Annotated in this window: 55 protein-coding genes, 1 pseudogene and 1 riboswitch (1 of these 57 running past the window's edge); of the genes and pseudogenes, 16 read left to right on the forward strand and 40 right to left on the reverse strand. The window is 59.3% G+C overall.

Annotation, left to right across the window (positions count from 1 at the left end):
* Positions 1-214: 214 nt before the first annotated feature.
* The 3 genes from rdgC (at position 215) to sugE (ending at position 2,683) form a co-directional block, all read left to right on the forward strand.
* Positions 215-1,135: a recombination-associated protein RdgC gene (rdgC, locus tag ACWR1S_RS21520; RefSeq protein ID WP_454564899.1), complete on the forward strand. Its 921-nt coding sequence runs from the start codon at positions 215-217 to the stop codon at positions 1,133-1,135.
* A gap of 148 nt (positions 1,136-1,283) precedes the next feature.
* The gene (locus tag ACWR1S_RS21525) at positions 1,284-2,249 is read left to right on the forward strand and encodes a bile acid:sodium symporter family protein (RefSeq protein WP_454564900.1); all 966 of its coding nucleotides are present in this window, start codon (positions 1,284-1,286) and stop codon (positions 2,247-2,249) included.
* Between the two features lie 119 nt (positions 2,250-2,368).
* Positions 2,369-2,683 (forward strand): quaternary ammonium compound efflux SMR transporter SugE, encoded by a 315-nt coding sequence (gene sugE, locus ACWR1S_RS21530; protein WP_003223093.1) that lies wholly within the window; start codon positions 2,369-2,371, stop codon positions 2,681-2,683.
* Positions 2,684-2,780: 97 nt separating this feature from the next.
* Here sugE and ACWR1S_RS21535 read toward each other — a convergent pair whose 3' ends face one another.
* The 4 genes from ACWR1S_RS21535 to ACWR1S_RS21550 all read right to left on the reverse strand — a co-directional run bounded on the left by ACWR1S_RS21535 (position 2,781) and on the right by ACWR1S_RS21550 (position 7,562).
* On the reverse strand, positions 2,781-4,655 hold the full coding sequence (locus ACWR1S_RS21535; RefSeq protein ID WP_454564901.1) for an MFS transporter: 1,875 nt from the start codon (positions 4,653-4,655) through the stop codon (positions 2,781-2,783).
* A 99-nt stretch (positions 4,656-4,754) separates the two neighbouring features.
* Entirely contained in the window at positions 4,755-5,906 is a 1,152-nt protein-coding gene (locus ACWR1S_RS21540) for a TDT family transporter (protein ID WP_454564902.1), read from the reverse strand.
* Positions 5,907-6,011: 105 nt separating this feature from the next.
* Positions 6,012-6,323, reverse strand: coding sequence for a cupin domain-containing protein (locus tag ACWR1S_RS21545; protein WP_322846411.1), 312 nt, complete (start codon positions 6,321-6,323; stop codon positions 6,012-6,014).
* Positions 6,324-6,374: 51 nt separating this feature from the next.
* Positions 6,375-7,562, reverse strand: coding sequence for an MFS transporter (locus ACWR1S_RS21550; protein WP_454564903.1), 1,188 nt, complete (start codon positions 7,560-7,562; stop codon positions 6,375-6,377).
* Between the two features lie 91 nt (positions 7,563-7,653).
* Between ACWR1S_RS21550 and ACWR1S_RS21555 the strand changes: the two genes are divergently transcribed.
* Positions 7,654-8,196, forward strand: coding sequence for a TetR/AcrR family transcriptional regulator (locus tag ACWR1S_RS21555; RefSeq protein WP_454564904.1), 543 nt, complete (start codon positions 7,654-7,656; stop codon positions 8,194-8,196).
* Between the two features lie 177 nt (positions 8,197-8,373).
* Positions 8,374-11,844, forward strand: coding sequence for a hybrid sensor histidine kinase/response regulator (locus ACWR1S_RS21560; RefSeq protein WP_454564905.1), 3,471 nt, complete (start codon positions 8,374-8,376; stop codon positions 11,842-11,844).
* A gap of 87 nt (positions 11,845-11,931) precedes the next feature.
* Here the strand turns inward: ACWR1S_RS21560 and rmuC are convergent, their stop codons facing one another.
* Both rmuC and ACWR1S_RS21570 read right to left on the reverse strand, forming a co-directional pair.
* The gene (rmuC, locus tag ACWR1S_RS21565) at positions 11,932-13,296 is read right to left on the reverse strand and encodes a DNA recombination protein RmuC (protein WP_176091711.1); all 1,365 of its coding nucleotides are present in this window, start codon (positions 13,294-13,296) and stop codon (positions 11,932-11,934) included.
* 175 nt (positions 13,297-13,471) lie between these two features.
* Positions 13,472-13,795, reverse strand: coding sequence for a sel1 repeat family protein (locus ACWR1S_RS21570; protein WP_454564906.1), 324 nt, complete (start codon positions 13,793-13,795; stop codon positions 13,472-13,474).
* 962 nt (positions 13,796-14,757) lie between these two features.
* Between ACWR1S_RS21570 and ACWR1S_RS21575 the strand changes: the two genes are divergently transcribed.
* From ACWR1S_RS21575 to ACWR1S_RS21585, 3 genes are all read left to right on the forward strand, one after another.
* Positions 14,758-14,982 (forward strand): hypothetical protein, encoded by a 225-nt coding sequence (locus ACWR1S_RS21575; RefSeq protein WP_034156218.1) that lies wholly within the window; start codon positions 14,758-14,760, stop codon positions 14,980-14,982.
* Positions 14,983-15,258: 276 nt separating this feature from the next.
* Positions 15,259-15,741 (forward strand): hypothetical protein, encoded by a 483-nt coding sequence (locus tag ACWR1S_RS21580; RefSeq protein ID WP_095119968.1) that lies wholly within the window; start codon positions 15,259-15,261, stop codon positions 15,739-15,741.
* A gap of 146 nt (positions 15,742-15,887) precedes the next feature.
* On the forward strand, positions 15,888-17,159 hold the full coding sequence (locus tag ACWR1S_RS21585) for an OmpP1/FadL family transporter (protein ID WP_454564907.1): 1,272 nt from the start codon (positions 15,888-15,890) through the stop codon (positions 17,157-17,159).
* A gap of 200 nt (positions 17,160-17,359) precedes the next feature.
* Here ACWR1S_RS21585 and ACWR1S_RS21590 read toward each other — a convergent pair whose 3' ends face one another.
* The 14 genes from ACWR1S_RS21590 to cobO all read right to left on the reverse strand — a co-directional run bounded on the left by ACWR1S_RS21590 (position 17,360) and on the right by cobO (position 28,958).
* Positions 17,360-17,920 (reverse strand): glutathione peroxidase, encoded by a 561-nt coding sequence (locus ACWR1S_RS21590; protein ID WP_454564908.1) that lies wholly within the window; start codon positions 17,918-17,920, stop codon positions 17,360-17,362.
* A gap of 54 nt (positions 17,921-17,974) precedes the next feature.
* On the reverse strand, positions 17,975-18,097 hold the full coding sequence (locus ACWR1S_RS21595) for a hypothetical protein (RefSeq protein WP_454564909.1): 123 nt from the start codon (positions 18,095-18,097) through the stop codon (positions 17,975-17,977).
* A complete protein-coding gene (locus tag ACWR1S_RS21600; protein ID WP_454564910.1) occupies positions 18,094-19,302 on the reverse strand; it encodes an MFS transporter in 1,209 nt (402 codons plus the stop codon). The genes ACWR1S_RS21595 and ACWR1S_RS21600 overlap by 4 nt, the downstream gene beginning before the upstream one ends.
* A gap of 53 nt (positions 19,303-19,355) precedes the next feature.
* A complete protein-coding gene (locus ACWR1S_RS21605; protein WP_007919794.1) occupies positions 19,356-19,760 on the reverse strand; it encodes a MarR family winged helix-turn-helix transcriptional regulator in 405 nt (134 codons plus the stop codon).
* A 174-nt stretch (positions 19,761-19,934) separates the two neighbouring features.
* Entirely contained in the window at positions 19,935-20,666 is a 732-nt protein-coding gene (locus tag ACWR1S_RS21610) for an adenosylcobinamide-GDP ribazoletransferase (RefSeq protein WP_454564911.1), read from the reverse strand.
* A 1-nt stretch (position 20,667) separates the two neighbouring features.
* Positions 20,668-21,243, reverse strand: coding sequence for an alpha-ribazole phosphatase family protein (gene cobC / locus ACWR1S_RS21615; RefSeq protein ID WP_454564912.1), 576 nt, complete (start codon positions 21,241-21,243; stop codon positions 20,668-20,670).
* The gene (gene cobT, locus ACWR1S_RS21620; protein ID WP_454564913.1) at positions 21,240-22,295 is read right to left on the reverse strand and encodes a nicotinate-nucleotide--dimethylbenzimidazole phosphoribosyltransferase; all 1,056 of its coding nucleotides are present in this window, start codon (positions 22,293-22,295) and stop codon (positions 21,240-21,242) included. Before cobT ends, cobC begins: the two co-directional genes overlap by 4 nt.
* Positions 22,292-22,813 carry a bifunctional adenosylcobinamide kinase/adenosylcobinamide-phosphate guanylyltransferase gene (cobU, locus tag ACWR1S_RS21625; protein WP_454564914.1) on the reverse strand — a complete coding sequence of 174 codons (522 nt, stop codon included), beginning with the start codon at positions 22,811-22,813 and terminating at the stop codon, positions 22,292-22,294. Before cobU ends, cobT begins: the two co-directional genes overlap by 4 nt.
* Before the next feature lie 151 nt (positions 22,814-22,964).
* Positions 22,965-24,416, reverse strand: a complete 1,452-nt coding sequence (locus tag ACWR1S_RS21630) for a cobyric acid synthase (protein ID WP_454564915.1) — start codon at positions 24,414-24,416, stop codon at positions 22,965-22,967.
* Complete coding sequence (gene cobD, locus ACWR1S_RS21635; protein WP_454564916.1) at positions 24,413-25,405, reverse strand: threonine-phosphate decarboxylase CobD; 993 nt, start codon at positions 25,403-25,405, stop codon at positions 24,413-24,415. The genes ACWR1S_RS21630 and cobD overlap by 4 nt, the downstream gene beginning before the upstream one ends.
* The gene (gene cbiB, locus ACWR1S_RS21640) at positions 25,398-26,306 is read right to left on the reverse strand and encodes an adenosylcobinamide-phosphate synthase CbiB (protein WP_150774384.1); all 909 of its coding nucleotides are present in this window, start codon (positions 26,304-26,306) and stop codon (positions 25,398-25,400) included. Before cbiB ends, cobD begins: the two co-directional genes overlap by 8 nt.
* Positions 26,303-26,953: a 5,6-dimethylbenzimidazole synthase gene (bluB, locus tag ACWR1S_RS21645; RefSeq protein WP_454564917.1), complete on the reverse strand. Its 651-nt coding sequence runs from the start codon at positions 26,951-26,953 to the stop codon at positions 26,303-26,305. The genes cbiB and bluB overlap by 4 nt, the downstream gene beginning before the upstream one ends.
* A 47-nt stretch (positions 26,954-27,000) precedes the next feature.
* On the reverse strand, positions 27,001-28,350 hold the full coding sequence (locus ACWR1S_RS21650; protein ID WP_454564918.1) for a cobyrinate a,c-diamide synthase: 1,350 nt from the start codon (positions 28,348-28,350) through the stop codon (positions 27,001-27,003).
* On the reverse strand, positions 28,347-28,958 hold the full coding sequence (gene cobO / locus ACWR1S_RS21655) for a cob(I)yrinic acid a,c-diamide adenosyltransferase (protein WP_003223053.1): 612 nt from the start codon (positions 28,956-28,958) through the stop codon (positions 28,347-28,349). The genes ACWR1S_RS21650 and cobO overlap by 4 nt, the downstream gene beginning before the upstream one ends.
* An 81-nt stretch (positions 28,959-29,039) precedes the next feature.
* Positions 29,040-29,270: riboswitch (cobalamin riboswitch) on the reverse strand.
* 163 nt (positions 29,271-29,433) lie between these two features.
* On the opposite strand from cobO, the gene ACWR1S_RS21660 reads away from it, so the two are divergent.
* The gene (locus ACWR1S_RS21660; protein ID WP_077571724.1) at positions 29,434-30,018 is read left to right on the forward strand and encodes a hypothetical protein; all 585 of its coding nucleotides are present in this window, start codon (positions 29,434-29,436) and stop codon (positions 30,016-30,018) included.
* A gap of 66 nt (positions 30,019-30,084) precedes the next feature.
* Positions 30,085-31,398, forward strand: coding sequence for a PQQ-dependent sugar dehydrogenase (locus tag ACWR1S_RS21665; protein WP_454564919.1), 1,314 nt, complete (start codon positions 30,085-30,087; stop codon positions 31,396-31,398).
* Between the two features lie 132 nt (positions 31,399-31,530).
* On the opposite strand, the gene ACWR1S_RS21670 is transcribed toward ACWR1S_RS21665, so the two are convergent.
* From ACWR1S_RS21670 to ACWR1S_RS21690, 5 genes are all read right to left on the reverse strand, one after another.
* Positions 31,531-32,067: a C40 family peptidase gene (locus ACWR1S_RS21670; RefSeq protein ID WP_077571722.1), complete on the reverse strand. Its 537-nt coding sequence runs from the start codon at positions 32,065-32,067 to the stop codon at positions 31,531-31,533.
* Positions 32,068-32,287: 220 nt separating this feature from the next.
* Complete coding sequence (locus ACWR1S_RS21675; RefSeq protein ID WP_007919826.1) at positions 32,288-32,905, reverse strand: C40 family peptidase; 618 nt, start codon at positions 32,903-32,905, stop codon at positions 32,288-32,290.
* Positions 32,906-33,131: 226 nt separating this feature from the next.
* Positions 33,132-33,836, reverse strand: coding sequence for a DnaA regulatory inactivator Hda (hda, locus tag ACWR1S_RS21680; RefSeq protein ID WP_007919828.1), 705 nt, complete (start codon positions 33,834-33,836; stop codon positions 33,132-33,134).
* 206 nt (positions 33,837-34,042) lie between these two features.
* Positions 34,043-35,116, reverse strand: a complete 1,074-nt coding sequence (locus tag ACWR1S_RS21685; protein WP_454564920.1) for an AI-2E family transporter — start codon at positions 35,114-35,116, stop codon at positions 34,043-34,045.
* Between the two features lie 34 nt (positions 35,117-35,150).
* On the reverse strand, positions 35,151-36,203 hold the full coding sequence (locus ACWR1S_RS21690; RefSeq protein WP_454564921.1) for a DUF2066 domain-containing protein: 1,053 nt from the start codon (positions 36,201-36,203) through the stop codon (positions 35,151-35,153).
* 373 nt (positions 36,204-36,576) lie between these two features.
* On the opposite strand from ACWR1S_RS21690, the gene purM reads away from it, so the two are divergent.
* The 3 genes from purM to ACWR1S_RS21705 are packed head-to-tail and all read left to right on the forward strand — an operon-like array spanning position 36,577 to position 39,007.
* The gene (purM, locus tag ACWR1S_RS21695; RefSeq protein WP_008082936.1) at positions 36,577-37,635 is read left to right on the forward strand and encodes a phosphoribosylformylglycinamidine cyclo-ligase; all 1,059 of its coding nucleotides are present in this window, start codon (positions 36,577-36,579) and stop codon (positions 37,633-37,635) included.
* Positions 37,635-38,285 carry a phosphoribosylglycinamide formyltransferase gene (gene purN / locus ACWR1S_RS21700; RefSeq protein ID WP_454564922.1) on the forward strand — a complete coding sequence of 217 codons (651 nt, stop codon included), beginning with the start codon at positions 37,635-37,637 and terminating at the stop codon, positions 38,283-38,285. The genes purM and purN overlap by 1 nt, the downstream gene beginning before the upstream one ends.
* A gap of 8 nt (positions 38,286-38,293) precedes the next feature.
* Complete coding sequence (locus ACWR1S_RS21705) at positions 38,294-39,007, forward strand: DUF3108 domain-containing protein (protein WP_454564923.1); 714 nt, start codon at positions 38,294-38,296, stop codon at positions 39,005-39,007.
* Between the two features lie 530 nt (positions 39,008-39,537).
* Here ACWR1S_RS21705 and ACWR1S_RS21710 read toward each other — a convergent pair.
* From ACWR1S_RS21710 to ACWR1S_RS21720, 3 genes and pseudogenes are all read right to left on the reverse strand, one after another.
* Complete coding sequence (locus ACWR1S_RS21710) at positions 39,538-40,581, reverse strand: methyl-accepting chemotaxis protein (RefSeq protein WP_454564935.1); 1,044 nt, start codon at positions 40,579-40,581, stop codon at positions 39,538-39,540.
* Between the two features lie 54 nt (positions 40,582-40,635).
* Positions 40,636-41,163, reverse strand: a pseudogene (locus tag ACWR1S_RS21715) (MCP four helix bundle domain-containing protein); the annotation flags it as partial.
* 130 nt (positions 41,164-41,293) lie between these two features.
* Positions 41,294-42,349, reverse strand: coding sequence for an amidohydrolase family protein (locus ACWR1S_RS21720; RefSeq protein ID WP_454564924.1), 1,056 nt, complete (start codon positions 42,347-42,349; stop codon positions 41,294-41,296).
* Between the two features lie 128 nt (positions 42,350-42,477).
* Between ACWR1S_RS21720 and ACWR1S_RS21725 the strand changes: the two genes are divergently transcribed.
* Together ACWR1S_RS21725 and ACWR1S_RS21730 are read left to right on the forward strand one after the other, a co-directional pair.
* Complete coding sequence (locus ACWR1S_RS21725) at positions 42,478-42,894, forward strand: OsmC family protein (protein WP_454564925.1); 417 nt, start codon at positions 42,478-42,480, stop codon at positions 42,892-42,894.
* A 61-nt stretch (positions 42,895-42,955) separates the two neighbouring features.
* Positions 42,956-43,828: a pirin family protein gene (locus tag ACWR1S_RS21730; RefSeq protein WP_454564926.1), complete on the forward strand. Its 873-nt coding sequence runs from the start codon at positions 42,956-42,958 to the stop codon at positions 43,826-43,828.
* An 84-nt stretch (positions 43,829-43,912) separates the two neighbouring features.
* On the opposite strand, the gene ACWR1S_RS21735 is transcribed toward ACWR1S_RS21730, so the two are convergent.
* The 4 genes from ACWR1S_RS21735 to ACWR1S_RS21750 form a co-directional block, all read right to left on the reverse strand.
* A complete protein-coding gene (locus ACWR1S_RS21735) occupies positions 43,913-44,641 on the reverse strand; it encodes a dienelactone hydrolase family protein (protein WP_454564927.1) in 729 nt (242 codons plus the stop codon).
* Positions 44,642-44,709: 68 nt separating this feature from the next.
* Positions 44,710-46,614, reverse strand: a complete 1,905-nt coding sequence (gene htpG / locus ACWR1S_RS21740; RefSeq protein ID WP_454564928.1) for a molecular chaperone HtpG — start codon at positions 46,612-46,614, stop codon at positions 44,710-44,712.
* An 82-nt stretch (positions 46,615-46,696) separates the two neighbouring features.
* The gene (locus ACWR1S_RS21745; protein WP_454564929.1) at positions 46,697-47,149 is read right to left on the reverse strand and encodes a PaaI family thioesterase; all 453 of its coding nucleotides are present in this window, start codon (positions 47,147-47,149) and stop codon (positions 46,697-46,699) included.
* Entirely contained in the window at positions 47,146-47,622 is a 477-nt protein-coding gene (locus ACWR1S_RS21750) for a PaaI family thioesterase (protein ID WP_454564930.1), read from the reverse strand. The genes ACWR1S_RS21745 and ACWR1S_RS21750 overlap by 4 nt, the downstream gene beginning before the upstream one ends.
* Positions 47,623-47,780: 158 nt before the next feature.
* Between ACWR1S_RS21750 and ACWR1S_RS21755 the strand changes: the two genes are divergently transcribed.
* On the forward strand, positions 47,781-48,017 hold the full coding sequence (locus ACWR1S_RS21755; protein WP_007959016.1) for a hypothetical protein: 237 nt from the start codon (positions 47,781-47,783) through the stop codon (positions 48,015-48,017).
* A gap of 78 nt (positions 48,018-48,095) precedes the next feature.
* Here the strand turns inward: ACWR1S_RS21755 and ACWR1S_RS21760 are convergent, their stop codons facing one another.
* The 8 genes from ACWR1S_RS21760 to ACWR1S_RS21795 form a co-directional block, all read right to left on the reverse strand.
* Positions 48,096-48,497: an MAPEG family protein gene (locus ACWR1S_RS21760; RefSeq protein ID WP_454564931.1), complete on the reverse strand. Its 402-nt coding sequence runs from the start codon at positions 48,495-48,497 to the stop codon at positions 48,096-48,098.
* A complete protein-coding gene (locus ACWR1S_RS21765; protein WP_454564932.1) occupies positions 48,497-49,234 on the reverse strand; it encodes a DUF599 domain-containing protein in 738 nt (245 codons plus the stop codon). Before ACWR1S_RS21765 ends, ACWR1S_RS21760 begins: the two co-directional genes overlap by 1 nt.
* Positions 49,235-49,491: 257 nt before the next feature.
* Complete coding sequence (gene brnQ, locus ACWR1S_RS21770) at positions 49,492-50,805, reverse strand: branched-chain amino acid transport system II carrier protein (protein ID WP_454564933.1); 1,314 nt, start codon at positions 50,803-50,805, stop codon at positions 49,492-49,494.
* 319 nt (positions 50,806-51,124) lie between these two features.
* Positions 51,125-52,006, reverse strand: coding sequence for a succinate--CoA ligase subunit alpha (gene sucD / locus ACWR1S_RS21775; RefSeq protein ID WP_038363951.1), 882 nt, complete (start codon positions 52,004-52,006; stop codon positions 51,125-51,127).
* Positions 52,006-53,172, reverse strand: a complete 1,167-nt coding sequence (gene sucC, locus ACWR1S_RS21780) for an ADP-forming succinate--CoA ligase subunit beta (protein WP_038363950.1) — start codon at positions 53,170-53,172, stop codon at positions 52,006-52,008. Before sucC ends, sucD begins: the two co-directional genes overlap by 1 nt.
* Positions 53,173-53,354: 182 nt before the next feature.
* Positions 53,355-54,791, reverse strand: a complete 1,437-nt coding sequence (lpdA, locus tag ACWR1S_RS21785; RefSeq protein ID WP_339453598.1) for a dihydrolipoyl dehydrogenase — start codon at positions 54,789-54,791, stop codon at positions 53,355-53,357.
* A 98-nt stretch (positions 54,792-54,889) separates the two neighbouring features.
* Positions 54,890-56,110 (reverse strand): 2-oxoglutarate dehydrogenase complex dihydrolipoyllysine-residue succinyltransferase, encoded by a 1,221-nt coding sequence (gene odhB / locus ACWR1S_RS21790; protein ID WP_454564934.1) that lies wholly within the window; start codon positions 56,108-56,110, stop codon positions 54,890-54,892.
* Between the two features lie 42 nt (positions 56,111-56,152).
* Positions 56,153-56,567: the end of a 2-oxoglutarate dehydrogenase E1 component gene (locus tag ACWR1S_RS21795; RefSeq protein WP_242209282.1), read on the reverse strand. The gene runs 2,417 nt beyond the window's last position; the window shows 415 of its 2,832 coding nt (coding positions 2,418-2,832); its start codon lies off the right edge, out of view; its stop codon occupies positions 56,153-56,155.

Raw genomic sequence — 56,567 nt, forward strand, 5'->3', positions numbered from 1 at the left:
AACCGCCGACATTCTGCTTGTAAGGCAGACGCTCTCCCAGCTGAGCTAATCACCCTTCGCTTCGGTGTGGCGCGCATTCTACGGAGCGACCCAACCTCTGGCAAGCACTTTTTTAAATAATTTTCTCAGGCCTTCCAAAGGCTTAGAGAAGGGTTGGCCTATGAGACGGCGAAGACAATAATGCCCCCCTTTGTATAAAGGAGAGACTCACCCCATGTGGTTCAAAAACCTGCTTATCTATCGCCTGACCCAAGACCTGCCTGTCGATGCCGAGGCGCTGGAAACTGCACTGGCCACCAAACTGGCGCGTCCATGTGCAAGCCAGGAGTTGACCACCTACGGTTTCGTCGCGCCGTTCGGCAAAGGCGAAGATGCTCCACTGGTGCACGTCAGCGGTGACTTCCTGCTGATTTCCGCGCGTAAAGAAGAACGCATTCTGCCAGGCAGCGTCGTGCGCGACGCGGTCAAGGAAAAGGTCGAAGAGATCGAAGCCGAGCAGATGCGCAAGGTCTATAAAAAGGAACGCGATCAGATCAAGGATGAAATCATCCAGGCGTTCCTGCCGCGCGCGTTTATCCGTCGCTCATCGACCTTCGCCGCCATCGCGCCAAAACAAGGCCTGATCCTGGTCAACTCGGCCAGCCCGAAACGCGCCGAAGACCTGCTGTCGACCCTGCGTGAAGTGATCGGCACCCTGCCCGTCCGTCCGCTGACCGTGAAAATGTCGCCAACCGCGACCATGACCGAATGGGTCACCACGCAAAAAGCCGCCGACGACTTCTATGTACTGGACGAGTGCGAACTGCGCGACACCCACGAAGACGGCGGCATCGTCCGTTGCAAGCGTCAGGACCTGACCAGTGAAGAAATCCAGCTGCACCTGAGCACTGGTAAAGTCGTCACTCAGTTGTCGCTGGCCTGGCAGGACAAGCTGTCGTTCATGCTCGATGACAAAATGACCGTGAAGCGTCTGAAGTTCGAAGATCTGTTGCAGGATCAAGCGGAACAGGACGGTGGTGATGAGGCGCTGGGTCAACTGGATGCCAGCTTCACCCTGATGATGCTGACGTTTGGCGACTTCCTGCCGGCGCTGGTTGAAGCGTTGGGTGGGGAAGATACTCCGCAGGGGATCTAACGCCTTGTGATGTCCAAACTGTAGGAGTGAGCCTGCTCGCGATGAGGGACTGACATTCAACACAACTGTTGACTGAACGACCGCCATCGCGAGCAGGCTCACTCCTACATTTGTTTTGTGGTGTTCATTTAATAATAAGGATCAGGCCATGCGCGCACTGGCTGCACTCAGCCGCTTTGTCGGCAACACCTTCGCTTACTGGGTTCTGTTGTTTGCCGTTGTGGCATTCCTGCAACCAGCATGGTTCCTCGGTCTCAAAGGCGCGATCGTGCCGCTGCTAGGGCTGGTGATGTTCGGCATGGGCCTGACCCTCAAACTCGACGACTTCGCAGCCGTTGCGCGCCACCCGTGGCGTGTAGCGTTGGGCGTAGTCGCGCATTTCGTGATCATGCCCGGTGTGGCGTGGTTGCTCTGCCAGGTGTTTCACCTGCCACCGGAAATTGCCGTCGGGGTGATTCTGGTCGGTTGCTGCCCGAGCGGCACGTCGTCCAACGTGATGACCTGGCTGGCCCGTGGTGATCTGGCGTTGTCGGTGGCCATTGCTGCCGTCACCACCCTCCTCGCCCCGCTGCTGACCCCGGCACTGATCTGGCTACTGGCCTCGGCGTGGCTGCCGGTGTCGTTCATGGAGTTGTTCTGGTCGATCCTGCAAGTGGTGTTGTTGCCGATCGTTCTCGGCGTGGTTGCCCAGCGTGTGCTCGGCGACAAGGTCCGTCATGCCGTGGAAGTATTGCCGCTGGTATCGGTAGTCAGCATCGTGATCATCGTCACCGCCGTGGTGGCCGCCAGTCAGGCGAAAATAGCCGAATCGGGTCTGCTGATCATGGCCGTGGTGATGCTGCACAACAGTTTCGGCTATCTGCTGGGCTACTTCACCGGGCGCCTGTTCAAGCTGCCACTGGCCCAGCGCAAGTCGCTGGCGCTGGAAGTCGGCATGCAGAATTCGGGGTTGGGGGCCGCGTTGGCCAGTGCGCATTTTTCGCCATTGGCGGCGGTGCCGAGCGCGCTGTTCAGCGTCTGGCACAATATTTCCGGTGCGCTGCTGTCGACGTACTTCCGGCGCATGAGTGAAAAAGAAGATCGCGAGGCGGTGGCGCAACAAGCGGCCGACTGAGTCGCAAACTTGATCCTCGGGTTAATGCTGGTCAAACTATCGCGCAACGCGGGGACGACCCTGCGGCTCGATCGAGTCATTAATCTGGGGACGACCCCGTCAATCGATGGAGGTCTCTCATGTCCTGGATCATTCTGTTTTTCGCCGGCCTGTTCGAAGTCGGCTGGGCCGTCGGCCTGAAATACACCGACGGCTTCACCCGCCCACTCCCCACCGTTCTGACCGTTGCGGCCATGGCCATCAGCCTTGGCCTGTTGGGCCTTGCGATGAAGGAACTACCTTTGGGCACGGCCTATGCGATCTGGACCGGTGTCGGCGCGGTGGGCACGGTGATTGCCGGGATCATCCTGTTTGGCGAGTCGATGGCGTTGATTCGGCTGGCCAGTGTGGCGTTGATCATTACCGGGTTGATTGGCCTCAAGGTCAGCGCTTAGGCCACTACCGCTTTCGCGAGCAGGCTCACTCCTACAGAGAAACGCATTTCAAATGTAGGAGCGAGCCTGCTCGCGAAGAGGCCCTTAAAATCGCCGACTATCTGACTGCCCCGCGCAACTCCCCGACCAACCCCTGCAACGTCGCCGGCTCAGCCGCCTCAACGCCCACCGGCGCTCCCGCCACCAACGTCACCCGCGACCACAACCGGTGAAACATCCCTTTGTTCGGATCGCGACTGAAGAAACTCCCCCACAGTCCTTGCAACGCCAGCGGAATCACTGGCACTGGCGTCTCCTCCAGAATCCGCGTCAGTCCCCCCCTGAACTCATTCATCTCGCCATCGGCAGTCAATTTGCCTTCCGGGAAGATGCACACCAGCTCACCATCCTTCAGATATTGAGCAATCCGCGTGAAGGCCTTTTCGTAGATCTGGATATCTTCCTGGCGCCCGGCGATAGGAATCGCCCCCGCCGTACGGAAGATAAAGTTCAGCACCGGCAAGTTGTAGATCTTGTAGTACATGACAAAGCGAATCGGCCGACGCACTGCGCCACCAATCAGCAAGGCATCGACGAACGACACGTGGTTGCACACCAGCAATGCCGCGCCTTCATCCGGAATCGCCTCAAGGTTGCGGTGCTCGACGCGGTACATGGAATGGCTGAGCAGCCAGATCATGAAACGCATGCTGAACTCGGGGACGATCTTGAAGATGTAGGCGTTGACGCCGATGTTCAGCAGCGACACCACCAGGAACAGCTGCGGAATCGACAGCTTGACCACGCTCAACAGCACGATAGAAACGATCGCCGAAACCACCATAAACAATGCGTTGAGAATATTGTTGGCGGCAATCACTCGCGCACGTTCGTTCTCGGCGGTGCGCGACTGAATCAACGCGTATAGCGGCACGATGTAGAAGCCGCCAAAAATCCCGAGACCAAGGATATCGATCAGTACCGCCCAGGTGTGCACGAAGCCCAACACTTCAATCCAGCTATGACCGGTGACGCTGTCGGGGATTCCACCGGAATGCCACCACAGCAACAGCCCGAACACGGTCAGGCCGAACGAACCGAACGGCACCAGGCCGATCTCGACCTTGCGCCCGGAAAGCTTCTCGCAGAGCATCGAACCCAGCGCAATACCCACCGAAAACACCGTGAGAATCAGCGTGACCACGGTTTCATCACCGTGCATCCATTCCTTGGCATATGCCGGAATCTGCGTCAGGTAAATCGCCCCGACAAACCAGAACCACGAGTTGCCGACAATCGAACGCGACACCGCCGGGGTCTGGCCCAGACCGAGTTTCAGGGTGGCCCACGACTGGCTGAAGATGTTCCAGTTCAGGCGCATCTCCGGGGAGGCAGCCGCCGCGCGCGGAATGCTGCGACTGGCCAGATAACCCAGCACGGCAATGCCGACAATGGCCGTCGACACCAGCGGCGCGTAATGGGTCGACGACATGATGACCCCGGCACCAATCGTCCCGGCGAGAATCGCCAGAAACGTGCCCATCTCCACCAGGCCGTTGCCGCCCACCAGCTCATCCTCACGCAGCGCCTGCGGCAGGATCGAATATTTCACCGGTCCGAACAGCGCCGAGTGCGTGCCCATGGCGAACAGCGCCACCAGCATCAGCGACAAGTGATCAAAGAGGAAACCGACCGATCCTACGGCCATGATCGCGATTTCCGCGAGCTTGATCAGACGGATCAGCGCGTCCTTGGCGAACTTTTCGCCAAACTGTCCGGCCAATGCCGAGAACAGAAAAAACGGCAGGATAAACAGCAGCGCACACAGGTTGACCCAGATCGAACGGTCACCCTCGATGGTCAGCCGATAGAGAATGGCGAGGATCAGCGACTGCTTGAACACGTTGTCGTTAAACGCGCCGAGCGACTGCGTGATGAAGAACGGCAGGAAGCGCCGGGTGCGCAGCAGGTTGAACTGTGAGGGGTGACTCATCTTCCGTGTTTCCCTGATGTTTAAGGTAGAGAGGCCTGGGTACTGCTTATTGGATTCTCGAACCGCGATCCAGGCCACACCTTACCTAAACTTTTCAGGTTATTTCTTCAAACCTGCGATGCACGGCGAGACGAACAGCTCGCCACGCCAGGCGCCTTGCACCGTGCGTTTACCGACAATCAGCCACATCACCGCCAGCAACATCACCAACAGCGTGCCGACGACGCTGAAAAACGTCAGGTTCAGGGTGCTCGCCAGTTTCAACGTCGCCAGCGAATACACACCCAACGGGAAGGTGAAGCCCCACCAACCGAGGTTGAACGGGATGCCGTCGCGCAGGTAACGCACGGTGATCAGCAGCGCCATCAACATCCACCACAGCCCGAAGCCCCACAGCGTAATACCGGCCACCAGACCTAGACCCGCTGCGATTTCACCCATTCCCGGCAGACCGTTCGCCGCGAAGATCGCTGGCGCATCACCGCCGAGCAGCAACATGCCCAGCGCGCCGGTGCCGATCGGGCCGAGCGCCAGCCAGCTCGAGGCGGCCATGTTCTCGTGGGGCAGTTTATGCAGGGCCATGCGCAGCAGCAGGATCGTCAGAATGCTGAACGCTACCGGTAGGGAAAAGGCCCAGAGCACGTAGCTTGTCGTCAGCACCACCAGTTGCGAGTGAGCATCGGTGAGATGCGGCGCAAGCAGACCACCACTGGCCGCCGCCACTTCTGCCGCCACGACCGGCAGCAGCCAAACCGCAGTCATCTGGTCGATGCTGTGTTCCTGACGGGTAAACATCATGTACGGAATCAACACGCCGCAGGCCAGCGACATGGCTACGTCGAGCCACCACAGCACTTCGGCGAGATGGATCACGCCATCGCCCCAACGCGGCAGGCCGAACAGCAGAAAGCCGTTAATGATCGTGGCCAGACCCATGGGAATGGTGCCGAAGAACATCGATACCGTGGAATGGCCGAAAATCCGTCGCGCTTCATCGAAGAACAAGATCCAGCGTGCGGCATAGGCAGCGGCAAACACGGCGAACAACAGAATGTTGAACAACCACAAACCTTCGGCGATGGCGTGCAAGCCTGGAATGGCCAGTGGCAGTTGCGCCAGCGCCAACGCCAGCACACCGGTGCCCATGGTGGCGGCGAACCAGTTCGGAGTGAACTGGCGGATCACTTCGCGCGGATGCTGAAGCTGGCTGAACGGCTTGATGCCGGGTTTGGCGCTGTTGGGGCAAATCATCATGAACTCCTGTCCTCTGGTGAGGTTGAGTTCATGGTAGAACCGAATCGAATATCTATATAACGGGTAATATCTCTAACTGTTATCTGTTTTACCAATAAGCAGTTAAACGCTGCCTTCGCTCTCGATCACCAGAATCCGCGCCGCGCCTTGCGGATGGGCGACGTGCTCGGTGCCGACGCTCGCATAGAAGATGTCACCGACATCGAGCTGCACCTGCTTTTCTTCGCCCTGCTCACGGTAATGCATGACCACTTGGCCATCGAGCACCACAAACACTTCCTCACCATCGTTGACGTGCCATTTGTACGGCTGATCCGTCCAGTGCAGGCGCGTGGTGATGCCGTTCATGTTGGCGATGTCCAGCGCGCCCCAGGCGCGCTCGGCGGTGAAGGTCTTGCTGCGAATAATCTTCATGAGTCGATCCGTGAAAAGAAGGCTGGGCAAGGCTAACCGAAAGCGCGCCGGTTATGGAGCGCGGCACACCTTGGCTGCGGATGGGCGCAGACTCAGCAACAGCGCGGCAACCGCCAACACGATCAAAATCGCCCCGTAACCATCGGTGGTCGCCAGCAAACCGTAGCTGCGCGACAAGTGCCCGGCGAGCAACGCCGGCAGGCAGAACGCCAGATAGCTGAGCACGTAATAGGCCGCCATCAACCCCGCGCGCTCATGGGGCAAGGCCTGCGGTACCAGGCTGCGCACGGCGCCGAGAAATCCCGAGCCAAAGCCGCAACCGGCCACCAGCGTGCCGAGGAAAAACAACGCCAGGCTGGCGCTATGCACGCCTAACAGAATCAACACCAGGCCGATCGGCAACAGGCTCGCGCCCAACTGCAATGCCCGTGTAGCGGGACGATTGCGCAACGAAAAAATCATCAGCGCACCCGTCACCGTCAAGGCCGCCACGGTTGCGCCGCCGATCAGATTGGACGTCGAACCGGTGGCGGTGCGCACCAGCGATGGCGCGAGGGAGGCGTAGAAACCACCGAGCGCCCAGGTTGCCGTATTCAGCGGCAACACGCGCCACAACGTTGAACGTGCCTGCACCGGCACATGCAAAGTCGGCCGCAACGATGCCCACGCCCCCGCTTGCGGAGTGACACTTTCCGGCAGGCGCCAGACATAAATACCCTGCAATACAAACAGGGCGAGCAGCAGCCAATAGGTCAGTTGCAACGGCGCAGGCGCAAATTCGGCCAACAAACCGCAGCCCATGCCGCCCAATGCCATGCCGAGCAACGGCGCCACACTGTTGATCAACGGTCCTTGCTGACGGTCGGTGTCGAGCAGGGTCGCGCTCAAAACGGCCGTGGCCATGCCGGTGGCAAACCCTTGCAGTACGCGCGCACTGATCAGCCACGCCACGCTGTCAGCGTAGATAAACAGCAGCATCGCCAACGCATTGAGCAACACGGCAGTGAAGATCACCGGTTTACGTCCCAGGTGATCGGACAGCGAACCCACTGTTAATAGCGCGGCCAACAGACTCAGCGCATACACGCCAAAGATCAGCGTCAGCACCGCTGCCGAGAAGTGCAGTTGATCCTGATACAGGTGATACAACGGCGTCGGCGCCGTGGATGCCGCGAGAAAACTGAGTAAGGTGATCGCCAGAAACCACAGGCTGGATCGATTGGAAGCAAGGCTGTTCATGTGCACACTCCGCAAAAGCTAATTTTTTGCTTTTGCGGAGTGTGCTACTGCCTCGCGCTTAAAGCAAATTCTTTGTGTTAAGGTCTGCCCCATGGCTATTAAAGAAGGTTTACGCCCCGGCGGCCGCAGTGCCCGGGTGCAAGATGCAGTTCATTCGGCAGTCCGTGCGCTTCTGCAGGAACAGGAGCGTTCGACCGTGACCGTCCCGCAAATCGCCGCACGCGCGGGGGTCACGCCGTCGACGATTTACCGTCGCTGGGGTGACTTGTCGGCATTGCTGGCCGACGTCGCCCTCGCCCGCATGCGCCCGGACAGCGAGCCAGTGCAGACCGGCAGCTTGCGCAGTGATATTCGCGCGTGGGCCGAGCAGTATCTCGACGAGATGAGCTCCGAGCCGGGTCGCAACATGATGCGCGACGTGCAGGCGAGCGCTACGCCGGGGTATTGCGTGACGATCATTGGCGCGCAATTGCAGACGATCATCGAGCGGCATCCGGAAGCGGCGGCGCCGAGTGTCGATCGGCTGATCAATCTGGTGGTCGCGCCGGTGGTGTTTCGGATTCTGTTTTCGGCGGCGGCGCTGGAGGTGGATGAACTGCATCGGTTGATTGATATCGCGCTGCGTCAGGACTGACGCCATCGCTGGCAAGCCAGCGATGAGGCCCGACCGGTCACTACAAAAACCACCCGGTTCCGCCCCTGCGACACCCCGCCACGCCACGACCTTGGTCGACACTGACTAACCGCCCCGCGCATGCGAGACTGTCCGCCCGGGCAGGAGTGCCGGGGAGTCTTTTGTCGGGAGTGTTGCATGTCGCTGTCCACCGGGCTGATCGCCGCCGTCGCCCTGGCCTATATGGCCATCATGTTCGCCATCGCCTTCTACGGCGACCGGCGCAGCGCGCCGTTGCCGCCGCGCATGCGTGCCTGGGTGTACAGCCTGTCGCTGGCAGTTTATTGCACCAGTTGGACGTTCTTCGGCGCCGTTGGCCAGGCAGCCGAACAACTGTGGTCGTTCCTGCCGATTTACCTCGGGCCGATTTTGCTGCTGGTGGGCGCGCCGTGGGTCCTGCAAAAAATGGTGATGATCAGCAAACAGGAGAACATCACCTCCATCGCTGACTTTATCGCCGCGCGTTACGGCAAATCACAATCGCTGGCAGTGGTCGTAGCGCTGATCTGTCTGGTCGGCGTCCTGCCCTACATCGCCCTGCAACTCAAAGGTATCGTTCTCGGCGTGAACCTGTTGATCGGCGCCGGGGCGGACGCCATGGGCACTCGCGCCCAGGACACCGCGCTGATCGTTTCGCTGGTGCTGGCGCTGTTCACCATTGTCTTCGGAACGCGCAACCTCGATGCCACCGAGCACCACCGTGGCATGGTGCTGGCAATTGCCTTCGAATCGCTGGTCAAACTGTTCGCGTTTCTCGCCGTCGGTGCCTTCGTCACTTATGGCCTGTATGACGGTTTCGATGACCTGTTCAACCAGGCCATGCTCGCCCCGCGCCTCGAGGAATACTGGAAAGAAACCATCAATTGGCCGTCGATGGTGGTGCAAACCGGCGTGGCAATGATGGCAATCATCTGCCTGCCCCGGCAGTTCCACGTCACGGTGGTGGAGAACATCGACCCACAGGATCTGCGGCTGGCCAAATGGGTGTTTCCCGCCTATCTCGCGCTGGCCGCGTTGTTTGTAGTCCCGATCGCGCTGGCCGGTCAGATGATGCTGCCGAGTGACGTACTGCCCGACTCCTTCGTGATCAGCCTGCCCTTGGCGCAGGCGCATCCGGCGCTGGCGATGCTGGCGTTTATCGGTGGCGCGTCGGCGGCCACGGGCATGGTGATTGTCGCCAGCGTGGCGTTGTCAACCATGGTCTCCAACGACATGCTGTTGCCGTGGCTGCTGCGGCGCAATAACGCCGAGCGCCCGTTTGAAGTGTTCCGCCAGTGGATGCTCTCGGTACGCCGCGTGAGCATCGTAGTGATTCTGCTGCTCGCGTACGTCAGCTATCGCTTGCTTGGTTCCACTGCCAGCCTGGCGACCATCGGCCAGATTGCCTTCGCTGCGGTGACCCAACTGGCACCCGCGATGCTCGGCGCGCTGTACTGGAAGCAGGCCAATCGCCGTGGTGTTTTCGCAGGCCTGGCCGCCGGTACATTTCTGTGGTTTTACACGCTGATCCTGCCGATTGCCGCGCACAGCCTCGGCTGGTCGCTAAGCAGTTTTCCGGGATTGGCGTGGTTGCACAGCAATCCGCTGAACCTGCCGATTACCCCGCTGACCCAAGGCGTCGTGCTGTCGCTGGCCGGTAACTTCACGCTGTTTGCCTGGGTCTCGGTGCTGTCGCGTACTCGAGTCTCGGAGCATTGGCAGGCCGGGCGCTTCATTGGTCAGGAGATCAGCGCACGGCCCAGTGCGCGGTCGATGCTGGCGGTGCAGATCGACGACTTGCTGCAACTGGCCGCGCGCTTTGTCGGCGAAGAACGTGCGCGCCAGAGCTTCATTCGCTTCGCCTATCGCCAGGGCAAAGGCTTCAACCCGAACCAGAATGCCGACGGCGAATGGATCGCTCACACCGAGCGTTTGCTGGCTGGTGTTCTCGGCGCTTCTTCGACGCGTGCTGTAGTAAAAGCCGCCATCGAAGGTCGGGAAATGCAACTGGAGGATGTAGTCCGAATCGCCGACGAAGCCTCGGAAGTGCTGCAGTTCAACCGCGCCCTGCTGCAAGGTGCGATCGAGAACATCACCCAAGGCATCAGCGTGGTCGATCAGTCGCTGAAACTGGTGGCGTGGAACCGGCGTTATCTGGAACTGTTCAACTACCCCGACGGTTTGATCAGTGTCGGCCGGCCGATTGCCGACATTATTCGCTACAACGCCGAGCGCGGTTTGTGCGGCCCCGGTGAAGCGGAAGTGCACGTTGCCCGCCGTCTGCACTGGATGCGTCAGGGCCGCGCGCATACGTCTGAGCGGCTGTTCCCCAACGGCCGGGTGATCGAGTTGATCGGCAACCCGATGCCCGGCGGTGGTTTCGTCATGAGTTTCACCGACATCACCGCGTTCCGCGAAGCCGAGCAGGCACTGACCGAAGCCAACGAAGGATTGGAGCAACGAGTCAGCGAGCGCACCCAGGAACTGGCGCAACTCAACGTCGCGCTGACCGAAGCCAAGGGCACCGCCGAAGCCGCCAACCAGTCGAAAACCCGCTTCCTCGCGGCGGTCAGCCATGACTTGATGCAGCCGCTGAACGCCGCTCGACTGTTCTCGGCCGCCCTCTCCCACCAGGATGACGGCTTGAGCAACGAGGCGCAGAAACTGGTGCAGCACCTCGACAGTTCGTTGCGCTCGGCCGAGGACTTGATCAGCGATCTACTGGATATTTCCCGGCTGGAAAACGGCAAGATCAACCCGGACCGCAAGCCGTTCGCCATCAATGAGTTGTTCGATATTCTCGGTGCCGAGTTCAAGGCACTGGCCCAGGAACAAGGTTTGACCTTCCGCGTGCGCGGCAGTCATTTGCGCATCGACAGCGACATCAAACTGCTGCGAAGGATTCTGCAGAACTTCCTCACCAACGCGTTCCGTTATGCCAAAGGCCCGGTGCTGCTGGGTGTGCGTCGGCGTGGCGGCGAACTGTGCCTGGAAGTCTGGGATCGCGGGCCGGGGATTCCGGAAGATAAACAGCAGGTGATTTTCGAGGAATTCAAACGCCTCGACAGCCATCAGACCCGCGCCGAAAAAGGCCTCGGGCTGGGGTTGGCGATTGCCGATGGTTTGTGCCGTGTACTCGGACATACCTTGCGTGTGCGTTCGTGGCCGGGGCGCGGCAGTGTGTTCAGCGTCAGCGTGCCGCTGGCTCGCTCACAAGCGGTGCCGGCGAGCGCCGCCGTCGAATTGAACGGCAAGTTGCTGAGCGGCGCGCAGGTGCTGTGCATCGACAATGAAGACAGCATTCTGATCGGCATGAACAGCCTGCTTAGCCGCTGGGGCTGTCAGGTGTGGACGGCGCGTAATCGTGAGGAATGTGCGGCGCTGCTGAGTGACGGCGTGCGACCGCAACTGGCGTTGGTCGACTATCACCTCGATCACGGGGATACCGGCACCGAGCTGATGGCGTGGTTGCGTACACGCCTGGGTGAACCGGTGCCAGGGGTGGTGATCAGCGCTGACGGGCGACCGGAGATGGTCGCGCAGGTGCATGCGGCGGGGCTGGATTATCTGCCGAAGCCGGTCAAACCGGCGGCGTTGCGGGCGTTGTTGAGCCGGTATTTGCCGCTGTAGAAGCAAAAGATCGCAGCCTCCGGCAGCTCCTGCATTGGTATGGCGTACATCCTGTAGGAGCTGCCGGAGGCTGCGATCTTTTGATCTTTATTCAGGGAGTTCGACGAGACCATCGACATCGGTCATCGCCCGCTCCAGCAAATCCGCCGGCAAACTCTTGCTCGCCCGCGCGCCGAGCAATTTGAGTTGCTCACTGCGACTGACCAGGTTGCCGCGACCTTCTGTCAGCTTGTTACGCGCTGAGCTGTAGGCTTTATCCAGCTGTTGCAGTCGATTGCCGACCTCGTCGAGATCCTGAATAAACAGCACGAACTTGTCGTACAGCCACCCGGCGCGCTCAGCGATTTCCCGGGCGTTCTGACTTTGGCGTTCCTGTTTCCACAGACTGTCGATCACCCGCAACGTCGCCAGCAAAGTGGTCGGACTGACGATGACGATGTTGCGGTCGAAGGCTTCCTGAAACAGCGATGGCTCTGCCTGCAACGCTGCTGAAAACGCTGCTTCGATCGGCACGAACAGCAAAACGAAATCAAGGCTGTGCAGGCCTTCCAGACGTTTGTAATCCTTGCCGGCCAGGCCTTTGACGTGATTGCGCAACGACAGCACGTGCTGCTTGATTGCGATCTGCCCGAGAGTGTCGTCGTCGGCAGCAACGTATTGCTGATACGCGGTAAGACTCACCTTGGAGTCCACCACCACTTGCTTGTCGCCCGGCAGGTAAATGATCACGTCGGGCTGGAAGCGCTCGCCATCCGGGCCTTTGAGATTGACCTGAGTCTGGTACTCGCGGCCCTTCTCAAGACCGGCGTGTTCGAGCACCCGTTCGAGAATCAGCTCACCCCAGTTGCCTTGGGTTTTCTGGCCTTTGAGGGCACGGGTGAGGTTGGTGGCTTCGTCGCTCAGACGCAAGTTGAGCGCCTGCAAGCGCTCCAGCTCCTTGGCCAGCGAGAAACGCTCGCGGGCCTCGGCCTGATAACTTTCTTCCACGCGTTTTTCGAAGGATTGAATGCGTTCCTTGAGCGGATCGAGCAACTGACCGAGGCGTTGCTGACTGGTCTCGGCAAAACGCTGTTCGCGCTCATCGAAGATCTTCCCGGCCAGCTCGGCAAACTGCGCGCGCAGTTCATCGCGCGAGCCTTGCAGGTCGTTGAGGCGTTGCTGGTGGCTTTCCTGTTGCTCGCGCAGCTCGGCGTTGAGCGAGGCGGCTTGAGCGTCGAGGCGGCGCAGCTCAGCTTCCTTGTTCGCGCGTTCGAGGTTCCAGGCGTGGGAGGCATCGCGGGCGTCGTCACGTTCGATCTGCAGCAGTTCGACTTCCCGGCGCAGGGCCGCCAGGTCAGCCTGTTTGGCGGCGTTGGCCTGGCCAAGATCGGCGACTTCATCGCGGCTGGCATCGAGCTGCGCGTTGAGCCCGTCCTGGGCCAGTTGCGCCATGGCCAGACGCTCTTCGAGCAGGGCGACCTCGGCCTGCCCATTGCTGGTCCGGCGTTGCAGCTGCCAGGCCAATGCCAGCAGTGGCAGTCCCGCCCCTGCAAGCCCCAGCAATACGCTGGTCAAGTCCATCGCCATAGCCACTCCCGCCAATCTTATAAAGCCTGAAGGTTAACCAAGGTGTCAGGTCTTGGACAGCTCAGTCTTCGAGCAGACCGAGTTCCTGCTGCGCGCGACGATCGCCGGCACGCGCGGCCTGACGCAGCAGATCCTGACCGATGCGACGGTCCCGTGCGTTACCGCACTCGCGGCACATCAATTGGCCGAGACGGCTTTGCGCAACCACCACGCCATCACGCGCCGGTTGTTTGAGCAGGCGGCCAGCGAGGTGTTTGGCATTGTGACTGTCGCTCAGGCGCGGGCTGTCGAGCAGCCATTCGGCAACACGAACGGTAAATCGCTTGGGCGGGGTAACAGGAGGAGTTTGTGAGGTAACAGAGTCTGATACTGAGCGAAACTTCATAAAGCACTGTGGGACGAATCGGAAGGCGCGCCACTCTACTCTCTTTTTCTTACAGGTAAAGTCGAAAAACAACCCGGCACGCCCGTCCTAGAGCAAGCGCTCGGGACAATCCACAGAAGCTGTGGATAACTCAGTGGACAACCGTCCTCCAACCCTCGCAAAGCCTTATGGAATGGGGCTCGCAGTCAAACTGACGATTTTTTCACCAACAAAAAAAAGCGATGTTTTTCATTGACTTAAACTTTCGATGCAGGCAGCGACCGGGGTCAGGATTGTTGTGACAGCGCCGTTACAGCGTGCGCAACTAATGTGCACAAGTACCTGTTACCCGGTTATATCGCTGCGCTTTTTCGGGTCGTTTTGGCAGTCGGTCTGGGGATAAACCAGTCTGGCACGCGCTTTGATGAACATATCTTCACCGACCGACGGTCGAAGAATGCGCCAATGGCGGGCAATTCAGCAGAATACTCAAGCGGACTCAGCTGGTGCCTGCAATCTTTTTCGATGCAGTGTTTGCTTTACCCATTTCGATCCGTTAGTATCCGCGGAGTTAGTACCAAGCTGAAAGTCAATTCCGGTCGAACACTTCCCCACGGTCAGCCTTCTCAAAAGAAGCCCTACCGAAAAAGCGGGAACGACCCCTCGATGGTTTCCAGGTAAATCTTGCGACGACACTGCCTTCGAATGATGCGAAGGGTGTTGCGAAGAACACTTACTCTGACCGAACCAACCTGCAAATTGATCAGGATCTTCACCCCGGGCCCAGAACCTTTGCCCTCGTTGTGATGCCTGCCCTCCTAAGTACCTACCTGCCAGCCCAAGCGCGCCAACTTATCAGCGCTTCAAACTGGCTGCTTTGTTCCAGTCGGGTTCTTCGTTCGACCAATGGTGGTCGACGTTACTGGAACGTTTTAACGTTGCACGGTTCTTATCCGTGTCATTTGTAGGAACACCTAATAACTATGTCTACTCAAATCCATACTCAGGATGCCATTCGCACCCTAACCAACGCTTTTGCACCAATGAACTGCCTGATCATGGCCGCTCGCAAAGGCTGCTTCAGCTTCACACTGGTCAACGAACACGGTATCGCCCGCCACAGCGAGCGTCTGTACCCCGATCAGTACTCCAGCGCTGAACCGCTGCAGGCCGTGATCGACCGTACCCGCCAGGCATTGATTGCCTGAGAGCCGAAAAGGCTGCAAAAGCAAAAGCCCCGCACAAAATGCGGGGCTTTTTATTGCCTGATGTTTCGCTTTTACCCTTCAGCGGCTAAGCACCATCGGATATAACGAATATTCCCGGCAGCGGGAAATATTTTAAAAACAGGCCTTTACGTCGCGAATATGACACTACACTTCAACTCAAGCGGCGTGATCCGCTTGCGGCGAGCCTGAACCGATCCACAGCTGCCAAGCCCCCCCCTTCAGGACTCGCCATTAATAACAAGAACCGAGGGTTTTATGGGTATCGCTGCCAGCGAACTGTGCCGCTACGTGATCCGTCCTACGTTGATCTACCTGGGACGCCACAGCGCGACTGCCGAATCTCTGCTGCTGGGCATCGCCGCCAGTCAGTCAGCCCTGGGTTCCGCCCTGCATGACCGCCGTGGCCATGGCCTCTACCGCATCGCCGAGCAGCGCCATCAAGCCCTTTGGGATGATTATCTGGCACTCGATCCGGAACGTGCCAGCCTGGTGCGCGGCCTCGCCAGTCAGCATGCGTTCCTGACCGGCCCGCACCTGGAACTGACGGTCAATCTGCGTTACGCCACGGCCATCGCCTGGCTGCTGGTCGAAGAGCAAAACCCCACTCTTCCCGATTCCAACGATTTGCTGGGAATGGCGCGCATCTGGCGCCAGACCTTTCAACCCCAAGGTCGCCTGCGCGACTTCACTTACGCCTGGCACACCTGTGTTTCAACGGTGAATCAGGTCGCTTGTTGACCGGCCGGATTCAGAAGATCTGCCAACAGGTCGCGATTCTGGTCGGATTGTCCTACAAAACCGCTCTAACTCAAGGCATACGGACTATAGCGCTGGGACGAAAATCTTGGTAATTTTCGCCCCGGTGATCACCAGGAGTTCTAATAATGAAAAAAGTCATGCTCAAAACCACCCTTAGCCTCGCCGTTACCATGGCATCCACCCAGATCTTCGCAGCTGGCTTTGCCATCAACGAACACAGTATCAGCGGGATGGGCACTGGTTACGCTGGGCGATCCTCTTCTGCCGACGACGCAAGCACTGTATATGGCAACCCTGCCGGCATGTCGCGCCTCAAGCGCGAACAAGTCACTGGCGGTGTTGCATTCCTCGATGCAAAAACCGATATCAGCGACGCCAGCTCCAGCCCTAACGGCGGCAGCAACAAAGGCGACATGGTGCCCTTCACCTCCGTACCTATGGGCTTCTACGTCAAACCGATCGATGATCATTGGGCATTCGGCCTCGGCGTCTACGTGCCGTTCGGCCTGATTACCGACTACGAAAAAGGCTTTGCCGGCCGTTACTTCGGCAGCAAGTCCGAAGTACAAGTGATCACCTTCCAGCCAACCGTCAGCTACGCTTTCAACGACAAGGTGTCGATCGGTTTTGGCCCGACCATCAACCGCATCGACGGTACACTGGAATCCAACCTGTCGATCACTCAGGCCGCGCCGGATGGCAAGGTCAAGATCAAGGGTGACGATACCGCGCTGGGCTACAACATCGGTGTGCTGGTACAAGCCACTGACACCACTCGCCTGGGTCTGACTTACCACTCGAAAGTCGACTACAAGCTCGAAGGCAACACCAAGGTCAACTACGGTGTGCTGGGTGCAATCGGTCTGGGCGCCAACCAGAAGTACGATGCTTCGCTGAAGATCACCACGCCTGAATCCGTCGACTTCTCGGTCACCCAGGCGATCAACGATCGCTGGAACGTGTATGCCGGTTCGACCTGGACCCGTTGGAGCCAGCTGGAAAAAATCACCGTCAAGAACTCTGGTGTGCAGCCTTTGCTGGCCGGTCAGTTCGGTGAAATCACCGAAGACCAGAACTGGCACGACTCCTGGGCTTACGCCGTGGGTACGTCGTACCAGTTGAACAAGGAATGGGTACTGCGTACCGGTCTCACCTTCGACCAGTCGCCGACCAACAACGTCGACCGTTCGCCACGCATTCCTACCGGTGACCGGACCATCTTCAGCATCGGTGCCGGCTGGAGCCCGACTGAAGACCTGACCATCGACGTTGCTTACTCGTACCTGAAAGAAGAGTCGGTGAAGATCCGCAACGAAAACGATCGTGGCCAGACCTACGACGCCAAGTATGAAAACTCGGCAAACGGTTTCGGTGTCGGCGCGACCTACCGCTTCTGATGCTGCACGGCGAGGCTAACCCCTCGCCCACAAAAAGCCCCGCTCTCTTTGCAGAAAGCGGGGCTTTTTAATGCCTGATGTTTGCGACACGTGTAAGAGCTGTCGAGTGCAACGAGGCTGCGATCTTTTGATCTTGTTTTTTCAAATCAAAAGATCGCAGCGTGCCGCAGCTCCTACAAAATCATCGCCGACCTACGGATTCAAGGCTTCAGCGGTTTCGAGGCGATAGCCTTTTCGATCGCGGCGATAAATTCCGGATCATCCGGCTTGGTCAGGCTGGAGAAATTGGCGATCACCTTGCCCTGGCGATCAACCACATACTTGTAGAAATTCCACTTCGGCGCACTGCTCTGTGCCGCGAGCACCTGAAACAGATGCGTAGCGTCATCACCACGGACTTTCTGCGGCTCGGTCATGTTGAACGTCACGCCATAGTTGGCGTAGCAGACCTTGGCGGTCTCGGCGCTATCCTTGGACTCTTGCTTGAAGTCATTGGAGGGGACGCCGAGCATCTCAAGCCCCTGCCCTTCGTAGCGCTTATGCAGCGCTTCAAGGCCTTCGAACTGCGGGGCAAAACCGCAGAAGCTGGCGGTGTTGACCACCACCAACGGCTTGTCGGCGTACTGTTTACACAGATCGATGGAGTCCTTGGCTCGCAGCTTGGGCAGCGAGCCTTGCAGCAATTCGGGACAGTCAGCGGCCTGAGCCAGACCAGTCAACGCCATCAGCAACGCGGGAACAGCACACCAGCGCATCAGCATGTCGAACATCCTTGAGCAATCGTCAGACTTCGACGTTACTCGCCATGCCTGTTTCTAGCAAATGCTCATGCCCAACTGCATCAGCGCCAGACCGCCCTGATGCCAGCCCCACCACACCAGCGCCAGCACTGCGGCGCCGAGTGCGGTGACGACGATACGTGGCCAGAGCCGACTCATGCGGCGCCCGCTGCGGCTTGCAGACGTGCGACCGGACGCTCGCGCACTGGCCAGTTCAACGCGGCCGCCAGCAGACTCAGCAGAATCGCTACTTGCCAGATCAAGTCATAACTCCCGGTTCGGTCATACACCACCCCGCCCAGCCAGCCACCCAGGAACGAGCCGAGCTGATGAAACAGGAACACGATGCCACCGAGCATGGACAGATTTCGTACGCCAAACAAGGTCGCCACCGTACCGTTGGTCAACGGCACCGTCGACAGCCACAGGAAGCCCATCGCCATGCCAAACAAGTAGGCCGATGTGGTCGTCACCGGCAGCCACAGAAACAGCACAATCACCACCGCGCGCAACAGGTATAACGCCGTCAGCAAGCGCGGCTTGGACATGCGTCCGCCGAGCCAGCCGGCGGTGTAGGTGCCGAAGATATTGAACAGGCCGATCAACGCCAGCACTGTGGTGCCAACACTGGCAGGCAGATGCTGATCGACCAGGTAGGCCGGCAGGTGTACGCCGATGAACACCACCTGAAAACCGCAGACGAAAAAACCGAACGCCAGCAACCAGAAGCCGGAATGCGAGCAAGCTTCGCGCAGGGCCTCGGACAGTGTTTGTTCATGGCCGAGTACCGGCAGCGGCTTGTCCTTGAGCATGCTCACCAGCGGCACGATCAGCGCCACCAGCAGGCCGAGCACCAACAGCGCTGCCGACCAACCGAGCCAGCCGATCAACCCGAGGGTGCCCGGCAACATGGCGAACTGGCCGAACGAACCGGCGGCGCTGGCAATGCCCATACCCATGCTGCGTTTTTCCGCTGGCACGGCACGACCCACCACGCCGAGGATCACCGAAAACGAGGTGCCGGACAGGCCGATACCGATCAGCAGACCCGCGCTCAACGACAGCGTCACCGCCGAGTCCGACAGGCCCATGCACACCAGGCCCAACGCATACAGCACACCACCAATCAGCACCACTTTGGCCGCGCCGAAGCGGTCAGCCAATGCACCGGTAAACGGTTGCGCCAGACCCCAGATCAGGTTCTGCAAGGCAATGGCGAAGGCAAACACCTCTCGCCCCCAGCCGAATTGCGCACTCATCGGTGACAGGAACAAGCCGAAACCGTGCCGCACGCCCAATGACAACGCCAGGATCAGCGCACTCCCGACCAACACCCAACCGCACGTACGCCACATCGATGTCATTGTTATTCTCCGCTTGCGGGTATATACCCGCTTGAGTTTGGAAAAAACCGGCCTCAGGCCAGTTCATCCAGCAATCTGAGCAAGGTTTCACGCTTCTCGGCACCCAGTCGGTCGATCAACCGCTGCTGTGCCGCTTCCCAGGCCGGCAGTGCCGCTGCCAGGCGTTGCACGCCGGTCTCGGTGAGCTTGACGATGCGGTTACGCATGTCCTCGCCTTCGGCCAGCGCCACCAGCCCCTCGCCTTCGAGCACCCGCAGATTGCGCCCGAGGGTGCTGCGATCCAGGCCCATGGCTTCGGCGAGTTCAGAGATGCTTGGTTGATCGAGACGCTGCAGGTTGCACAGCAAAGAATACTGGGCAACGTTGATCCCGAAGCCGTCGAGAGCGCCGTCGTAATGCCTGCTGACGCCACGCGCGGCGCGACGCAGGTTGGTGCACAAACACTGAGAAGGAAGCATGATGCGTGTATATACCCGCGACTGTGTTAAATCAAGTTACAGATGAGTTTACCCGTAACATTTGTGCTGCCTGACAAATCGCTATCGCGAGCAGGCTCACTCCTACAGGGGTACGCGGTCAACTGTAGGAGTGAGCCTGCTCGCGATGAGGCCGGTATGACCAGTAGAAATCCATCAGGCCAAAACCACTCCAACCAGCACCACCATCTCCAGCAATTCCAGCAACGCCCCTGCCGTATCACCGGTCGTCCCGCCCAACCGCCGCACCATCACCTGCCGCAACCAGACAAACACACCGACAGCGATCACCAGCGCAACGACGGCACTGAACCCGGCAATCAGCAAGCAGACCAATGCACTGACGCCCAGAACCCACCATCCAGCCTTGCGCGGTAAATGATCCGCCAACGCCTGCCCCAACCCGCCAGCCCGCACATACGGCGTGGTCAGAAACAACCCAAGCAACGCCGCCCGCCCGAGCAGCGGCACGATGATCAACGCCAGCCCATGTCCCTGCTCGATCAACGCCAACAACGCAGCAAACTTGAGCAACAACACCAACACCAGCGTGACCACCGCAATCGGCCCACTGCGCGGGTCCTTCATGATCGTCAGCGTACGCTCACGATCACCAAAACCGCCGAGCCAGGCATCGGCGCTGTCGGCCAGACCATCAAGGTGCAAGGCACCGCTGAGCAACACCCACACCGTCAGCAGCAGTGCTGCGTGCAGCAGCAACGGCGCGCCGTTCAAGGCGAGATTCAACGCCCACAGGATCACGCCGAACAGCAGACCCACCAGCGGATAAAACAGCAGCGAACGGCCAAGCTGTTCCGGCTCGGGCATGCCCGGTAAACGAATCGGCAGACTGCTGAGAAATTGCAGGGCGATCCACAACGGCAACATGTCAGCAACCTTCCTTGAGTGAACCGTCAGCCTCGACCGTCAGCGCAAACAACGCGCCGTGAGCGACCTCGACATTGAGCAGTTGCTCGCGCGGCAACCCGCGCGCTTGCGCCAGCAACAAACGCATCACACCGCCATGACTGATCAGCAACACCCTCTCACCGGCGTAAGCACTGTGCAGGCGCGCAACGGCCGCCAGCACTCGAGAAGAAAACTCGCTGACCGGTTCACCCTGCGGCGGCGTAAACGAATACGGATCGGCCCAGAACACCCCCAAGGCCTCGGCATCGGTCTCCATCAACGCTGCCGCGCTCTGCCCTTCCCACGCACCGAAATGCAGTTCTTGCAAATCCTTGTCGAGATGCACGGACAGGTTCAGTTGCTCACCCAACTCTGCGGCAAACCGCGCACAACGTTGCAACGGCGAACTGATGATCCGAACCCACGGCCCACCCTCGACCACGGCCGCACGCATTTGCGTCCAGCCCTTGTCGGTCAGCGCATCGTCGAGACTGCCACGCAGACCACCGCCCAGTTCCGTCTCACCGTGGCGCAACAGATCCAGATGCAATGTCATGCCGGACGATCCGCCACCGCTGCTTCGGCGAACGTCGCCATCTGCCCGTGCAGATCACAGGCCAAGCGCAACAGAGGCACCGCCAACGCCGCACCGCTGCCTTCACCCAGACGCAGACCGAGTTCCAGCAGTGGCTCGGCGTTCAGCGTTTCCAGCACATGGCGATGGCCCGGCTCGGCACCGCGATGACCGAACAACAACCACTCGCGGCAAGCCGGATTCAAACGCACCGCAACCAGCGCCGCGACCGTGCAGATAAAGCCGTCGACCAGCACCGCAACGCCTTCTTGAGCCGCCGCCAGATACGCACCGACCAGCGCGGCGATTTCGAAACCACCCAGATTGAACAAGGTTTGCAACGCATCGCCACGCTGCGCTGCATGCAATGCCAGCGCCCGCTCAATCACTTGTGCTTTATGACTGACACCTTCGGCATTCAGCCCGGTGCCGGGACCGGTCAGATGCGCCACCGGGCAATCGAGCAAGGCGCAGGCCAACGCACTTGCCGCCGTGGTGTTGCCAATGCCCATTTCACCGCCGATGAACAACTGTGCCCCAGCCGCTTTTGCCCGCAACAGACTGTCGCGACCGGCCTGCAACGCCAGCTCGCCCTGGGCCTGATTCATCGCCGCACCCAGCACGAAGTTCGCCGTGCCCGGGCCAATGTTCAAGTGGCGCACACCCGGCAGATTCAACGATGGATTCACCGTGCCCAGATCGACCACTTCCAGCTGCGCGCCGAGCTGACGCGCCAGCACGCTGATCGCCGCGCCGCCACTGACGAAGTTAAGCAGCATTTGCCCGGTGACTTCCTGCGGAAACGCCGAAACCCCTTCCGCCACCACGCCGTGATCGCCGGCAAAAATCGCGATCCAGACCTGCGCCAGCGTCGGTTTGACCTGACCTTGCAGACCGGCCAGTTGCACCGCCACCGATTCCAGTCGACCGAGCGAACCAGCCGGTTTGGTCAATTGCTGCTGTCGCGCCGTGGCTTGTTCAACGACGTTAATGTCGACCGGTTTGCACGGGTTCAACCACCAGGTTTGAGTCATAACGCAGGTCCTTTCAAAGTCAGGGGCAGGCCGGCGACGGTCAGGACAACACGCTGACAGCGCTCGGCCAAAGCTTGATGCAGCCAACCGGCTTCATCGACGTAGCGGCGAGTCAATTCGCCCAGCGGCACGACACCCATTCCGGTCTCGTTGCTGACAAAAATGATTTCACCCGGCAGCGAGGCCAGGCATTCGAACAGGGCTTCGCGCTCGGCGGCTAGGCGTTCGGCGTCGTCGAGCATCAACAGATTGGTCAGCCACAGGGTCAGGCAATCGACCAGCAGGCAACGCTCGGCGCTGGCGCTTTCGTGCAGGACGCGGGCCAGTTCCAAGGGTTCTTCAATGAGTGCCCAGTCGGCGGGACGGCGGGCGCGGTGATGGGCGACGCGGTCGCTCATTTCACCGTCCAGCGGTTGACTGGTGGCGATGTAGGTCACGGCAAGATTGCTTTCGCTGGCGAGTTTTTCCGCAAGGCGGCTTTTGCCGGAGCGGGCGCCGCCGAGGATCAGTTGGAGCATGGGGGATATCCTGAAAATTATGGGTTGAGCCGACTGGCGCTATCGCGAGCAGGCTCACTCCTACAAGGTATCTCGAGCAACCGTGAATTTTGTGTAAAACACATAACCCTGTAGGAGTGAGCTTGCTCGCGAAGAGGCCATTAAATTCAACTCAAATCCCACAGAGCTGACGCAACAGATCGGTATCCAGATGCTTCTCCACCAGATCCGCCAGCCGCTCGATATCGCGCTCGCGCAAGCCGTGGTAATCCACCTCCTGCACATCGCTTAACCCGGCCCAGCGCAACAACGCCGCACTCGCCGCCGGCGATTCGAACAAGCCATGCAGATACGTGCCGAACACTTGTCCATCGGCACTCTGAGCGCCATCACAACGACCGTCGTCCAGATGCACCGCCGCATTCTCCAGCGCCGCGCCGGTCGTGACGCCGGCATGAATTTCATAGCCGCTGACGTCGGCATCTTCCAGCGCCAGCCGCCCACGCACATTGCGCAACTGCTTCTCGGCTTCAAGCGTGGTGTCGAACGCCAGCAAGCCCAGACCGGCACTCGTGCCCGGCGCACCTTCGAGGCCGAGCGGGTCATGCACCTGCTCGCCGAGCATCTGCAGACCGCCGCAGATCCCCAGCAGTTTGCCGCCGTACCGCAGATGCCGAGAGATCGCCGCATCCCAGCCATTGGCGCGTAAATAAGCCAGATCGCTGCGCACGCTTTTCGAGCCCGGCAGAATGATCAAATCCGCCGCTGGAATCGCCTGTCCCGGGCCAACGAATTGCAGGTCGACCTGCGGATGCAAGCGCAGCGGATCGAAGTCGGTGTGATTGCTGATGCGCGGCAGCACCGGCACTACCACTTTCAGAACCTGCTCAGCCTTGTCAGTCTGGCGCTGATCAATGCCGTCCTCGGCCTCCAGATGCAGGTCCATCACGTAGGGCAGCACGCCGACCACCGGTTTGCCGGTGCGCTGTTCGAGCCAATCGAGGCCCGGTTGCAGCAAGGCGATGTCGCCACGGAAGCGATTGATGATGAAACCTTTGACCCGCGCCTGCTCACTCGGCGAGAGCAACTCCAGGGTGCCGACCAGATGGGCGAAAACCCCGCCACGGTTGATGTCGGCAATCAGCAGCACCGGGCAATCCACGGCTTCGGCAAAGCCCATGTTGGCGATGTCGCCGGCGCGCAGATTGATCTCGGCCGGCGAACCCGCGCCTTCGACCATCACCAGCGGATACGCGGCGCTGAGCCGCTGGTGGGACGCGAGCACCGCTTTCATCGCGATGGCTTTGTAGTCGTGATACGCCACGGCATTCATCGACGTCACCGCGCGACCATGGATGATCACTTGCGCGCCGGTGTCGCTGTTCGGCTTGAGCAACACCGGATTCATGTCGGTGTGCGGTTCAAGAAACGCCGCTTGCGCCTGCACCGCTTGCGCGCGGCCGATCTCACCGCCGTCGGCAGTCACGGCGCTGTTCAGCGCCATGTTCTGCGGCTTGAACGGAACGACCGCCACGCCCTGCCGGGTTGCCCAGCGGCACAGCGCTGTCACCAGTGTGCTTTTACCGGCATCGGAAGTGGTGCCCTGCACCATCAGGGTGGTCATGGGTGATCCTTGGCAAAAGCGCTTAAAGCGTGTTCGAGACGCGCCTCTTCAGCCGCATCGGCGGGCAGGCCAAAGCGCAAACTGCTGTTGTGGGTGAAGAGGCGCAGGAGAATGCCGCGACGGGCCATGAATGCGTGCAGCACTTCGGCATGCTCGGTGATCAGCCACTGGAACAGCGCGCAACCGCCCTGGGGTTTGAAGCCGTAGCGCTCAAGCAACGCCGCCAGCCGCTCACTGGCTTCATCGCTGCGAATCCGTTGGCGAGTGTGCCCTTCGGTGTCTTGCAGACACGCCTGCCCGAGCACCCGCGTCGGCCCGCTCACCGCCCAAGGCCCGACCTGTTCGGCGAGCAGTTTGAGCAATTTGCGCTCGGCCAGGACAAAGCCCAGACGCACCCCGGCCAGACCGAAAAACTTGCCGAACGAACGCAACACAATCAGCCCGACCTGATGCGCATACGGGGCCAGACTCAATGGCGGCGTGTTGTCCATGAAGGCTTCATCGACCACCAGCCAGCCACCGCGCCGGGCGAGCCGCGCATGCCAGTCGAGCAGACGTGCCGGGGTCAGACTCAGGCCGGTCGGATTGTTCGGGTTAACCACCACCAGTACGTCGAGACTGTCGAGAAAGAATTCGACTTCCTGCCCCAGCACTTCGCGCACGATGTAACCGCTACGGCGCCACGCTTCGGCATGTTCGGCATAACACGGTGACAGCACGCCAACCTTGCCGGCCCGACGCAAACGCGGCAGCAACTGAATGGCCATCTGCGAACCGGCCACCGGCAACACCTGTGCTGCACCGTAGTAATCGCATGCAGCTTGCTCCAGACCGTCATCGGTTTCCGGCAAACGCGCCCAGGCGCGCAGCGGGATTTCCGGGATCGGGAATGGCCACGGCGCGAGGCCGCTGGACAGGTCGAGCCAGTCAGCCTCGGCAATGCCGTAATCGAGTGCAGCCTTGCGCAGCCGGCCACCGTGCTCAAGCATAGAATTCAGCCCCCACGCAGAGAATCAGCAGCCATAACCATACGCCGCGCTGGACCAATTGCCAGCCACGGTCAATGGAATCGGCATCCGCTGGAGCGCCTTCACCCAGTTGCGGACGCTCATGCAGTTCGCCGTGATAAATCGCCGGCCCACCCAATTCCACGCCCAGCGCACCGGCACCGGCCGCCATCACCGGACCGGCGTTGGGGCTGTCCCATTTTGGCGCCTGTGTACGCCAGCACTTCAATGCCAGTCGGGTTTTGCCCAGCAGCGCGTAGGTCAACGCCACCAGACGCGCAGGAATATAGTTGAGCACGTCGTCGATTTTCGCCGCCGCCCAGCCGAAACGTTCGAAGCGTTCGTTGCGATAGCCCCACATCGCATCGAGCGTGTTGCTCAAGCGATAGAGGACCACGCCCGGCGCGCCCGCCACGACAAACCAGAACAGCGCGGCAAACACCGCATCGCTGCCGTTTTCCAGCACCGACTCAGTGGCAGCGCGAGCGACCGCCGTGCTGTCGAGTTCATCGGTCTGGCGGCTGACCAGATAGCCGACTCGCTTGCGCGCCTCATCCAGATCATCTGCGCGCAAGGCTGCGGCTACCGGCGCCACATGCTCGCCGAGGCTGCGCATGCCGAGGGCGCAATACAGCGCGAGAATCTCGACGACCCAACCCACGTACGGCGCCCAGGAAAACGCGGTAGCGAGCAAGGTCAGCGGCAGCACCGCGATCACCCACGCGGTCACGCCATGGCTGCGCCAGCCCCGGCCACCGGCGTTGAAACGTTGCTCGATGCGACCGGCGAAATTGCCGAACGCCACCAGCGGATGCCAGCGTTTCGGTTCACCGAGCAGCGCATCCAGCGCGACCGCGGCGACACTCAACAACGCCACACTCATTGACTCACTCCCCAATAATTTTCGTACAGCAACTCATTGAGCGGCCGCGCCTGCGCCCACCCTTCGAGTACCAGCATCGGCGCCGGATAGAATTCCTTGACCGGGCCCAGACATAAAACGGCCAGAGGCTTGGCGCCTTCGGGCAACTTCAACAGATCAGCCAGTGCCTGCGGTTCGAACAGCGAGACCCAGCCCATGCCCAGACCTTCGGCGCGCGAGGCCAGCCACAGATTCTGGATGGCGCAGGTCAGCGAGGCCATGTCCATTTCCGGCAGCGTGCGGCGACCGAAAATGTGCTTTTCGCGATCGTCCATCAACGCGGCGACCAGCACTTCGGCGCAATCGTGGATGCCTTCGACCTTGAGTTTCATGAACTCGTCACTGCGTTCGCCGAGGGCTTCAGCGGTGCGGATGCGCTCTTCTTCGACGAGACTCTGGATCTGGCCGCGTAAAGTTCGGTCGCTGATGCGAATGAAACGCCAGGGCTGCATCAGGCCGACACTTGGGGCCTGGTGTGCGGCCTCCAGTAGCCGGCGCAGCAGTTGCGGCTCGACGGTGCCTCCGGTGAAGTGGCGCATGTCGCGGCGTTCGGCGATGGCTCTATAAACCGCTTCGCGCTCGGCCTCTGTAAATGCGTTGTCGGTCATGGCCTCTTCGCGAGCAAGCTCGCTCCCACATTGGACGGGGTGCTTGCTCAAGAAACGCGATCCCCTGTGGGAGCGAGCTTGCTCGCGAAGGCGGCCTCACGGTCTGGCGCAAACAATGCGGCAATCGCAGTCGGATTCGACGGGAAATAGAAGTGCACATAAGAAGCCGTCATCCGCCCTTCCCGATAAACCGCCTCGGCGCCACGCCCACCATTCGGGCTCAAACCACGGGCAATCGGCGTCAACTCAGTCGTCGTCAGGGAATGGTGATAAGTGTGACCACGCAACGAACCTTCCGGCAGATCCACCGCTTGCAGCGCCAGTGCCGCCAGACGCTTCTGCATCACTGCGTCGCCCTTAAGCAGCCCGACCAACTCAGCGCGAGTACCTTCAACGTCAGTCAGCGAGTCGAGCAGATACAGCATCCCGCCACACTCAGCGAGCAACGGTTTACCTGCCGCATGGTGCGCGCGAATCGCATCGAGCATCGCGGTGTTTTGCGACAACGCAACGTGATGCAGTTCCGGATAACCACCGGGCAAATACAAGCTATCTGCCTCCGGCAATTGCGTATCGCGAATCGGCGAGAAGAAACTCAACTCGGCGCCCATCGCCCGCAGCAGATCGAGACTCGCGCCATAGGTGAATGCAAACGCCTCATCACGCGCAACGGCAATGCGCACATCCTTCAGCAGCGGCTCGACAGCGATGACGTCAGGCGCGGCGAACTCAACCGCTGGTGGCAGCGCTACCTCGCAACTGCTGGCCAGTGCGTCGGCAGCGGCGTCGAGACGCACATCCAGGTCATTCAGTTCGCTGGCCTGCACCAGGCCGAGGTGACGGCTCGGCAGTTCGATGCCAGTCTCTCGCGATAACGCGCCGTACCAGCGCAGACCTTCCGTGAGGCTGCCTTCCAGCAATTGCGCATGGCGCAAGGTGCCGACACGATTGGCCAACACGCCGGCAAACGGCAGATCCGGCTGATACTTCGCCAAGCCCAGCGCCAACGCACCAAAGGTCTGCGCCATCGCCGTGCCGTCGATCACTCCGAGTACCGGCACACCAAAATGCCGCGCCAGATCGGCACTGGACGGCGTGCCGTCAAACAGGCCCATCACGCCTTCGATCAGAATCAGATCGGCCTCGGCGGCGGCTTCCCACAACAGACGCCGACTTTCCTGCTCGCCGATCATCCACATGTCCAGTTGATACACCGGCGCACCGCTGGCGCGCTCGAGGATCATCGGGTCGAGAAAGTCCGGGCCGCATTTGAACACGCGCACCTTGCGTCCCTGATTGCGATGCAAACGGGCGAGTGCGGCGGTGACGGTGGTCTTGCCCTGACCGGAGGCCGGCGCGGCGATGAGGACCGCCGGGCAGTGACGTGGTTGATTCAAAGTTCGACGCCTTTCTGCGCTTTGATGCCGGCCTGGAAGGCGTGTTTGAGCATGCCCATTTCAGTGACCGTGTCGCCCATTTCGATCATTTCCGGCTTGGCTGCACGACCGGTGACGATCACATGCTGCATCGGCGGACGCGCCTGCAGATCGCTGAGCACCTGATCGAGATCGAGATAACCGTGCTTGAGGGCGATGTTCAATTCGTCGAGCACCACCAGACCGATCGACGGATCGCGCAGCAGTTCGCGGGACACGGCCCATGCGGCCTCGGCGGCGGCGATATCGCGCTGACGGTCCTGGGTTTCCCAAGTGAAGCCTTCGCCCATCACATGGAAGCGCACCTGCTCAGGGAAGCGGCGGAAAAACAACTCTTCGCCGGTGCTGTTGCGGCCCTTGATGAACTGCACCACGCCGCACTGCATGCCGTGGCCCATGGCACGGGCGAGCATACCGAACGCCGAGCTGCTTTTGCCTTTGCCGTTGCCGGTCAGCACCAGCACCAGGCCGCACTCGTCAGGCGAGTTGGCGATGCGTTCGTCGATCACGGCTTTTTTGCGCTGCATACGGGCCAGATGGCGTTCGTCGCGCTCGGGGGAATCAGTCATGGGGGAGCTCTCCGTTGAGGCTGGATAACGGCGGGCAGGCACAAGAATAGACGGCAAAAAGCCTGGCATCGCCCACCGTGATGCCGCTGGATGGATCAGGCCGGTCTCCGGGCTCATGAGCGGCGTTTCGCCTGACTGCGCGCCTTCCCGCTTCTGTCGAGGCAGTGGCTCAAGGCGCAGCTTTTACTCATTTACCGTTGCGGGGGCAGCGCCGGGATCGTGGTGGCTCTTCGTGCGAAGACAACCCTCACCGGCTTCCCTGTTTCACTCTGTCGACGCGGGTCACAGAGCACCTGAAACAAGCCGCGAAGGTTAGAGGGTTGGGGGTGGAGCGTCAATTAAAGAGGCGGCCATCGGGCGAATAACTGCCGCCGATCAATTATCTGCCGCCAATCTTGTGCCACACTGATACAAATGATATCAAAGAGCCATGCTTTTCTCGAAAAGCCCACCACAACAATAAAGGATGATGACGATGCAAGGCATGATCATCAGCAACCCGCGCCTGGAATTTCTGCGCCCGGTGCTTGAACGCTGGTTTGACTGTATCGACCGTTACAACGCCGTGCGCGGCGACAGCGACACACCTTATTGGCATGACGAGAAAGCCAATCTCGGATTGCTCTCGGCGGCGGCGTGGATGGCCGAACTGGTCACGTTGAACGACACTGCCACGCGCAAACAGAACGAAGAAGGCGAGCGCAACGCTCGCGCCGATCTGTTTCTGGCCGGCGCCGAAGACCGCGCCTTTATCCAGGCCACTCAGCGCTGGCCGAAGGTTACCAACCTGAATCTGACCCAAGCCCTGCTGGATATCACCAACGACGCCAAGCGCATCAGCTATGCCAGCGACCTCAAGCTCGGCTGCCTGTTCGTCGCGCCGCAAAAAGCCCAGCACAGCGCCAGCCCCGAGGAGCTGCAGGACATGGTCGACGACCTGCAAAAGGAACACACCTGCGCGGTCGCCTGGTATTTCCCCTACGCCTATCGCAAGTTGCGCAGCGAAGCCGGCAACTATCACCCGGGCATCGCCGTGCTGTTCAAGGAAGCCCGCGGCTGAGCAGTTGAACCATCGGGCTTGCGCCCTCCTCTATGATTAAGAATGCATTCATAGGGAAGATCAGCAATGCGCAAGCCCCAGCTCGTTTTTGTCATCGCCTTCGCCGGAGGACTCGCCGCCTGCGGTGAAACCTCCAGCCTGCAAGTCTCCGACGGCACCGGCCCGTCACCGAAGCTGCCCGAACCGAACAAGACCCTGATCCCGACGGTGAACATCGCCCCGGCGATCGGCTGGCCCGCGGGCACTAAACCGACAGCCGCCGCCGGTACCCAAGTCGCAGCATTTGCCGAAGGTCTCGATCATCCGCGCTGGCTCTATGTGTTGCCCAACGGCGATGTGCTCGTGGCGGAAACCAATGCCCCGCCGAAGCCTGATGACAGCAGTGGCATTCGTGGCTGGGTGATGAAGAAAGTCATGGGCAAGGCTGGCGCGGGCGTGCCGAGTCCGAACCGCATCACCTTGCTGCGTGACGCCGATCATGATGGCTTCGCGGAAACACGCACGGTGTTCCTGCAGAACCTCAATTCGCCGTTCGGCATGACCCTGGTCGGCAATGATCTTTACGTCGCTGACACCGACCGCCTGCTGCGCTTTAACTACGAATCCGGCGCGACCGAGATCAAGTCACAGCCAATCAAGGTTGTCGATTTGCCCGGCGGTACGCTGAATCATCACTGGACGAAAAACGTTATTGCCAGCAAGGACGGCAGCAAGCTCTATGTCACCGTCGGCTCGAACAGCAACGTCGGCGAAAATGGTCTGGATAAGGAAGAAGGCCGCGCGGCGATCTGGGAAGTCGATCGGGCGACCGGTAATCACCGGATCTTCGCCTCGGGCATCCGCAACCCCAATGGCCTGGCCTGGGAGCCGAAAAGTGGCGCGCTGTGGACAGCGGTGAATGAGCGCGACGAGATCGGCAGTGATCTGGTGCCGGACTACATCACCTCGGTGAAGGACGGTGGCTTCTATGGCTGGCCGTTCAGTTACTACGGTCAGCATGTCGATGTCCGCGTGTCGCCGCAAAACCCGGACCTGGTGGCCAAAGCCATCGCCCCGGATTACGCGGTCGGGCCGCACACCGCCTCGCTGGGCCTGAGCTTTGCCGAGGGCAACACCCTGCCGGCGCAGTTCAAGGAAGGCGCATTCATTGGCCAGCACGGCTCGTGGAACCGCAAACCGCACAGTGGCTACAAAGTGATTTTCGTGCCGTTTACCGGTGGCAAGCCGAGCGGCAAACCGGTGGATGTACTGACCGGTTTCCTCGACAAGGACGAGAATGCATTGGGCCGCCCGGTGGGCGTGGTGATCGATCAGCAAGGTGGTCTGCTGGTGGCGGACGATGTTGGCAACAAGGTGTGGCGAGTGTCTTCTGCCAAATAACTTGCCGCCTGACACATAACAAATGTGGGAGCGAGCTTGCTCGCGAAAGCGTCGGGTCAGTCAATATTGAATTGAATGACACACCGCCTTCGCGAGCAAGCTCGCTCCCACATGGGTTTTGCGTTGTCTTTACTACGGGTTATGCGCCAGATGCTCCGGCTGCAACACCCGCTTGGCACTCAGATAAGCTTTCTGCCAATACGCCTTCGACAGGCTGTCGAGCTTGACCGTACCACCCGTGGCCGGCGCATGCACAAAGCGCCCCTCTCCGACGTAAATCCCCGCATGACTGACCTGCGAGCCGCCATTGGTGGCGAAGAAAATCAGGTCACCAGTCTGCAAGCCTTCCTTGCCGACATTCGGTGCCTGCATGACGATCAGCTCACGCGTCGAACGCGGCAAAGAGATGCCCGCCGCATCACGGTAGACAAAACCGATCAGCCCGCTGCAATCAAAGCCTGAATCCGGCGTGTTGCCGCCCCAGCGATAAGGCGTGCCCACCAAGCCAAGCGCGCGAAACAGCACGTCTTCAGCAGCAGGTGAAAAAGCTTGGGAGGGGCCGAACACGACCGGCGCGCGAACCACCGGCGCAGGTGGCGGTGTACGACTGGCGCAGGCGCTGAGCAGCGCTACGCAGAGCATCAATGTGAGGCGGGCCGACATCGTCATAAGCAGAACATCCTGATCTGGCTGCGGCTTTTTCTGCCGGAGGGCAGAAAACAAAACCGCCTGCGTGAGCACGCAGGCGGTTTGCCATCAAACTAGATAAAGGATTCTAGCGGCTACGCGGCAAACTTCAAGTAAGACTTTAACTTCACCTTGTAAAGTCTAGGTCTACTCCGTTGCCGGAAGCCTGATTGTCGCCGCGAACGCAGCGACAACAGGGGAATTACTTACGAGCCGTGACGACTGTCGGAGCGTTCGCCAGTGCGCGTTTCGCTTCGATGAAAGTCTTGCTCCAGTAGCTGTCACCCAGGCTGTCGATGCGAACACCGCCGCTGCGACGACTGCTGGAGTGGATGAACTGGTTGTCACCGAGGTAGATCCCGGCGTGACTGACACGACCGCGACGACCGTTGGTGGCGAAGAACAGCAGATCGCCCGGCTCAAGGTTACTGCGCGACACCAGAGGCGCATCGACGTTGATCATTTCGCGCGTGGAGCGTGGCAGGTTCATGCCAGCTTCTTCGCGGAACAGGTAGCCGATGAAACCGCTGCAATCGAAACCGGCTTCAGAGGTACCGCCGAAACGGTAACGGGTACCGATCAGGGACATGCCGCGTTCAAGGATGCTGTCGGCCAGAACAGGAAGCTGATAAGGCTTCTTGCCATTGAATTCGTTGAGTTCTTTTTCGGTGTCCAACTCTTCCTGGTAAATAACGGAAGACTGAGCCGTGGCAGAATTTTTAACCTGTTGAGGCTGCTCTTGGACTGGAGAATGAGCAGCGCAACCGTACAACAGGGTGACGAGTGCGAGAGGCACGAGGGGTGCGAAGCGCTTTAGCATGGGCACGACCGTGGCTGATAGTTGTAAAGAAGCCGAGACTATGCCCGCTATCAGCCTCATTTGCAAATTCAATCGATCTTTTTGTGACTTCCCGGTTTCTCGTTTACATCTAAGCGCTTAAGCCCATTTGAACCGATACGCGGCCTGCACACCGTGCAGGAAAGCGGATTTTCTGGCGCCTGAAATATGCCGAAACACGCTGAAAGCCGCAGAATCAAAGGGATAGCTACCAGCCCAGGGTTTCTTTCAGGAAGGGAATGGTCAGCTTGCGCTGAGCCTGCAACGAGGCCTGATCGAGCTGTTCAAGCAAGTCAAACAGCGCACTCATGCTGCGAGTGCCGCGAGTCAAAATAAAATGGCCGACTTCATCGGTCAGGTGCAGACCGCGACGCGATGCGCGCAACTGCAAGGCGCGCAATTTGTCTTCATCGGAAAGTGGGCGCATCTGGAAAATCAGCGCCAGGGTCAGGCGAGACTTCAAGTCAGCCAGTTTGACCGGCAATTCACGCGGAGAAGTGGACGCGGCAATCAGCAAGCGCCGACCGCTGTCACGCAGACGGTTGAAAAGATGAAACATCGCCTCTTCCCAGTCAGCCTTGCCGGCGATCACCTGCAAATCATCCAGGCAAACCAGTTCGTACTGTTCAAGGTTATCGAGGATTTCGACACCGCGATCCATCAACTCGGCCAACGGCAGGTACACCGCCGGCTCGCCCATCTGCTCGAATCGCAGACACGCCGCCTGCAACAGATGCGTACGCCCTACGCCGTGTTTGCCCCACAGGTAGATCAGGCTTTCTGTCCAGCCGGCGTCGGCTTCGCATAGACGCTCGACATAGCCGAGTGCAGCGGCATTGGCGCCTGGGTAGTAGTTGATGAAGGTGGCGTCGTCACGCAGACGCACACCTAGGGGCAGCTGAATCGGTTTCATGCTGACTGAACAGTTCTCAAGGAACCGTTAGTGGCCTCTGTGTAAAGTTTGCGAAGTTTATACCCGTGAAGCTGAGCGCACAATGCGACAGAGTCCAAGCAAAATCAAAGGTTTGCGTTAACGCACTGGTTTTATGACAGATTCTTTGGCGCCAGCGGCTGCAGGACACGGGCCAACCCGGCGATTCGCCGGGCCGCCCTGCGCCATTACAGCTCTGGATCGTCCACACCACTATAGATGTCGGAATCCTTGTACAAATCGTGCACATGGCGCACCAACACCATGATCACCGCCGCCACTGGCAACGCCAGCAGCACACCAGTGAAACCGAACAGCTCGCCGCCGGCCAGAATCGCAAAGATCACCGCTACCGGATGCAGGCCGATACGGTCGCCGACCAGCAATGGCGTCAGCACCATGCCTTCCAGCGCCTGACCGACCATGAACACCGCAACGATCCCGACCATCGGATACAGATCGCCGCCAAACTGGAACAGCCCGGCAATCAGCGCCGCGCCAATACCAATCACGAAGCCCATGTACGGCACGATCGCCGCCAGGCCCGCGATCAGACCGATCAACAGCCCCAACTCCAGCCCGACAATCATCAGGCCCGCTGCGTAGATCACGCCCAGCGCCACCATGACCAGCAACTGACCGCGAACGAACGCGCCCAATACCTCATGACATTCACCGGCCAGCGATACGATGGTCTCTTCACGATCACGCGGCAGCAGGCTGCGGATCTTGGCCATCATCACGTCCCAGTCGCGCAGCAGATAGAAACTCACCACCGGGATCAGCACCAGATTCGCCAGCCACCCAATCAACGCCAGACTCGACGCGGTCGCCTGACTCAGCACCACACTGACGATGTCGGTGGTCTGGCCCATGTGCTCGCTGATCGCCGCCTTGACCTTGTCGAATTTCCAGAAACCGTCCGAAAGCCCCAGCTTCGCCTGGGCCCACGGCAGCGCCGTGTGTTGCAGCCAGTCGAGCATTTGCGGCGCCAGCTCGTACAAGCGCAGCAACTGCTTGGCGAGCATCGGCACCAACACCAGCAACAGCGCGGTGACAATCAGGGTAAACAAGGCAAATACCGCGATCACGCCCCAGGTTCGCGACAAACCGAGCCGTTCCAGGCGATCCACCAGCGGATCGAACAGATAAGCCAACAACAGCGCCACCAGAAACGGCGTAAGGATCGGGTGCAGCAACCATACAAATGCGCAAAGCAGGACTACCCCACCGAGCCAGAACCAACGCCGCGTATCGGCCATGTACCACTCCTGTTTCTTCTATATAAGGAAAGACTTACCAGCGAAACCGCAACGACGGTGCTGCCGGGGCCGGAGCCGCGACCGGTGCTGCACCTGCAACTGCAGGCTGTGGCGCCGCCACCTGAGCCGGCGCCTCGGCCGGCAACTCCTGCAACTTCGCCAGCGACAACTGCGCCCGCATCTGATCGGCACTGCCATTGACCCGATAGACGATACGATCGCCATCAACACTTTGCAGACGTCCCCCAAACGGCTCGAGCAACCGCAATAACGTCGCATAGTGCTCAAGGGTCATGCCCTGCACCTCCAGAGTCTGTTGCCCCGAAGTGCCCGGTTTGGCAACAAACCGTGGCGCCAGTCGCTCGGCCACCGCCAGCATCACCGCGTCAGCGACCGCAGCCTGATCGGCGCCCTGCACACTGCCCGCCTCTTTCTGATCGCCCAGCCACAAATGCCACTTGGCCTGCCACTGCCCGCCCTCTTCACGGGCATGCACCGCCAGCAAAGCGTCAGCGTTGTAGCGTTCGGAGGCGCCGCGCAAAGGTGCCGGATCCGTACCCTCCAACGCTGGCGCCGTGGCGACCAGTTGTTCGCTCAGGTCCGCCAGCGGCAAACGTAGCGGCAAGCCGCGATGTTGCGCTGCCGCACGCAACGGCGCGGCAGCGGCCTGACCGTCACCGACCAGACTCGAACCCTCGGCCGAATCGTTGAGCCACCAACTCAGGATCGACGGGCGACTGGCGCCCCACACCGACAACCCGGCACGCCGCAACGCCTGCTCGGTGGTCGCCGGATCGAAATCGACCTTCAGCACCTCCGGCGGCCCGGCGTCAAAACCGAACTGACTGATAATTTGCTGCGGATCTTTGCGAATCGCCGCCAACCCCGGATTTTGTGGCGCTTTAGGGTCGCCCGTCAGACGCAACACCAGCGTATCGAGCGCCGCCTGCGTGGCGCGATCACGCTCTTCCGGCGCCTGGCCATTGACCGGCTCACGCACTTGATAAAGGCCTTTGAGATTTTCGGCGTGACTCGCCAGGCTGATCAGAGACAAACAACCCACAAACAACAATTTACAAAAACGCATGGAGAATTCCCGTCGACAGGAGCGGCTGGAACAGGCCGCGTGAACCGGTTAAGCAAGGCTGTGACAATCTGCCATCGCAAAACATTCACACGGCAGCGGTAAGTTTTTGCACAGTGATAACGATAGACGGTTAATCGCCACACCTTATACAGGCACCCGCAGGCCTTAATTGCAAAAAATTTCCCGAGATATGGCCCTGCCCGTCGGTGCGAGGATGGCCGCTGCCCCTCAAGCCTGATAAAATCGCGCGCCTTCGCAGACCGGCAACAGCCGGGCACCTCGAAACTCGCGTGAGGCCATCGCCCCCTCGATTTCGAAGTTCCCGCTGAACTCGGTCGTTACCCCTGAATCCCCTCCCCTAAAGGCCTGGATCATGAGCAAGCAACCCTCCCTGAGCTACAAGGACGCCGGTGTAGACATCGACGCCGGTGAAGCATTGGTCGAACGCATCAAGAGCGTCGCCAAGCGCACTGCGCGCCCGGAAGTCATGGGCGGCCTGGGCGGTTTCGGCGCCCTCTGCGAAATCCCGGCCGGCTACAAGCAGCCCGTGCTGGTGTCCGGCACCGACGGCGTCGGCACCAAGCTGCGTCTGGCGCTGAACCTGAACAAGCACGACAGCATCGGTATCGACCTGGTTGCCATGTGCGTGAACGACCTCGTGGTGTGCGGCGCCGAGCCGCTGTTCTTCCTCGACTACTACGCCACCGGCAAACTGAATGTTGAGACCGCGACCCAGGTCGTGACCGGCATCGGCGCTGGCTGCGAACTGTCGGGTTGCTCGCTGGTTGGTGGCGAAACCGCTGAAATGCCAGGCATGTACGAAGGCGAAGACTACGACCTGGCCGGCTTCTGCGTCGGCGTTGTGGAAAAAGCTGAAATCATCGACGGCTCGAAAGTCGCCACCGGTGACGCCTTGATCGCGCTGCCATCGTCCGGCCCGCACTCGAACGGCTACTCGCTGATCCGCAAGATCATCGAAGTCTCCGGTGCCGACATCGAAAACATCCAGCTCGACGGCAAACCACTGACCGACCTGCTGATGGCCCCGACCCGCATCTACGTGAAGCCGCTGCTCAAGCTGATCAAAGACACCGGCGCCGTCAAAGCCATGGCCCACATCACCGGTGGCGGCCTGCTCGACAACATCCCGCGCGTTCTGCCAAAAGGCGCTCAGGCCGTGGTTGACGTGGCTAGCTGGACTCGCCCTGCCGTGTTCGACTGGCTGCAAGAGAAGGGCAACGTTGACGAGACCGAAATGCACCGCGTGCTGAACTGCGGCGTCGGCATGGTTATCTGCGTAGCTCAGGAGCACGTTGAGGTTGCGCTGAACACCCTGCGTGACGCCGGCGAACAGCCTTGGGTCATCGGTCAGATCGCTGCCGCTGCCGAAGGCGCTGCTCAGGTTGATCTGCAGAACCTTAAGGCTCATTAATGTCCGCAACCTGTGATGTCGTGGTGCTGTTGTCCGGCACCGGCAGTAACTTGCAGGCTCTGATCGACAGCACGCGGGCCGGCGACAACCCGGTCCGCATCGCTGCAGTGATTTCCAATCGCGCCGACGCCTACGGCCTGCAACGCGCCAGTGACGCGGGTATCGCTACCCGCTCGCTGGATCACAAGGCATTCGAAGGTCGCGAGGCCTTCGATGCTGCTCTGATCGAACTGATCGACGAATTCCAACCGAAACTCGTGGTACTGGCCGGTTTCATGCGCATTCTCAGCGCTGATTTCGTTCGCCACTACCAGGGTCGCCTGCTCAACATCCACCCGTCGCTGCTGCCCAAATACAAAGGGTTACACACTCATCAGCGCGCGCTGGAGGCCGGCGACACGGAACACGGCTGCTCCGTGCACTTCGTCACCGAGGAACTCGATGGCGGACCACTGGTCGTACAGGCAGTATTACCGGTAGAGTTGCACGACACGCCGCAGAGTCTTGCGCAGCGAGTCCACGTTCAGGAACACCTGATCTATCCGATGGCTGTTCGCTGGTTTGCCGAAGGCAGACTGGCACTCGGTGAACACGGTGCTTTACTGGATGGCCAGTTACTCGCGGCCAGCGGCCACTTGATTCGACACTAGGAGATATTATGCGTCGCGCCCTGCTCTTCGCTTGCGCTCTGCTCGCCCTGCCCTTCGCGCAGGCTGCAGACCTTCAACCGTTCTCCGCCAGCTACACCGCCGACTGGAAGCAGCTGCCCATGAGCGGCACCGCCGAGCGCAGTCTGGTCAAGGAAGCCAACGGCGTCTGGAAGCTCAGCTTCAAGGCCTCGATGATGATCGCCAGCCTGACGGAAGAAAGCACCCTGACCCTGGACAAGGACACCCTGCTGCCACAGTCCTATCACTTTGAACGTGGCGGTCTGGGCAAAGCGAAAAAGGCTGATCTGGATTTCGACTGGAACAGCAAAATGGTCACCGGCACCGACCGTGGCGACGCGGTGAAGATCCCGCTGAACCGCGGCATGGTCGACAAGTCCACCTACCAACTGGCGCTGCAACACGATGTGGCCGCCGGCAAGAAGACCATGAGCTATCAAGTGGTCGATGACGGCGAAGTCGATACCTATGACTTCCGCGTACTGGGCTCGGAAAAAGTCGAGACCAAGGCTGGCAAGATCGATGCGATCAAGGTCGAACGCGTGCGCGACCCGACACAAAGCAAGCGCATCACCGTCCTCTGGTTCGCCAAGGATTGGGATTACCTGCTGGTTCGCCTGCAACAGGTTGAAACCGACGGCAAGGAGTACAACATCATGCTCCAGGACGGCACGGTCAACGGCAAAACCGTTAAAGGCAACTGATCCGCCGCAAGAACAAAGAGCCCCGCGAAATGCGGGGCTTTTTTTGCCTGCTGAACTGGATACTCGTGCCTGACTCGCCCCTTACCCCAGCCCTCTCCCGAGGGAGAGGGAGCCGACCGAGATGTCTGGCGTTATGCATCGACCTGAAAAGTCGAGTCGATTATGGATTCCCCAAAGCAAGATCAGGTCGGTGTAACTCGCCAATCTCCCACGGTCAGTCCCCTTTCCCAATGGGAGAAGGAGCCGACCGAGATGTCTGGCGCCATACATCGACCTAAAAATCGAGTCGATTATGGATTCCCCAAAGCAAGATCAGGTCGGTGTAACTCGCCAATCTCCCACGGTCAGTCCCCTTTCCCAATGGGAGAAGGAGCCGACCGAGATGTCTGGCGCCATACATCGACCTAAAAATCGAGTCGATTATGGATTCACCAAAGCAAGATCAAGTCGGTGCAACTCGCCAATCTCCCACGGTCAGTCCCCTCTCCCTCCGGGAGAGGGCTAGGGTGAGGGGCTTTTGAAGGCAAAACTCAAACCGAGAATTTGGCCACCATGCTGTTCAAATCCACCGCCAACCGCGACAACTCCTGACTCGCCGCACTGGTCTGATTGGCCCCCGCCGAGGTCTGCATCGCCAGATCACGAATGTTCATCAGATTGCGATCCACCTCGCGCGCCACTGCCGCCTGCTCCTCCGAAGCACTGGCGATGACCAGATTACGCTCGTTGATCAGCGTGAACGCCGAAGCGATCTCTTCAAGCGCAGTCCCGGCCGCCTTGGCCAGCTCCAGCGTCGAACGCGCGCGCACATTGCTTTGCTGCATCGAACTGACCGCCGAATCGGTGCCCTGCTGAATGCCGCCAATCATCTGCTCGATTTCCTGAGTCGACTGCTGCGTGCGGTGCGCCAATGCGCGCACCTCATCCGCCACTACCGCAAACCCGCGCCCGGCATCGCCAGCACGCGCGGCTTCAATCGCAGCATTAAGCGCCAGCAAATTGGTCTGCTCGGCAATCGAACGAATCACCTCCAGCACTTTGCTGATGCTGTAGACCTTTTGCGCCAGATCTTCCACCTGACTCGCATTGGCCGTCACATCATCGGCAAGCGATTCAATGGACAACACCGTTTGATGCACCTGTTCACGGCCATGCTGGGCAATACGATCGGATTCCCGCGACGCTTCTGAGGTTGCCACCGCATTACTGGCCACCTCCTCCACCGCCGCCGTCATCTGATTGACCGCCGTGGCTGCTTGTTCGATTTCCAGGCTCTGCTGGTGCAAACCGCGCGTAGCGTCTTCCGTGACGCAACTCAGCTCTTCCGATGCCGAGGCCAATTGACTGGAGGACTCGGAGATTTGCCGGATCGTGTCGCGCAGGTTGTGCTGCATACTCTTGAGCGCCTGTAACAGGCGCGCCGGTTCGTCCTTGCCACTGATGCTGATATCACCCGTCAGATCGCCACGGGCGACCACTTCGGCGACACCCAACGACTGCGCCAGCGGCAGCACGATGCTGCGGGTCAACAGCAGGGCCAGGCCGATGGTAATCAGCGCGGTCACGCCGATCATCACCCCGACCCACACCCGCGAATTGATAAACACCAGTCGCGCCGCTTCAGTGGCGAGATTGGCGTTGTGTTTATTCAGCTCGACCAGTTCGCGCAGCAGCACCGCGATTTCGTCGGCCAGCGGACTCATCTGGCCGTTGAGGATGGTCGCAGCCTCTTCCACGCGATTTTGCGCAGACAACTGCATGACCTGCGCCTGTAACTCCAGATACTGGTGCTCGGCAACTTTGAAGCGATCAAACGGTTTGCGCTCTTCAGGCAGTACGATCAGCACGTCGTAACGCTGCTGAGCCTCACTCAGCACCCCGCGCAGCTCATTGAGTTTGGCGACATTCTGCTCCAGCGCCTGCGGATCACGATTGAGCAACAGGCGCATGGTCAGCGCGCGCAGGCGCAACATGTCCTGACTCATCTCGCCGACGGCCATCACGCTGGGCAGCCAATTGTTATCAACCTCGTCGGACTGCGCGCGCATGTTCGACATTTGCAGCAAAGCGAACGCCCCGAGGGCAAACACCATCAGTGCCAGCAGGCCAAAACCGAGGCTGGCACGCGGGGCAATATTGAGACTACGGATACTCATTGCTCTGGTTCCTTCCAAAAGCGCTGCATCAACCCTGCAGCTGGTTGCTTTAGAAGGTATCGGCCCGGCGGAAAAATGCGTAAGACGAAAAGGCGATATCAAAAGGCCTTTATCCTTCGAACCGTCGGCATTAACGATTCAGCGTGCTTTTGCCGGACTTGAGCACCGTTCGCGGCAAGATCGCCAGGAAGTTATCTTTTGCGACCTTCTGCGCAATGGTCTCCGGCAGCGCATCAAGGAACGGCTTAAAGCTGTGCATTTCCTGACCGAGCTTATTGAAACGTCCTACCACGTCGGAACCCAAGATGAAGCGTTCCGGGTATTTTTCCACCAGCGCCAGCCACTCAGGACGCGGCGTGCCCTGCTCATCCAGCAGATACGGCGTGAGCATGCTCCACGACAAATCAATAAACAGATTGGGGTAAGCCTCCAGCATGCGCGTCAAGGTTGGCAGCAAGAACGGCAACTGCGTCTGATGCCGATGGATTTCTGCGCTGGTGCCCGCGTGCGCCCAGATAAACCGTGTGTGCGGGTGATTGCGCAGCGGCTCCTCGATTTCCTTCAAGTACAGCGGATTCTTCTCACGCTTGGAGGTGATATTGGAATGCAGCATCACCGGCAAATCGTTCTCGGCGGCCAAATGATAGATCTTGGTCATCGCTTCGTTGTTGGCGCGTGGCGTGTCGCCAGAGGTCAGCGCTGTCAGGTCGTCATGGCGGGTGAACACCTCACCGATGCCCTGCCACAGCCCCGGATACAGATCGAGCATGCGCTGGATAAGGGCGGCGGAGTTCTTGTCGTTGGGATTGAAGCCCGAGAGGAACGGATGAAAGTACGGGCGCTGCTCGGCGCTCAGCTTTTGCACGGCATCAGCGACGATCACATCGGTTGCGCTATACCAATAGGCATCGGCGTCATCCCCGGCGTAATAACGCGGACGCTTGGGCTCGTCTTCGTGCCATTTCTTCGCAACGGGAATCCCGGAAATCATCACATGCTCGACGGAACTCTCCTTCATCGCCGTCAGCAATTTCGCCATGCCTGCGCTTTCCTGGAAAAAATCCACGTAATGCAGGTGCGCATCGCTGTAGGTGTATTCGCGGGCGCTGACGTTGCCGGCGAGCAGCAGAAGGCAGGCAAGACTCAAACGATACAGGGACACAAGTAATCTCCGGCAAGTAGGCATAGCCTAGACCCCGCCCTGACGACAAGGGTTCATCCCGCAGGAAAGTGGAACGCGCACCGGTGGGAATGCTCTATAACTGCAAGGTCTTTTTTGATCGAACGACTTTTCCTACTGCCTGTGAGGTTCCCATGACCGTTACCGTCAATACCGTCTCCGCTGAAGGTTTTCGTCACACCGTACAGATTGATGACCACGAACTGTTTGCCGACGTACCGCAAGCCGCCGGTGGCGAAGGCTCGGCACCGGAGCCGCACGACTACTTCGATGCCGCCCTCGGCGCCTGCAAGGCACTGACCCTGAAAATGTACGCGAAGAAGAAAGACATCCCGCTGACCGGCGTCGGTGTCGACGTCAAACGCGACAACAGCGAAGAGCAGAAAGGCAAATACGTCCTGCACGTCACCCTCACCCTCAAAGGCGTACTCACTGACGCCCAGCGCGAAGAACTGCTGCGGGTCGCCGATCGCTGCCCGATCCACAAGCTGATGACCACCAGCGAAGTGACGATCGAAACCCACGCCCCACAAGGCTTCGATAGCCAGTAACCCTCCTGATGCCAGCGGCGGGTTATGCTTCTGGCATCACCCGCTCAGCCTGGAATGCACCATGGACATGCAACCTCTGATCATCCGCCCGCGCGCCGAAGACGTCGAAGGCCAGCCGATTCTGCGCCCGTTGCCGTCAGCCAAATGCCGCAGCGTCGGGCCTTTCGTGTTTTTTGATCACATGCTTGAGACGGTTTATCCGACGGGCAAAGGCATGAATATCCGACAGCACCCGCACATCGGTCTGTCGACGCTCACGTACTTGTTTGAAGGACAGATCCAGCACAAGGACAGTCTTGGCTCGGATCAGGTTGTTGTCGCTGGCGATGTCAGCTGGATGACCGCTGGCAGCGCGATTGCGCACGTTGAGCGCACGCCGGAGCCGTTGTGGGACAAGAGCTTCACGATGCACGGTTTGCAGATCTGGCTGGCCTCGCCCAAGGATCACGAGCAGGGTCCGGGGCATTACAGCCATCACCCGGCGGAGACGTTGCCGATCAGCGATAACCTTGGCGTGCAGATTCGGATGATTGCCGGGTCAGGCTTTTGCCTGGAATCGCCAGTACCGGTGCTTTCTCCTACGTTGTATGCCGAAGTGAAGATGCAAACGGCGACCACCCTGCTGATTCCGACCGAGCACGAAGAGCGGGCAGTGTATGTCTTGAGTGGGGATGCGCAATTGAATGGCCAAGCGATTGAGCCACATGCGCTGGTGGTGTTGCCGGCCGGGGAAGAGATGAGCCTGTTTGCCGACAGCGATGTGCACGCGGTGGTGTTTGGCGGCGCACCACTGGATGGACCTCGGCGGATCAACTGGAATTTTGTCGCGAGCGATCCGGCGGCGATTGATGAGGCACGGCGTAAATGGGCGGCCGGGGATTGGCCGACGGTGCCGGGGGAAGTTGAGCGGATTGAATTGCCGGCGGGCCGGTAAAGCAAAAGATCGCAGCCTGCGGCAGCTCCTACATTGATCGCGTGTAGGAACTGCCGCAGGCTGCGATCTTTTGATCTTGAAAAATCAGCCCTTGAACACTTCATCCAGCAAATCATGCATCGACTTGAACGCGCGCTTGGCGGTCTTCGCGTCGTACATCATCTTGCCCGGCACATTCGCATGCGGATCGGTAAACGAGTGCACCGCGCCGCCATAGCTGAACAACTGCCAATCCACTTTCGCCGCATTCATCTCGTCTTGAAACGCCGGCAACTGCTCTTTCGGCACCAACGGATCGGAAGCGCCGTGCATTACCAACACCGAGCCCTTGATGTTCTGCGCATCCGCGGGATTCGGCGAATCCAGCGTGCCATGGAACGACACCGCCGCCTTCACCGGCGCACCGGTGCGAGCGAGGTCCAGCGCACAGCAACCGCCGAAGCAGAAACCGAACACCGCCAGTTTCGATGTATCAACCGCCGCTTCGCCTTGCTTCTGCAGTTGCTCGAACGCCGCCTGCATACGCGTACGCAACAGAGCACGATCATTCTTCAACGGCATCATCGCCGCGCCCGCCTGATCAGCGTTTTGCGGACGCACCGCCTGACCGTAGACATCCGCAATCAACACCACGTAGCCCTTGGCCGCGACCGATTTGGCGATTTCTTCTGCAGCGGCGCTGACGCCCATCCAGTTCGGCGCCATCAACAAACCCGGACGCGCGCCTTTGTGCTCGGCCTCGAACGCCAGACGCCCTTCAAAAGGCTGGCCGTCGATCTGGTAGACCACGGAACGTACAGTGACTTCGCTCATTTCTGACTCCTGATTTGCTAAACACCAGAATGAAAAAACCCGCCGAAGCGGGTTTTTCTACGACTTGGTTAAACCGACAGTTCAACCAACAGCTTGTTCAGGCGGCGCACATAAGCGGCCGGATCTTTCAAGCTGTCGCCGGCAGCCAGGGCTGCCTGATCGAAGAGGATGTGCGACAGATCGCCGAACCGCTCTTCGCTCTGCTCGCCATCGAGTTTCTCGATCAGCGGGTGGCTTGGGTTGAATTCGAAGATTGGCTTCGAATCCGGCACTTTTTGCCCGCTGGCTTCGAGGATCTGGCGCATTTGCAGACCCAGATCCTGCTCGCCGATGGCCAGAATGGCCGGCGAGTCGGTCAGTCGATGCGATACGCGGACTTCAGCCACGGAATCGCCCAGCGCGGTTTTCAGACGCTCAACCAGACCTTCTTTGGACTTGGCGACTTCTTCTGCGGCTTTCTTGTCCTCTTCCGAGTCCAGATTGCCCAGATCAAGATCACCACGTGCCACGTCAACGAAAGTCTTGCCGTCGAACTCGCTGAGGTAGCTCATCAGCCACTCGTCGATGCGGTCGGTCAGCAGCAGCACTTCGATGCCTTTCTTGCGGAAGACTTCCAGGTGCGGGCTATTTTTGACCTGCGCGTAGGTTTCGCCGGTGAGGTAGTAGATCTTGTCCTGACCTTCCTTGGCGCGGGCCAGGTAGTCAGCCAGACCAACGATCTGCTCGCCGTCGTCGCCATTGGTCGATGCGAAACGCAGCAGACCGGCAATTTTCTCTTTGTTGGCGAAGTCTTCAGCCGGGCCTTCTTTCATGACCTGACCGAAGTTTTTCCAGAAACCTTTGTATTGCTCAGGCTCGTTTTTCGCCAGTTTTTCCAGCATGTCGAGCACGCGCTTGGTCAGCGCGGTCTTCATCGAATCGATGATCGGGTCTTTCTGCAGGATTTCCCGCGACACGTTCAGCGACAGGTCGTTGGAATCGACCACGCCTTTGATGAAGCGCAGGTACAGCGGCAGGAACGACTCGGCCTGATCCATGACGAACACGCGTTGCACGTACAGCTTCAGGCCTTTCGGCGCTTCACGCTGGTACAGGTCGAACGGCGCGCGGGCCGGCACGTACAGCAACGAGCTGTATTCAAGCTTGCCTTCGACTTTGTTGTGGCTCCAGGCCAGCGGGTTTTCAAAGTCGTGAGCGATGTGCTTGTAGAACTCCTGGTATTCCTCGTCCTTCACTTCAGTGCGCGGACGGGTCCACAGGGCGCTGGCGCGGTTGACGGTTTCCCATTCAACGGCAGGAGCCTCTTCGCCTTCAGCGGCGGTTGCCTCTTTCGGCAGCTCGATCGGCAAAGCGATGTGGTCGGAGTACTTCTTGATGATGTTACGCAGACGCCAGCCATCGGCGAATTCGTCTTCCGCAGCTTTCAGGTGCAGGACAATACGGGTGCCGCGCTCTGGCTTGTCGATGTTCGCAACTTCGAACTCGCCCTCGCCTTTCGACGACCAGTGCACGCCTTCGCTGGCCGGAGTGCCGGCGCGACGGGAGTAAACGTCAACCTGGTCGGCAACGATGAACGCCGAGTAGAAACCGACGCCGAACTGGCCGATCAGGTGCGAATCTTTCTTCTGATCGCCCGAGAGATTCTTCATGAAATCGGCAGTGCCCGATTTGGCGATGGTCCCCAGGTGGGTGATCACATCGTCACGGTTCATGCCGATACCGTTGTCTTCGAGGGTGACGGACTTGGCGTCCTTGTCGAAGCTCACACGGATTTTCAGATCTGCACCACCTTCGAGCAACTCTGGCTTGGCCAGGGCTTCGAAGCGCAGCTTGTCGACAGCGTCAGAGGCGTTCGAGATCAATTCGCGAAGGAAAATTTCCTTGTTGGAATACAGCGAATGGATCATGAGGTGCAGCAGCTGCTTTACCTCGGTCTGGAAGCCCAGGGTTTCCTTTTGAGTTTCCACACTCATGGTCATCAAACTCCAATCAGATGGCAGTGGCCGCGACCCGAAATGGTCGGCGGCGGGTTGTCTTGTGAGTTTGGGGCGCTGTTCAGGATTTCAAGGGCTCATCGATTTTGAAATGTGCACGGGCGGTGGCAATAGGCTCGCTTTCGGTGCTTTGCCAGGCCGTGATGGCGACGTTGGCGACGCGGCGCCCCTGACGGCAGACCTGACACTTGGCCCAGGTATCGCGAAACTGCCCGGCGCGCAGATAATCGAGGGAGAAGTCGATAATCTTTGGCACGCCGGGCGCACCGGTAAAAATCAACAGATGCAGGGCGGCGGCCAGCTCCATGAACCCGGCAATCACCCCGCCGTGGATCGCCGGCAATAAAGGGTTACCAATGTTGTCCTTGTTCGCCGGCAGTTTGAATAGCAGGTCATCACCGACGCGTGAGCATTCGATGCCGATCAGTCCGGCGTACGGAATCAGTTTCAGCAATGGCGCGTAATCACCCTCTGCATGGGCCTGCTGCAATTGTTGCTTGAGGTCTTCGCTCACCGATTTTCTCCCTTGATCGCGCCGCCGAAACCTTTGGTGCCTTTAAGGCCCTTGCCCATGCGCATGAAGGTGCCGACGACATGGGCGATGGGATGCTCGGGATCATCCTGGTAAGCAAAGCCACGGGCGAAGATCACATCGGTGGTCACGCGATAACACTGGGCGAAGCCATACACATCCTTGTTCGGCTCGGCGGCATGCATGTAGTCGATGCGCAAGTCGAGGGTCGGGCACACCTCGAATTCCGGCAGTACACATAAGGTCGACATCCCGCAGGCCGTGTCCATCAATGAAGTAATGGCACCGCCATGGATTACCCCGTTTTCAGGATTACCGACGATTTTCGCGCTGTACGGAAGAATCACCGTGAGCCCTTCGCTGGAAGCGCTGTGCAACTGCAAACCGAGTACCTGACAGTGACGCAACGCTGATAAAAATCGCGTCGCACGCTCAAAAACGCTGTTTTCGGCCATTTGATAATTACTCTCGTTAGAGCCTGGTGCCAGTAGTCAGCGATACAGCAAAAGTTCCGTGTAAAAACAAACTTATATATCTGAAAGAAATGAGGAACTTAACCTGTAGCGCTGGGTTCTTAAGGCCAGTAGTTATTTTCCATAAGGAGAAACACCCCATGCGTAAGACTTTAGCTATTGCCTTGATGTTGACCGCTTCCCTCGGTCTCGCTGCCTGCGATAAAAAATCCGAGGACAAAGCTCAAGATGCCAACCAACATGCTGAACAAGCTCAGCAAGACATGAACAAAGCTCAGGATAAAGTGAACGACGCCGCGAAAGAAAACGCCGAAGCTGCCAAAGCTCAGGCTGAATCGAACGCTGCTGCTCAAGAAGAAGCTGCCAAGAAGCAATAATTCGCTTTTTGCTGCAGAAAAAAGAAAACCCGCCAAGTGCGGGTTTTCTTTTGCCTGTGATTTAGCGCCAAGCTCACCTTAGAGCAAGACAGTTCTAAAAGTCGGACTAATCATCAGTAACAGCGAGCACAGTAAGCCAACTACCCAAACCAGGCTGCGCAGCTTGGGCTGGTCAGCCAGATAGAGCCACAAGTAGAGGATCCGCGCGATAACAAAAACGATTGCCAATGTATCGATCAGCCATCCTGCCGTTTGCGTGGTATGCGCCATCAACACGCCGACCGCAAACAACATGAACGCTTCAATCGTATTCTGATGCGCCGCCAGCGCCCGAGCACCGTAGCCGGTCAATTGCGCTTGTTGCTGACGCGGCAAGTGGTTGTTGTAACCGCCCTGCTCTTTCATCGCCTTGCCCACCGGCAGACGCGCGATATAAATCAACAGCGCAGTGATAAACACACACCAGAACGGAATACTCATCAAGCGACCTCTTTGTTTGTCTCGGGAATGGGGGCTTCTGTAGGGGTATAGACCATGACATCGAGAACGTCGGAATGAAACTCGCGACGGTACAAGACCAATACCACACCGCCGCTCATCAGCATGAACAGCCACGGGCTGACGAACCACGCCAGCATGGTCATGCCGAAGTAGTAAGAGCGCAGCCCGAAGTTGAACTGGTTGGCCGCCATTGAAATCACCCGCGCCGCCCGCGCAGCGAACGCCTTGCGCTCCTGTTCGGAGACATGTCGCTCACCGATCATTGGCGCCGAGCCGACCAAAACCGCCGCAAAATTGTACTGACGCATGCACCAGCTAAAGGTGAAGAAGGCATAGACGAACACCATCGCCAGACACAGCAACTTGATTTCCGACATGCCCTGCGACGCCTGTTGCACCATCGGAATGTCTGCCAGCAACGAAACCGCCCGCTCCGATGCGCCCAGCACAGTGAGAATGCCGGCGAGGATGATCAAAGTGCTGGAGGCGAAGAACGAGGCGTTGCGCTCAAGATTACCGATCACGCTGGCGTCGGCGATGCGGTTGTCACGCAGCAACATGCGGCGCATCCAGTCTTCGCGGTACAGGTGCAGCACGCTGGCCAGACACGCTGTATCGCGGCCCTTCCAGGAGGCATAACGGGTGTAACCGCCCCAGCAGATGACAAACCAGACGGCGGCAAGCAGATGGATCAGATTGGCCTGGATGAACGACATGCAATTCCCTGTGGATATAGATGCTGTACCTGTAGGAGTGAGCCTGCTCGCGATAGCGGTGTGTCAATCACCATTGAAGTTGCCTGACACACCGCTATCGCGAGCAGGCTCACTCCTACATAAAAGCGATGCACCCCTTCGACGTTAGCTCAGGGAAAAAGACACTGCCTGACGCGCATAAAAAATGCCCCGTATCGATTGATACGGGGCATTTCTGTTTAAGCGTTGAAGACCCGCTTTTGGCGGGTCAGACAACGTCAGGCAACTGCTTCGCTGCGCTTGCCCAGCAGGCGATCGCAAACCACTGCGACCACCAGGGTCATCACGCACGGCACCAGCCACGCGAGGCCCTGCTCGCTGAGCGGCAGGTGCGACAACTGCGATGGCATCCAGTCGGCCAGACCGGCGCCTTTCAACGCGTCGATGGTGCCGAACACAAACGACACCAGCATCACCGGACCGAGGATACGGCCGTGCTCATGCCAGAAGTCTTTGCAGAAGCTCAGCGCCACCAACACGATGCACGGCGGGTAGATCGCGGTCAGCACCGGAATCGAGAAGGCAATCAGCTTGGTCAGGCCCAGGTTGGATACCAGCAGCGAGAACGCCGCCAGAATGATCACCAGGGTCTTATAAGACAGTGGCAGCACACGGCTGAAGTATTCGGCACACGCACAAGTCAGACCGACCGCCGTCACCAGACACGCCAGTGAGATCAATACCGCGAGGAAACCGCTGCCCAGCGAACCGAAGGTGTGTTGCACATACGCGTGCAGCACCGCTGCGCCGTTGGTCGCGCCCACGGCCACTTCGTGGCTGCCGGAACCGAGACGGAACAGGCTGATATACACCAGCGCCAGACCGACGCCGGCGATCAGGCCAGCGATGATCGCGTAACGGGTGATCAGCACCGGCGACTCGACGCCACGAGAGCGGATCGCGTTAACGATGACGATGCCGAACACCAGCGCCCCGAGGGTATCCATGGTCAGGTAACCATTGATAAAGCCTTGGGAGAACGGTGCCGCGACGTATTCCGGCGTGCCTTGGCCGATGTCACCTGCCGGCAGGGCAAATGCAGCGATGCCGAGGACTGCCAGCGCGATGATCTTCAATGGCGCGAGGAAGCGGCCAACGGTGTCCAGCAAACGCCCAGGGTAGAGCGAGATGAAAAACACCAGCAGGAAGTACACCGAGCTGTAGAGGAACAGTGCCAGCGGGCTTTCGCCAGTCAACGGCGCCAGCCCTACTTCGAACGATACGGTCGCGGTACGCGGGGTGGCGAATAACGGGCCGACCGCCAGATAGCACGCCGCCGCGAGAATGCCGCCGGCGATCTTGCCGATCGGGCTGCTCAGCGCATCCATCGCCCCACCGACCTTGGCCAGTGCAACGACGGTGATCACCGGCAGACCCACCGCGGTGATCAGGAAGCCCAGCGCGGCCATCCAGACGTGAGGCCCGGCCTGCAAGCCCACGATCGGCGGGAAAATGATGTTGCCAGCCCCAACGAACAGAGCAAACGTCATAAAACCAAGTGCCAGGATGTCCTGACCTTTCAAAACTTTCATTAAGGTAATACCACACTACTGAATCGGAATTTAGAGGGGGATTGCCCTGTGTAATTAGGGAAATGCTGTCGATCCGTATGGGACTGACCCTTAAAGCGCGTTGCATGCCTTGTGGGCGGCAGACGCAAAAATGGCTGCTAGCCTAACGAATTTGCTTTGCAAACGCACTGTTAGAGGGCGAACTATCCGATACGCGACGTTTCCGTGTCGCGTTTTTGCATGTAATTGGGGGCAAGTCTATAAATCAGCGAATGCCAGAAACGACAAAGGCCACCCGAAGGTGGCCTTTGTTTGGTGAAGCGTCAGCTAAGCGCGTGGCTTACTTGACAGCCCAACCGGTCAGCTCGGCCAGGGCCTTGCCGATGTCTGCCAGCGAACGCACGGTTTTAACACCTGCGTCTTGCAGCGCAGCGAATTTCTCGTCTGCAGTGCCTTTGCCGCCAGAGATGATTGCGCCAGCATGGCCCATGCGCTTGCCCGGAGGAGCAGTCACACCCGCGATGTAGGAAACAACCGGCTTGGTCACGTGTGCCTTGATGTAGGCAGCCGCTTCTTCTTCAGCCGAACCGCCGATCTCACCGATCATGACGATCGCTTCGGTCTTCGGGTCTTCCTGGAACAGCTTCAGGATGTCGATGAAGTTCGAACCCGGGATCGGGTCACCACCGATGCCGACGCAAGTCGACTGACCGAAACCGGCGTCAGTAGTCTGCTTCACAGCTTCGTAGGTCAGGGTGCCGGAACGCGAAACGATACCGACCTTGCCTGGCAAGTGAATGTGACCTGGCATGATGCCGATCTTGCATTCGCCTGGGGTGATCACGCCTGGGCAGTTAGGGCCGATCAGGACTACGCCCAGCTCGTCGCACGTAACTTTGGCGTCCAGCATGTCCAGGGTAGGAATGCCTTCGGTGATGCAGACGATCAGCTTGATGCCGCCGAATGCTGCTTCCAGGATCGAGTCTTTGCAGAAAGGAGCCGGAACGTAGATAACAGAGGCGGTAGCGCCAGTGGCTGCAACTGCGTCTTTAACGGTGTTGAACACTGGCAGACCCAGGTGCTCGGTGCCGCCTTTACCAGGAGTTACGCCGCCAACCATCTTGGTGCCGTATTCGATGGCTTGCTGGGTGTGGAAACTACCTTGCGAACCGGTAATACCCTGGCAGATAACTTTGGTGTCTTTATTGATCAGGACGCTCATTATTTGCCCTCCGCAGCTTTGACAACTTGTTGAGCAGCGTCGGTCAGGCTGGTAGCAGCGATGATGTTCAAACCGCTTTCTGCCAGTACTTTAGCGCCCAGCTCAGCGTTGTTGCCTTCAAGGCGAACAACAACCGGGATTTTCACGCCGACTTCTTTCACAGCGCCGATGATGCCTTCGGCAATCATGTCGCAGCGAACGATGCCGCCGAAGATGTTGACCAGTACTGCAGCGACGTTGGTGTCGGACAGGATGATCTTGAACGCTTCAGTTACGCGTTCTTTGGTAGCGCCACCACCTACGTCGAGGAAGTTGGCTGGCTTGCCGCCATGCAGGTTGACGATGTCCATGGTCCCCATGGCCAGGCCAGCACCGTTGACCATGCAGCCGATGTTGCCTTCCAGTGCTACGTAGTTCAGTTCGAACTTGGCAGCGTGCGCTTCGCGCGGATCGTCCTGCGACGGATCGTGGAAAGCCTTCAGCTTAGGCTGACGGTACATGGCGTTGGCGTCGATGTTGATCTTGGCGTCCAGGCAGTGCAGATCGCCGTCAGCCTTGATCACCAGCGGGTTCACTTCCAGCAGAGCCAGGTCGTGATCCTTGAACAGTTTGGCCAGACCTACGAAGATCTTGGCGAACTGATTGACCTGCTTGCCTTCCAGACCCAGCTGGAATGCCAGCTCGCGACCTTGGCATGGCAGAGCGCCAACCAGTGGATCGATAGTGGCCTTGAGAATTTTTTCTGGAGTGTCGTGAGCGATTTTTTCGATGTCCACGCCACCTTCGGTGGAGGCCATGAACACGATGCGACGGCTCGAACGGTCAACGACAGCGCCCAGGTACAGCTCTTTAGCGATATCAGTGCACGATTCAACCAGGATCTTGGTGACTGGCTGGCCATTGGCGTCAGTCTGGTAAGTCACCAGACGCTTGCCCAGCCACTGCTGTGCGAAGGCTTTGGCGTCTTCTTTGCTGCGAACCAGCTTGACGCCGCCCGCTTTACCGCGACCACCGGCGTGGACCTGGGCTTTGACAACCCACTCGCTGCCGCCGATTTTGTCGCAAGCTTCTGCTGCTGCTTCCGGGGTGTCTACTGCGTAACCAGTGGAAACTGGCAGGCCGTATTCAGCGAACAGCTGCTTACCCTGATACTCGTGAAGATTCATGCTTTTTACCGTCTTCGTTAGGTACTGCGCATTCGGCGCTGCGCTCATTTGAGTGCCGCGCCACCTGTGACTGCTGCTTGCGTAGCTGAGCTACGCAAGACTGCGTCCAGCGGACATTCCGCGGTGAGACTTGCTCGCAAGGCTCACGACGGGCCGTTACCGCCGTGGTTTCTTATTGTCTGTTAACGCTTTTTGCGGTTGGCAATGTGGATGGCGCCGCCATTCACAGCCAGAGCAGCTTCGTGCAAGGCTTCAGACAGGGTCGGATGGGAGAAAACCATCATGCCCAGGTCTTCAGCGCTGGTGCCGAATTCCATACCGATCGCGCCCTGCTGAACCAGTTCTGCAGCGCTCGGACCAATCACGTGCACGCCCAATACGCGGTCAGTCTTGGCATCAGCGATGACCTTGACGAAACCACCGGTATCGTTGGCGGCCATGGCACGGCCGGAAGCGGCGAACGGGAAGGTGCCGACGTTAACTTCAACGCCTTCAGCTTTCAAGGCCTGCTCGGTTTTGCCAACCCACGCGATTTCCGGGTGAGTATAAATAACCGAAGGGATCAGGTCATAGTTCATCTGGGCTTTGTGGCCCTTGATGCGCTCGACAACCATGATGCCTTCTTCCGAAGCCTTGTGAGCCAGCATCATGCCGCGAACCACGTCACCAATGGCGAAAACGCCCGGTACGGTGGTCGCACAATGATCGTCAACGTGCACGAAACCGCGCTCGTCGAGGGTCACGCCGCTGTCGGCAGCCAGCAGATCAGTGGTCACCGGACGGCGACCAACGGCTACGATCAGCTTGTCGAACGTGATGGTCTGTTCGCCGTTGGCATCGGTGTAGCTCACAACGACTTCGTCGCCGTTCACTTTCGAGCCGGTTACGCGAGCGCCCAGTTTGATGTCCAGACCTTGTTTGGTCAGGGTTTTCAGCGCTTCCTTGGAAACAGCGGTGTCCGCTGCCATCAGGAAAGTGTCCAGAGCTTCCAGAACAACAACTTCGGAGCCCAGACGCGACCACACCGAACCCAGTTCCAGACCGATCACGCCAGCGCCGATCACGCCCAGACGCTTAGGTACGGTTTGGAATTCCAGTGCGCCAGTCGAATCGACGATGACTTTCTGATCAACTGGAGCCGGCGGAATGTCGATCGGACGCGAACCTGGCGCCAGGATCACGTTTTCAGCTTCGATGACTTCAACCGAGCCGTCTGGCTTGGTGACTTCGACTTTCTTGCCAGCCAGCAGTTTGCCGTGACCTTGGATCGAAGTTACGCCGTTGGCCTTGAACAGGGTGGCAACGCCGCCGGTCAGGTTCTTGACGATGCCAGCCTTGCGGCCAACCATCGCAGCGACGTCCATTTTGACTTCGCCGGTCGAGATACCGTGAACGTTGAAGCTTTCTTTCGCTTCCTTGTATTTCCAGGAGCTGTCGAGCAGCGCCTTGGAAGGAATGCAGCCCACGTTCAGGCAGGTACCGCCCAGGGCTTGCTTGCCTTCTGCGTCGGTGTACTTCTCGATGCAGGCAGTGGTCAGACCCAGCTGCGCCGCCTTGATGGCAGCCACGTAGCCACCAGGGCCAGCACCGATCACTACTACGTCAAATTTCTGCGACATTCAAAAATCCTCTTTTTTGCAGCAAGCGTGAAGCCGCAAGCCTCAAGCCAAACTGCGGTTACTCGCAGCTTGCAGCTTGAGACTTGCAGCTGCTTCTATCAAATATCCAGCAACAGACGAGCCGGATCTTCCAGCAGGTTCTTGATGGTCACCAGGAAAGTCACAGCTTCTTTGCCATCGATCAGACGGTGATCGTAGGACAGTGCCAGGTACATCATCGGACGGATAACGACCTGACCGTTGATGGCCATAGGACGCTGGATGATGTTGTGCATGCCCAGAATCGCTGCCTGCGGCGGGTTGACGATCGGGGTCGACATCATCGAACCGAAGGTACCACCGTTGGTGATGGTGAAGGTACCACCGGTCATCTCGTCCATCGACAATTTGCCGTCACGGGCTTTCTTGCCGAAAGTGGCGATGCCGCCTTCGATTTCAGCCAGGCTCATCAGCTCGGCGTTACGCAGAACCGGAACCACCAGGCCACGATCGCTGGAAACGGCAACGCCGATGTCCGCGTAGCCGTGGTAAACGATGTCAGCGCCGTCGATCGATGCGTTAACAGCCGGGAAGCGTTTCAGCGCTTCGGTAGCCGCTTTCACGAAGAACGACATGAAGCCCAGGCGTACGCCGTTGTGGGACTTCTCAAACAGGTCTTTGTACTTCGAACGCAGGGCCATGACTTCGGTCATGTCGACTTCGTTGAACGTGGTCAGCATCGCCATGTTCGACTGAGCTTCAACCAGACGCTTGGCCACAGTGGCACGAACGCGGGTCATCGGTACGCGCTTCTCGATGCGGTCGCCAGCGGCGAACACAGGCGCGGCGGCCGAAGGAGCAGCAGCCTTGGCAGGCGCGGCAGCCGGAGCGGCTTTCTTGGCAGCAACAGCTGCAACCACGTCTTCCTTGGTCACACGACCGCCTTTGCCGGTGCCGGCAACGGAAGCGATGTTGATGCCGTTTTCTTCAGCCAGCTTGCGCGCGGCTGGAGCAGCAACAGGATCGTCTTCGCCTTCGGCAGCAGCCGGTGCAGCGGCAGCGGCTGGAGCAGCAGCGGCGGCTGGAGCAGCGGCAGCAGCGCCGCCCGCTTCGATGGAGCCCAGCACTTCGTCGGACAGAACGGTGTCGCCTTCGTTCTTGACGATTGCGCCCAGCACGCCGTCGGCGGTAGCCAGAACTTCCAGTACGACTTTGTCAGTTTCGATGTCGACGATCAGGTCGTCACGCTTGACGGCGTCGCCCGGTTTTTTGTGCCAGGTGGCAACGGTGCCATCGGCAACCGATTCCGGGAAAGTGGGGGCTTTGATCTCGATAGCCATTATCTGTAGTTCCTTAAATTCGGTTTCAGGTGCGCGAAGGCATTAAATGGTAAACGCGGCTTGCAGGAGTTTTTCCTGCTGCTCGGCGTGCATCGATGCGTAACCACAAGCTGGGGCAGCAGAAGCCTCACGGCCCGCGTACTCAAGTACGAGAGACTTGTCGAGGTTACCGATGCTGCGACGCAAGTGGTGCTGGCTGCAGTACCAGGCGCCCTGGTTCATCGGCTCTTCCTGACACCAAACGGCATTTTTGACGTTGGTGTACGGAGCCAGGACTTCTTTCAAGTCGTCCTCAGGGAATGGGTACAGCTGCTCGATACGCACGATGGCGATATCTTCACGGCCTTCGGCACGGCGTTTTTCCAGCAGGTCGTAGTAGACCTTGCCGCTACACAGAACAACGCGCTCGACCTTTTTCGGGTCCAGTGCATCGATTTCCGGGATCACGGTCTGGAAC

The organism is Pseudomonas sp. AIG, from assembly GCF_977020205.1.

Coding starts and splice junctions, on each gene's coding strand:
- rdgC (WP_454564899.1), top strand. CDS start 215: ATGTGGTTCAAAAACCTGCTTATCTATCGCCTGACCCAAGACCTGCCT.
- ACWR1S_RS21525 (WP_454564900.1), top strand. CDS start 1,284: ATGCGCGCACTGGCTGCACTCAGCCGCTTTGTCGGCAACACCTTCGCT.
- sugE (WP_003223093.1), top strand. CDS start 2,369: ATGTCCTGGATCATTCTGTTTTTCGCCGGCCTGTTCGAAGTCGGCTGG.
- ACWR1S_RS21535 (WP_454564901.1), bottom strand. CDS start 4,655: ATGAGTCACCCCTCACAGTTCAACCTGCTGCGCACCCGGCGCTTCCTG.
- ACWR1S_RS21540 (WP_454564902.1), bottom strand. CDS start 5,906: ATGATTTGCCCCAACAGCGCCAAACCCGGCATCAAGCCGTTCAGCCAG.
- ACWR1S_RS21545 (WP_322846411.1), bottom strand. CDS start 6,323: ATGAAGATTATTCGCAGCAAGACCTTCACCGCCGAGCGCGCCTGGGGC.
- ACWR1S_RS21550 (WP_454564903.1), bottom strand. CDS start 7,562: ATGAACAGCCTTGCTTCCAATCGATCCAGCCTGTGGTTTCTGGCGATC.
- ACWR1S_RS21555 (WP_454564904.1), top strand. CDS start 7,654: ATGGCTATTAAAGAAGGTTTACGCCCCGGCGGCCGCAGTGCCCGGGTG.
- ACWR1S_RS21560 (WP_454564905.1), top strand. CDS start 8,374: ATGTCGCTGTCCACCGGGCTGATCGCCGCCGTCGCCCTGGCCTATATG.
- ACWR1S_RS21570 (WP_454564906.1), bottom strand. CDS start 13,795: ATGAAGTTTCGCTCAGTATCAGACTCTGTTACCTCACAAACTCCTCCT.
- ACWR1S_RS21575 (WP_034156218.1), top strand. CDS start 14,758: ATGTCTACTCAAATCCATACTCAGGATGCCATTCGCACCCTAACCAAC.
- ACWR1S_RS21580 (WP_095119968.1), top strand. CDS start 15,259: ATGGGTATCGCTGCCAGCGAACTGTGCCGCTACGTGATCCGTCCTACG.
- ACWR1S_RS21585 (WP_454564907.1), top strand. CDS start 15,888: ATGAAAAAAGTCATGCTCAAAACCACCCTTAGCCTCGCCGTTACCATG.
- ACWR1S_RS21590 (WP_454564908.1), bottom strand. CDS start 17,920: ATGCTGATGCGCTGGTGTGCTGTTCCCGCGTTGCTGATGGCGTTGACT.
- ACWR1S_RS21595 (WP_454564909.1), bottom strand. CDS start 18,097: ATGAGTCGGCTCTGGCCACGTATCGTCGTCACCGCACTCGGCGCCGCA.
- ACWR1S_RS21600 (WP_454564910.1), bottom strand. CDS start 19,302: ATGACATCGATGTGGCGTACGTGCGGTTGGGTGTTGGTCGGGAGTGCG.
- ACWR1S_RS21605 (WP_007919794.1), bottom strand. CDS start 19,760: ATGCTTCCTTCTCAGTGTTTGTGCACCAACCTGCGTCGCGCCGCGCGT.
- ACWR1S_RS21610 (WP_454564911.1), bottom strand. CDS start 20,666: ATGTTGCCGTTGTGGATCGCCCTGCAATTTCTCAGCAGTCTGCCGATT.
- cobC (WP_454564912.1), bottom strand. CDS start 21,243: ATGACATTGCATCTGGATCTGTTGCGCCACGGTGAGACGGAACTGGGC.
- cobT (WP_454564913.1), bottom strand. CDS start 22,295: ATGACTCAAACCTGGTGGTTGAACCCGTGCAAACCGGTCGACATTAAC.
- cobU (WP_454564914.1), bottom strand. CDS start 22,813: ATGCTCCAACTGATCCTCGGCGGCGCCCGCTCCGGCAAAAGCCGCCTT.
- ACWR1S_RS21630 (WP_454564915.1), bottom strand. CDS start 24,416: ATGACCACCCTGATGGTGCAGGGCACCACTTCCGATGCCGGTAAAAGC.
- cobD (WP_454564916.1), bottom strand. CDS start 25,405: ATGCTTGAGCACGGTGGCCGGCTGCGCAAGGCTGCACTCGATTACGGC.
- cbiB (WP_150774384.1), bottom strand. CDS start 26,306: ATGAGTGTGGCGTTGTTGAGTGTCGCCGCGGTCGCGCTGGATGCGCTG.
- bluB (WP_454564917.1), bottom strand. CDS start 26,953: ATGACCGACAACGCATTTACAGAGGCCGAGCGCGAAGCGGTTTATAGA.
- cobO (WP_003223053.1), bottom strand. CDS start 28,958: ATGACTGATTCCCCCGAGCGCGACGAACGCCATCTGGCCCGTATGCAG.
- ACWR1S_RS21660 (WP_077571724.1), top strand. CDS start 29,434: ATGCAAGGCATGATCATCAGCAACCCGCGCCTGGAATTTCTGCGCCCG.
- ACWR1S_RS21665 (WP_454564919.1), top strand. CDS start 30,085: ATGCGCAAGCCCCAGCTCGTTTTTGTCATCGCCTTCGCCGGAGGACTC.
- ACWR1S_RS21670 (WP_077571722.1), bottom strand. CDS start 32,067: ATGACGATGTCGGCCCGCCTCACATTGATGCTCTGCGTAGCGCTGCTC.
- ACWR1S_RS21675 (WP_007919826.1), bottom strand. CDS start 32,905: ATGCTAAAGCGCTTCGCACCCCTCGTGCCTCTCGCACTCGTCACCCTG.
- hda (WP_007919828.1), bottom strand. CDS start 33,836: ATGAAACCGATTCAGCTGCCCCTAGGTGTGCGTCTGCGTGACGACGCC.
- ACWR1S_RS21685 (WP_454564920.1), bottom strand. CDS start 35,116: ATGGCCGATACGCGGCGTTGGTTCTGGCTCGGTGGGGTAGTCCTGCTT.
- ACWR1S_RS21690 (WP_454564921.1), bottom strand. CDS start 36,203: ATGCGTTTTTGTAAATTGTTGTTTGTGGGTTGTTTGTCTCTGATCAGC.
- purM (WP_008082936.1), top strand. CDS start 36,577: ATGAGCAAGCAACCCTCCCTGAGCTACAAGGACGCCGGTGTAGACATC.
- purN (WP_454564922.1), top strand. CDS start 37,635: ATGTCCGCAACCTGTGATGTCGTGGTGCTGTTGTCCGGCACCGGCAGT.
- ACWR1S_RS21705 (WP_454564923.1), top strand. CDS start 38,294: ATGCGTCGCGCCCTGCTCTTCGCTTGCGCTCTGCTCGCCCTGCCCTTC.
- ACWR1S_RS21710 (WP_454564935.1), bottom strand. CDS start 40,581: ATGATCGGCGTGACCGCGCTGATTACCATCGGCCTGGCCCTGCTGTTG.
- ACWR1S_RS21720 (WP_454564924.1), bottom strand. CDS start 42,349: ATGCCTACTTGCCGGAGATTACTTGTGTCCCTGTATCGTTTGAGTCTT.
- ACWR1S_RS21725 (WP_454564925.1), top strand. CDS start 42,478: ATGACCGTTACCGTCAATACCGTCTCCGCTGAAGGTTTTCGTCACACC.
- ACWR1S_RS21730 (WP_454564926.1), top strand. CDS start 42,956: ATGGACATGCAACCTCTGATCATCCGCCCGCGCGCCGAAGACGTCGAA.
- ACWR1S_RS21735 (WP_454564927.1), bottom strand. CDS start 44,641: ATGAGCGAAGTCACTGTACGTTCCGTGGTCTACCAGATCGACGGCCAG.
- htpG (WP_454564928.1), bottom strand. CDS start 46,614: ATGAGTGTGGAAACTCAAAAGGAAACCCTGGGCTTCCAGACCGAGGTA.
- ACWR1S_RS21750 (WP_454564930.1), bottom strand. CDS start 47,622: ATGGCCGAAAACAGCGTTTTTGAGCGTGCGACGCGATTTTTATCAGCG.
- ACWR1S_RS21755 (WP_007959016.1), top strand. CDS start 47,781: ATGCGTAAGACTTTAGCTATTGCCTTGATGTTGACCGCTTCCCTCGGT.
- ACWR1S_RS21760 (WP_454564931.1), bottom strand. CDS start 48,497: ATGAGTATTCCGTTCTGGTGTGTGTTTATCACTGCGCTGTTGATTTAT.
- ACWR1S_RS21765 (WP_454564932.1), bottom strand. CDS start 49,234: ATGTCGTTCATCCAGGCCAATCTGATCCATCTGCTTGCCGCCGTCTGG.
- brnQ (WP_454564933.1), bottom strand. CDS start 50,805: ATGAAAGTTTTGAAAGGTCAGGACATCCTGGCACTTGGTTTTATGACG.
- sucD (WP_038363951.1), bottom strand. CDS start 52,006: ATGAGCGTCCTGATCAATAAAGACACCAAAGTTATCTGCCAGGGTATT.
- sucC (WP_038363950.1), bottom strand. CDS start 53,172: ATGAATCTTCACGAGTATCAGGGTAAGCAGCTGTTCGCTGAATACGGC.
- lpdA (WP_339453598.1), bottom strand. CDS start 54,791: ATGTCGCAGAAATTTGACGTAGTAGTGATCGGTGCTGGCCCTGGTGGC.
- odhB (WP_454564934.1), bottom strand. CDS start 56,110: ATGGCTATCGAGATCAAAGCCCCCACTTTCCCGGAATCGGTTGCCGAT.